The organism is Pseudomonas phoenicis (assembly GCF_047302395.1).
GTDB lineage: Bacteria > Pseudomonadota > Gammaproteobacteria > Pseudomonadales > Pseudomonadaceae > Aquipseudomonas.
In genome coordinates, this window is sequence record NZ_CP154852.1 from 4,734,432 (window position 1) to 4,790,295 (window position 55,864).

Annotated in this window: 51 protein-coding genes, 1 tRNA gene, 1 other RNA gene and 1 pseudogene (2 of these 54 only partly in view); 32 read left to right on the forward strand and 22 right to left on the reverse strand. The window is 65.1% G+C overall.

Annotated elements, in window-relative coordinates:
- Window positions 1–221 carry the end of an RNA polymerase factor sigma-70 gene (locus AA0Z93_RS21420; RefSeq protein ID WP_413046999.1) on the forward strand. It extends 310 nt beyond the left edge of the window, so 221 of the gene's 531 nt are visible here — the last part of the coding sequence; its start codon lies beyond the left edge, outside the window; its stop codon occupies window positions 219–221.
- A 50-nt stretch (window positions 222–271) separates the two neighbouring features.
- Here AA0Z93_RS21420 and AA0Z93_RS21425 read toward each other — a convergent pair whose 3' ends face one another.
- Both AA0Z93_RS21425 and AA0Z93_RS21430 read right to left on the reverse strand, forming a co-directional pair.
- Window positions 272–1,291, reverse strand: a complete 1,020-nt coding sequence (locus AA0Z93_RS21425; RefSeq protein ID WP_413046998.1) for a GNAT family N-acetyltransferase — start codon at window positions 1,289–1,291, stop codon at window positions 272–274.
- 58 nt (window positions 1,292–1,349) lie between these two features.
- Window positions 1,350–2,096: a substrate-binding periplasmic protein gene (locus AA0Z93_RS21430; RefSeq protein ID WP_413048383.1), complete on the reverse strand. Its 747-nt coding sequence runs from the start codon at window positions 2,094–2,096 to the stop codon at window positions 1,350–1,352.
- Between the two features lie 193 nt (window positions 2,097–2,289).
- Between AA0Z93_RS21430 and AA0Z93_RS21435 the strand changes: the two genes are divergently transcribed.
- Window positions 2,290–2,853, forward strand: coding sequence for an exonuclease domain-containing protein (locus AA0Z93_RS21435; RefSeq protein ID WP_413046997.1), 564 nt, complete (start codon window positions 2,290–2,292; stop codon window positions 2,851–2,853).
- A 116-nt stretch (window positions 2,854–2,969) separates the two neighbouring features.
- Entirely contained in the window at window positions 2,970–3,254 is a 285-nt protein-coding gene (locus AA0Z93_RS21440; RefSeq protein WP_413046996.1) for a pyrimidine/purine nucleoside phosphorylase, read from the forward strand.
- Window positions 3,255–3,292: 38 nt separating this feature from the next.
- Here the strand turns inward: AA0Z93_RS21440 and AA0Z93_RS21445 are convergent, their stop codons facing one another.
- Window positions 3,293–3,985 (reverse strand): alpha/beta family hydrolase, encoded by a 693-nt coding sequence (locus AA0Z93_RS21445; protein ID WP_413046995.1) that lies wholly within the window; start codon window positions 3,983–3,985, stop codon window positions 3,293–3,295.
- A 49-nt stretch (window positions 3,986–4,034) separates the two neighbouring features.
- On the opposite strand from AA0Z93_RS21445, the gene ccoN (AA0Z93_RS21450) reads away from it, so the two are divergent.
- From ccoN (AA0Z93_RS21450) to AA0Z93_RS21525, 16 genes are all read left to right on the forward strand, one after another.
- Window positions 4,035–5,459, forward strand: a complete 1,425-nt coding sequence (gene ccoN, locus AA0Z93_RS21450) for a cytochrome-c oxidase, cbb3-type subunit I (protein ID WP_413046994.1) — start codon at window positions 4,035–4,037, stop codon at window positions 5,457–5,459.
- A gap of 13 nt (window positions 5,460–5,472) precedes the next feature.
- Complete coding sequence (gene ccoO, locus AA0Z93_RS21455; RefSeq protein WP_413046993.1) at window positions 5,473–6,081, forward strand: cytochrome-c oxidase, cbb3-type subunit II; 609 nt, start codon at window positions 5,473–5,475, stop codon at window positions 6,079–6,081.
- 5 nt (window positions 6,082–6,086) lie between these two features.
- A complete protein-coding gene (locus tag AA0Z93_RS21460) occupies window positions 6,087–6,278 on the forward strand; it encodes a cbb3-type cytochrome oxidase subunit 3 (RefSeq protein ID WP_296268640.1) in 192 nt (63 codons plus the stop codon).
- Window positions 6,275–7,213: a cytochrome-c oxidase, cbb3-type subunit III gene (gene ccoP, locus AA0Z93_RS21465; RefSeq protein ID WP_413046992.1), complete on the forward strand. Its 939-nt coding sequence runs from the start codon at window positions 6,275–6,277 to the stop codon at window positions 7,211–7,213. Before AA0Z93_RS21460 ends, ccoP (AA0Z93_RS21465) begins: the two co-directional genes overlap by 4 nt.
- A gap of 378 nt (window positions 7,214–7,591) precedes the next feature.
- On the forward strand, window positions 7,592–9,034 hold the full coding sequence (gene ccoN / locus AA0Z93_RS21470; protein ID WP_413046991.1) for a cytochrome-c oxidase, cbb3-type subunit I: 1,443 nt from the start codon (window positions 7,592–7,594) through the stop codon (window positions 9,032–9,034).
- The gene (gene ccoO, locus AA0Z93_RS21475) at window positions 9,034–9,642 is read left to right on the forward strand and encodes a cytochrome-c oxidase, cbb3-type subunit II (protein WP_413046990.1); all 609 of its coding nucleotides are present in this window, start codon (window positions 9,034–9,036) and stop codon (window positions 9,640–9,642) included. Before ccoN (AA0Z93_RS21470) ends, ccoO (AA0Z93_RS21475) begins: the two co-directional genes overlap by 1 nt.
- Window positions 9,642–9,845, forward strand: a complete 204-nt coding sequence (locus tag AA0Z93_RS21480) for a cbb3-type cytochrome oxidase subunit 3 (RefSeq protein WP_413046989.1) — start codon at window positions 9,642–9,644, stop codon at window positions 9,843–9,845. Before ccoO (AA0Z93_RS21475) ends, AA0Z93_RS21480 begins: the two co-directional genes overlap by 1 nt.
- The gene (gene ccoP, locus AA0Z93_RS21485) at window positions 9,842–10,813 is read left to right on the forward strand and encodes a cytochrome-c oxidase, cbb3-type subunit III (protein WP_413046988.1); all 972 of its coding nucleotides are present in this window, start codon (window positions 9,842–9,844) and stop codon (window positions 10,811–10,813) included. The genes AA0Z93_RS21480 and ccoP (AA0Z93_RS21485) overlap by 4 nt, the downstream gene beginning before the upstream one ends.
- A 246-nt stretch (window positions 10,814–11,059) precedes the next feature.
- A complete protein-coding gene (gene ccoG, locus AA0Z93_RS21490; protein ID WP_413046987.1) occupies window positions 11,060–12,472 on the forward strand; it encodes a cytochrome c oxidase accessory protein CcoG in 1,413 nt (470 codons plus the stop codon).
- Window positions 12,473–12,483: 11 nt separating this feature from the next.
- Window positions 12,484–13,011, forward strand: a complete 528-nt coding sequence (locus tag AA0Z93_RS21495) for a FixH family protein (RefSeq protein WP_413046986.1) — start codon at window positions 12,484–12,486, stop codon at window positions 13,009–13,011.
- Complete coding sequence (locus tag AA0Z93_RS21500; protein WP_413046985.1) at window positions 13,008–15,461, forward strand: heavy metal translocating P-type ATPase; 2,454 nt, start codon at window positions 13,008–13,010, stop codon at window positions 15,459–15,461. Before AA0Z93_RS21495 ends, AA0Z93_RS21500 begins: the two co-directional genes overlap by 4 nt.
- 40 nt (window positions 15,462–15,501) lie before the next feature.
- Entirely contained in the window at window positions 15,502–15,711 is a 210-nt protein-coding gene (ccoS, locus tag AA0Z93_RS21505; protein ID WP_413046984.1) for a cbb3-type cytochrome oxidase assembly protein CcoS, read from the forward strand.
- Complete coding sequence (locus tag AA0Z93_RS21510) at window positions 15,704–16,387, forward strand: sulfite exporter TauE/SafE family protein (protein WP_413046983.1); 684 nt, start codon at window positions 15,704–15,706, stop codon at window positions 16,385–16,387. The genes ccoS and AA0Z93_RS21510 overlap by 8 nt, the downstream gene beginning before the upstream one ends.
- A gap of 105 nt (window positions 16,388–16,492) precedes the next feature.
- Entirely contained in the window at window positions 16,493–17,875 is a 1,383-nt protein-coding gene (gene hemN, locus AA0Z93_RS21515; protein ID WP_413046982.1) for an oxygen-independent coproporphyrinogen III oxidase, read from the forward strand.
- A 279-nt stretch (window positions 17,876–18,154) separates the two neighbouring features.
- The gene (gene fnrA / locus AA0Z93_RS21520) at window positions 18,155–18,889 is read left to right on the forward strand and encodes a Crp/Fnr family transcriptional regulator FnrA (RefSeq protein WP_296268653.1); all 735 of its coding nucleotides are present in this window, start codon (window positions 18,155–18,157) and stop codon (window positions 18,887–18,889) included.
- Window positions 18,890–18,943: 54 nt separating this feature from the next.
- A complete protein-coding gene (locus AA0Z93_RS21525) occupies window positions 18,944–19,492 on the forward strand; it encodes an adenine phosphoribosyltransferase (RefSeq protein WP_413046981.1) in 549 nt (182 codons plus the stop codon).
- A 51-nt stretch (window positions 19,493–19,543) separates the two neighbouring features.
- Here AA0Z93_RS21525 and recR read toward each other — a convergent pair whose 3' ends face one another.
- The 3 genes from recR to dnaX form a co-directional block, all read right to left on the reverse strand.
- The gene (gene recR / locus AA0Z93_RS21530; protein ID WP_413046980.1) at window positions 19,544–20,146 is read right to left on the reverse strand and encodes a recombination mediator RecR; all 603 of its coding nucleotides are present in this window, start codon (window positions 20,144–20,146) and stop codon (window positions 19,544–19,546) included.
- Between the two features lie 89 nt (window positions 20,147–20,235).
- A complete protein-coding gene (locus AA0Z93_RS21535) occupies window positions 20,236–20,562 on the reverse strand; it encodes a YbaB/EbfC family nucleoid-associated protein (protein ID WP_296268656.1) in 327 nt (108 codons plus the stop codon).
- Between the two features lie 63 nt (window positions 20,563–20,625).
- A complete protein-coding gene (gene dnaX / locus AA0Z93_RS21540; protein WP_413046979.1) occupies window positions 20,626–22,710 on the reverse strand; it encodes a DNA polymerase III subunit gamma/tau in 2,085 nt (694 codons plus the stop codon).
- A 358-nt stretch (window positions 22,711–23,068) separates the two neighbouring features.
- Here dnaX and AA0Z93_RS21545 point away from each other — a divergent pair, with 358 nt between their 5' ends.
- Entirely contained in the window at window positions 23,069–25,195 is a 2,127-nt protein-coding gene (locus AA0Z93_RS21545; RefSeq protein WP_413048382.1) for a TonB-dependent siderophore receptor, read from the forward strand.
- A 164-nt stretch (window positions 25,196–25,359) separates the two neighbouring features.
- Here AA0Z93_RS21545 and AA0Z93_RS21550 read toward each other — a convergent pair whose 3' ends face one another.
- A complete protein-coding gene (locus tag AA0Z93_RS21550) occupies window positions 25,360–25,851 on the reverse strand; it encodes a DUF2938 domain-containing protein (protein WP_413046978.1) in 492 nt (163 codons plus the stop codon).
- Between the two features lie 84 nt (window positions 25,852–25,935).
- Between AA0Z93_RS21550 and AA0Z93_RS21555 the strand changes: the two genes are divergently transcribed.
- Window positions 25,936–26,361: a helix-turn-helix domain-containing protein gene (locus AA0Z93_RS21555; protein ID WP_413046977.1), complete on the forward strand. Its 426-nt coding sequence runs from the start codon at window positions 25,936–25,938 to the stop codon at window positions 26,359–26,361.
- Window positions 26,362–26,438: 77 nt separating this feature from the next.
- Here the strand turns inward: AA0Z93_RS21555 and ffs are convergent.
- The 5 genes from ffs to AA0Z93_RS21580 form a co-directional block, all read right to left on the reverse strand.
- Window positions 26,439–26,535, reverse strand: an RNA gene (gene ffs, locus AA0Z93_RS21560) — signal recognition particle sRNA small type.
- A gap of 111 nt (window positions 26,536–26,646) precedes the next feature.
- Window positions 26,647–28,986 carry an NAD-dependent DNA ligase LigA gene (ligA, locus tag AA0Z93_RS21565; protein WP_413046976.1) on the reverse strand — a complete coding sequence of 780 codons (2,340 nt, stop codon included), beginning with the start codon at window positions 28,984–28,986 and terminating at the stop codon, window positions 26,647–26,649.
- A gap of 98 nt (window positions 28,987–29,084) precedes the next feature.
- Complete coding sequence (gene zipA, locus AA0Z93_RS21570) at window positions 29,085–29,954, reverse strand: cell division protein ZipA (RefSeq protein WP_413046975.1); 870 nt, start codon at window positions 29,952–29,954, stop codon at window positions 29,085–29,087.
- Window positions 29,955–30,161: 207 nt separating this feature from the next.
- Entirely contained in the window at window positions 30,162–33,650 is a 3,489-nt protein-coding gene (gene smc, locus AA0Z93_RS21575) for a chromosome segregation protein SMC (protein ID WP_413046974.1), read from the reverse strand.
- 3 nt (window positions 33,651–33,653) lie between these two features.
- Window positions 33,654–34,313, reverse strand: a complete 660-nt coding sequence (locus AA0Z93_RS21580) for a GntR family transcriptional regulator (protein WP_413046973.1) — start codon at window positions 34,311–34,313, stop codon at window positions 33,654–33,656.
- Window positions 34,314–34,657: 344 nt separating this feature from the next.
- Between AA0Z93_RS21580 and xdhA the strand changes: the two genes are divergently transcribed.
- The 4 genes from xdhA to guaD all read left to right on the forward strand — a co-directional run bounded on the left by xdhA (window position 34,658) and on the right by guaD (window position 40,769).
- The gene (gene xdhA / locus AA0Z93_RS21585) at window positions 34,658–36,109 is read left to right on the forward strand and encodes a xanthine dehydrogenase small subunit (RefSeq protein ID WP_413046972.1); all 1,452 of its coding nucleotides are present in this window, start codon (window positions 34,658–34,660) and stop codon (window positions 36,107–36,109) included.
- The gene (gene xdhB, locus AA0Z93_RS21590; RefSeq protein WP_413046971.1) at window positions 36,102–38,459 is read left to right on the forward strand and encodes a xanthine dehydrogenase molybdopterin binding subunit; all 2,358 of its coding nucleotides are present in this window, start codon (window positions 36,102–36,104) and stop codon (window positions 38,457–38,459) included. The genes xdhA and xdhB overlap by 8 nt, the downstream gene beginning before the upstream one ends.
- Before the next feature lie 146 nt (window positions 38,460–38,605).
- Complete coding sequence (xdhC, locus tag AA0Z93_RS21595) at window positions 38,606–39,451, forward strand: xanthine dehydrogenase accessory protein XdhC (RefSeq protein WP_413046970.1); 846 nt, start codon at window positions 38,606–38,608, stop codon at window positions 39,449–39,451.
- A 10-nt stretch (window positions 39,452–39,461) separates the two neighbouring features.
- Window positions 39,462–40,769, forward strand: a complete 1,308-nt coding sequence (gene guaD, locus AA0Z93_RS21600) for a guanine deaminase (RefSeq protein WP_413046969.1) — start codon at window positions 39,462–39,464, stop codon at window positions 40,767–40,769.
- Between the two features lie 238 nt (window positions 40,770–41,007).
- Here guaD and AA0Z93_RS21605 read toward each other — a convergent pair whose 3' ends face one another.
- Window positions 41,008–41,763, reverse strand: a complete 756-nt coding sequence (locus tag AA0Z93_RS21605; RefSeq protein WP_413046968.1) for a GntR family transcriptional regulator — start codon at window positions 41,761–41,763, stop codon at window positions 41,008–41,010.
- 351 nt (window positions 41,764–42,114) lie between these two features.
- On the opposite strand from AA0Z93_RS21605, the pseudogene AA0Z93_RS21610 reads away from it, so the two are divergent.
- Window positions 42,115–43,461: pseudogene (locus AA0Z93_RS21610) on the forward strand (NCS2 family permease); the annotation flags it as partial.
- A gap of 16 nt (window positions 43,462–43,477) precedes the next feature.
- Here the strand turns inward: AA0Z93_RS21610 and AA0Z93_RS21615 are convergent.
- Together AA0Z93_RS21615 and AA0Z93_RS21620 are read right to left on the reverse strand one after the other, a co-directional pair.
- On the reverse strand, window positions 43,478–44,281 hold the full coding sequence (locus AA0Z93_RS21615; RefSeq protein WP_413046967.1) for an MOSC domain-containing protein: 804 nt from the start codon (window positions 44,279–44,281) through the stop codon (window positions 43,478–43,480).
- A gap of 59 nt (window positions 44,282–44,340) precedes the next feature.
- The gene (locus AA0Z93_RS21620) at window positions 44,341–45,276 is read right to left on the reverse strand and encodes a chemotaxis protein CheV (RefSeq protein WP_413046966.1); all 936 of its coding nucleotides are present in this window, start codon (window positions 45,274–45,276) and stop codon (window positions 44,341–44,343) included.
- A gap of 322 nt (window positions 45,277–45,598) precedes the next feature.
- Here AA0Z93_RS21620 and AA0Z93_RS21625 point away from each other — a divergent pair, with 322 nt between their 5' ends.
- The 3 genes from AA0Z93_RS21625 (at window position 45,599) to AA0Z93_RS21635 (ending at window position 47,985) form a co-directional block, all read left to right on the forward strand.
- On the forward strand, window positions 45,599–46,069 hold the full coding sequence (locus AA0Z93_RS21625) for a histidine kinase (protein WP_413046965.1): 471 nt from the start codon (window positions 45,599–45,601) through the stop codon (window positions 46,067–46,069).
- A gap of 418 nt (window positions 46,070–46,487) precedes the next feature.
- On the forward strand, window positions 46,488–47,348 hold the full coding sequence (locus tag AA0Z93_RS21630; protein ID WP_413046964.1) for a sensor histidine kinase: 861 nt from the start codon (window positions 46,488–46,490) through the stop codon (window positions 47,346–47,348).
- Window positions 47,338–47,985: a response regulator gene (locus AA0Z93_RS21635; protein WP_413046963.1), complete on the forward strand. Its 648-nt coding sequence runs from the start codon at window positions 47,338–47,340 to the stop codon at window positions 47,983–47,985. The genes AA0Z93_RS21630 and AA0Z93_RS21635 overlap by 11 nt, the downstream gene beginning before the upstream one ends.
- Here AA0Z93_RS21635 and yegS read toward each other — a convergent pair.
- The 3 genes from yegS to moaB all read right to left on the reverse strand — a co-directional run bounded on the left by yegS (window position 47,969) and on the right by moaB (window position 50,759).
- Complete coding sequence (yegS, locus tag AA0Z93_RS21640) at window positions 47,969–48,856, reverse strand: lipid kinase YegS (RefSeq protein WP_413046962.1); 888 nt, start codon at window positions 48,854–48,856, stop codon at window positions 47,969–47,971. The two genes, AA0Z93_RS21635 and yegS, sit on opposite strands and share 17 nt — an antisense overlap.
- A 153-nt stretch (window positions 48,857–49,009) precedes the next feature.
- On the reverse strand, window positions 49,010–50,236 hold the full coding sequence (glp, locus tag AA0Z93_RS21645) for a gephyrin-like molybdotransferase Glp (RefSeq protein WP_413046961.1): 1,227 nt from the start codon (window positions 50,234–50,236) through the stop codon (window positions 49,010–49,012).
- Window positions 50,220–50,759, reverse strand: coding sequence for a molybdenum cofactor biosynthesis protein B (gene moaB / locus AA0Z93_RS21650; protein WP_413046960.1), 540 nt, complete (start codon window positions 50,757–50,759; stop codon window positions 50,220–50,222). The genes glp and moaB overlap by 17 nt, the downstream gene beginning before the upstream one ends.
- A gap of 173 nt (window positions 50,760–50,932) precedes the next feature.
- Here moaB and AA0Z93_RS21655 point away from each other — a divergent pair, with 173 nt between their 5' ends.
- Window positions 50,933–51,154, forward strand: coding sequence for a YgdI/YgdR family lipoprotein (locus tag AA0Z93_RS21655; protein ID WP_296268677.1), 222 nt, complete (start codon window positions 50,933–50,935; stop codon window positions 51,152–51,154).
- 93 nt (window positions 51,155–51,247) lie between these two features.
- Window positions 51,248–51,324 (forward strand) — tRNA-Pro (locus AA0Z93_RS21660).
- Window positions 51,325–51,528: 204 nt separating this feature from the next.
- Here AA0Z93_RS21660 and AA0Z93_RS21665 read toward each other — a convergent pair.
- Window positions 51,529–53,292, reverse strand: coding sequence for an ABC transporter transmembrane domain-containing protein (locus AA0Z93_RS21665; RefSeq protein ID WP_413046959.1), 1,764 nt, complete (start codon window positions 53,290–53,292; stop codon window positions 51,529–51,531).
- A 266-nt stretch (window positions 53,293–53,558) separates the two neighbouring features.
- Here AA0Z93_RS21665 and AA0Z93_RS21670 point away from each other — a divergent pair, with 266 nt between their 5' ends.
- Complete coding sequence (locus AA0Z93_RS21670; protein WP_413046958.1) at window positions 53,559–53,738, forward strand: PA1571 family protein; 180 nt, start codon at window positions 53,559–53,561, stop codon at window positions 53,736–53,738.
- 65 nt (window positions 53,739–53,803) lie between these two features.
- On the opposite strand, the gene pdxB is transcribed toward AA0Z93_RS21670, so the two are convergent.
- The 3 genes in view from pdxB to rlmM are tightly spaced (at most 60 nt apart) and all read right to left on the reverse strand, a layout consistent with a single transcriptional unit that may run on beyond the window.
- Window positions 53,804–54,946 (reverse strand): 4-phosphoerythronate dehydrogenase PdxB, encoded by a 1,143-nt coding sequence (pdxB, locus tag AA0Z93_RS21675; protein ID WP_413046957.1) that lies wholly within the window; start codon window positions 54,944–54,946, stop codon window positions 53,804–53,806.
- 60 nt (window positions 54,947–55,006) lie between these two features.
- On the reverse strand, window positions 55,007–55,249 hold the full coding sequence (tusA, locus tag AA0Z93_RS21680) for a sulfurtransferase TusA (RefSeq protein ID WP_313740788.1): 243 nt from the start codon (window positions 55,247–55,249) through the stop codon (window positions 55,007–55,009).
- 34 nt (window positions 55,250–55,283) lie between these two features.
- Window positions 55,284–55,864, reverse strand: the 3' portion of a protein-coding gene (gene rlmM / locus AA0Z93_RS21685) for a 23S rRNA (cytidine(2498)-2'-O)-methyltransferase RlmM (protein WP_413046956.1). The gene runs 484 nt beyond the window's last position; only the last 581 of its 1,065 coding nucleotides appear in the window; the start codon falls outside the window, past its right edge; its stop codon occupies window positions 55,284–55,286.

The following is a 55,864-nucleotide window of genomic DNA, read 5'->3' on the forward strand; positions in this document are numbered from 1 at the left end:
CGCCCGAGGCCAGCCACATCAACTTCAATACCCTGGAACACATCGCCGTGGCGCTCGACGAACTGCCCCAGCGCACCCGTTACGCGTTCGAGATGTACCGCCTGCATGGCGTGCCGCAAAAGGACATCGCCAAGGAGCTGGGCGTGTCGCCGACCCTGGTCAACTTCATGATCCGCGACGCCCTGATCCACTGCCGCAAAACGGCCAGCCGCCACGCCTGAACACTGACCTTCCAACGGCCGGCACCCTCTGCCGGCCTAGGCCGCTGCGCTCAGGCGAGCGGGCAACGGTCGAAGAAACGTTCGCGCCCCAAGACCATCAACGCCGCCCGCTTGTGCGGGAAGTCGAAGGCTTTTTCGCAATGGAAGCCCACGGCCTGCATGTAGCCGATCATGCGCTGGTTGTCGGCGCGCGGCTCGGCGACCACACGCTGGGTGCGAGGATCGTCGAGGAACAGGTAGTGCACCAGGGCCGTCATCCAGCTGGCGACCTTGTGCGGGCCGCGCTGGTGCTCCTCGCCGACCAGCATGTGAATGCCGCGGTCGTAGTCGTCGGCGCAACAGAACGGCGCGATGCGGTCTTCCTTGGCCCAATAGGCTTCGAAATAGGCGAACGGCTCGTCGTCGAAGCAGCCGATCAGGGTCAGCGTGTGCGGATCGGCCGCCAGGTTCTGCAGGTACTGGCGGTGCCGCTCCAGGCTGCCGCCCTCCTCCCAGAACGCCAATACCCGCGGATTGTTCTGCCAGCGATTGAAGCGCGACAGGTCCAGTTCGATGTCCAGCGCACGCAACGACACCCAAGCGCCGAGGTGCGCATCGTAGCGGCGGTACACCTCGCCAGTGGGTTTGAGCGGCCGGCGCGGGTGGCGCTTGCCGTCGCTCATCACGTTGTGCGCCGGATACACCGGGCGCAGGGCCTCGCCGAGCCAGGGCTGGGGCAGTTGCCAGAACAGCGCCCGCTCGCAGATGAACTGGCCGGGGCGCTCGCCGCCGAGCAACAGGCCCGAGGCCAGGCCGGCGGCGGCGATGTTCGGCTCGGGCAACTGCAAGGCCAGGCGTTGGCACTCGGGGTGGTTGGCGAACCACCAGTAGCAGGCCGCCCATAGGCCTTGCTGCGGGCGCTCGGCGCACAGCGTCTGCACCGTCAGCGTCGGCGCCGCCCCTGCCGTCAGGCCCAATTGAATCAGGGGGCGGCCTTGCAGGCTCAGGTTCAATTGCCCGTCGCTGCGCTCGGCGGCAAGGCTGCGCCAGCACGGAGGGGTGGGGAGGTGCGCGGATGCGGCGTCAGGCATGTGCGAGGCTCATGATCGAAAGGGACACTTTGCACAAACGTGCGCGCGCGCAGGGAATTTAAGCCTTGGGCACAGGCTTCACGGCGATCCGGTACGGCCCGAAGATACGTTGCAGCTCGCCACTGCCGCGCAGCTGTTCGAGCAGCGCAGCGAAGGCCGGGCCATCGATCGGTGCTTGAGGGCGCAGGATGGCATAGTGGCGGTACACCTGATCGAAGCGCTCGGAAACCAGCAGCGTCTGCGCGCTGGCCGGGTGGCGGACGAGGAAATCGCTGAGGTAGGAGCGCGCCACGAGGGTGATGTCGGCGCGCCCGCGCTCGACCATGTACAGGTTGCTCTCGTGGGAGTAGGTCAGGCTCGCGTCGAAGGTCTGCATCAGGTAATGGCGATCGGCGTTGAATCGGGCGAAGGCGTAGTGGTAGCCGCTGAACAGTGCCAGGCGCTTGCCGGCCAGGCTGTCGAAGTAGGCCTGGGTACGCTGGGGCGCGCGACGGGCGACGAACAGCTCGGCATCTTCCAGGCCCATGTCCACTGCCTGGTGGGGAATGGCGTCCCAGCCCCAGGCAGGGTTCTCGAAGATCGCCAGGTCCGTGCGACCGCTCTGCAGGTCGGCGAAGCGGCGCGGAATCGAGGTCGGCACCAGCACGAAGTGGTAGCGCTGCTGCGCGCCGTTGAGCGCATCTGCCAACTGCTGCAGCAGGCCTTCGTCGCGACCGCGCTCGGGCCGCTGGGTATAGGGCGGGAAATGCGCGGCACCGATGCGCACTTGCTGCGGCTCGGCGGCCTGGGCCACGGCCGGCAGCAACCCGCACAGGACGAACGATAGGCAGTACGCTGCGGTCTTTACACGGGACAGTTGGCTCAAGATGACTCTCGTTGCGATGACAGGAAGCCTTGCCCTTTCAAGCTAAGCGCTTTGTAGCGCCGTTACAACCGCTGGCAGCAGGTGCGGAGCCAGACCTTGGCTACGCTGTAGCCATCACTCTAAGGAGCCTGCCATGGGCCATTGGTTGGTCATTGACCTGGAAGCCACGACCGACGAAGGCGGCTGGCCGGTCACGGACATGGAAATCATCGAAATCGGCGCTACCCTGGTGACCCGCGAAGGCCGCGAGGTGGACCACTTCCAGCGCCTGGTACGCCCACGACGCAGACCGCAGTTGACACCGTTCTGTCGGCAACTGACGCACATCAGCCAGGCCAGCGTCGATGCTGCGGCCTCGTTGGCCCAGGTGTGGGCGGCCTTCGAGCCGTGGCTGGCGCAGCATGGCGAGCGCTTGCAGGCCTGGGTGAGCTGGGGCGACTACGACCGCCAGCAGTTGTTGCAGGAATGGCGCCTGAACCAGATCCACAGCCTGCTGGCGGACCTGCCGCACATCAACCTCAAGCAACGCTTCGCCAAGGCCCGCCAGCTGCAACGCCCGCTGGGGCTCAACGGCGCCCTGCACCTGGCCGGCCTGCAGTTCAACGGGCAACAGCATCGCGCCCTGGAAGACGCGCGCAACACCGCACGCCTGCTTCCCCTGAGCTTGCCGCTGCAAGGGCGCCAAGGCTTGGCCTGACGGCTGTGAAACGCAGCGAACCGATCTTTTTCGACGAAAACCTAAAGCAGATGACGCTGGTCGGTGCCTTCGGCATACTGGCCAGCCCTTTTCTTGCCCCCTTCAGGAGTCGCGCCATGTTCAAGGTCAATGAGTACTTCGACGGCACCGTCAAATCGATCGCCTTCGACAGCGCCAGCGGGCCGGCCACCGTCGGCGTCATGGCCGCCGGCAACTACGAGTTCGGCACCGCCAAGCGCGAGATCATGCACGTGGTGTCGGGCGCGCTGACCGTCAAGCTGCCAGGCAGCGATGCCTGGGACACCTTCGAAGCCGGCAGCCAGTTCCAAGTGCCTGCCGACAGCAAGTTCCAGTTGCGGGTCAAGGTCGCTACCGCTTACCTGTGCGAATACGTCGACTGATCCACCGCGCCGCGGGGCCGCCCGGCTCCGCGCACCCGTCACGCTTTCAGAAACGCCGCCACCCGCTGCGCCGCCTGCTGCAAATGCCCGTCGTGGGTACAGCCCGAAGCCTTCAGGGGTTTGAGGTCGTGGTCGGCCGCCTGTAACCAGCACAGCTCGATCGCAGGCGAGAGTGCGTAAGCCTCCACTGCCTGACGATTACCCAAGGCATCGCGCTCGCCCTGCACGATCAGGCTGCGGGTACCCAACGTCGCCAGATGCTCGGTACGCGGCTTGTCCGGTTTGCCTGCGGCATAGAACGGATAGCCCAGGCATACCAAAGCATCGGCACCCAGCTCGTCGGCCAGCAGACTGGCCATGCGCCCGCCCATGGACTTGCCGCCGATGGCCAGACGGCCCGTGACCAAAGGTCGCACCTGGGCGTGCACCTCCCGCCAGCAGTCGAGCAGCGCCTTCTGCGGGTTGGGCGGCCGCCGCGTGCCGCCTTGGCGCCGCTGGGCCATATAGGGGAACTCGAAGCGCACCACCGCCACCCCTTGCGCGACCAGCCTCGCTGCCATCTGCTGCATGAACGGGCTGTCCATCGGCGCACCTGCACCATGGGCCAGAATCAGCGTCGTCCGGCAGCCATCTCCCTGCCGCCCCTGGGGCGCATCGCAGCGCAAGCCTGGAACTTTTCCGACCGGTGCCCATTGATCCCCGTCAATACCGGCCAATTGCCCTTCTCTCATCCTTCCCTCGCTTTTCAGCCTGCCTATAACCGTGGATGGGAACCCATACATGAACACAACCCTAAGACCTGCCTACAACTACGAGGTGGTCCGCCAATTCTCCATCATGACGGTGGTGTGGGGCATCGTCGGGATGGGGCTCGGCGTCTTCATCGCCGCCCAGCTCGTCTGGCCCGCCCTCAATTTCGATCTGCCCTGGACCAGCTTCGGTCGCCTGCGCCCGCTGCACACCAACGCGGTGATCTTCGCCTTCGGCGGCTGCGCGCTGTTCGCCACCTCCTACTACTCGGTGCAGCGCACCTGCCAGACCACGCTGTTCGCACCCAAGCTCGCGGCCTTCACCTTCTGGGGCTGGCAGCTGGTGATCGTGCTGGCCGCCATCACGCTGCCGCTGGGTTACACCAGCTCCAAGGAATACGCCGAGCTGGAGTGGCCGATCGACATCCTCATCACCATCGTCTGGGTGGCCTATGCGGTGGTGTTCTTCGGCACCTTGGCCAAGCGCAACACCAAGCACATCTATGTCGGCAACTGGTTCTTCGGCGCGTTCATCCTCACCGTGGCGCTGCTGCACATCGTCAACAACCTCGAAGTGCCGGTGAGCCTGACCAAGTCCTATTCGGTGTATGCCGGGGCCACCGACGCCATGGTGCAGTGGTGGTACGGCCACAACGCCGTGGGCTTCTTCCTCACCGCAGGCTTCCTGGGAATGATGTACTACTACGTGCCCAAGCAGGCCGAACGCCCGGTGTATTCCTATCGCCTGTCGATCGTGCACTTCTGGGCGCTGATCACACTGTACATCTGGGCCGGCCCCCACCACCTGCACTACACCGCCCTGCCCGACTGGGCGCAGTCGCTGGGCATGGTGATGTCGCTGATCCTGCTGGCGCCCAGCTGGGGCGGCATGATCAACGGCATGATGACCCTCTCCGGGGCCTGGCACAAACTGCGCAGCGATCCGATCCTGCGCTTTCTCGTGGTGTCGCTGGCCTTCTACGGCATGTCCACCTTCGAGGGGCCGATGATGGCGATCAAGACCGTCAACGCCCTGTCCCACTACACCGACTGGACCATCGGCCACGTGCATGCCGGCGCTCTGGGCTGGGTGGCGATGATCTCCATCGGCGCCATGTACCACACCATCCCCAAGGTGTTCGGCAAGGAGCGCATGTACAGCCTCGGCCTGATCAACGCGCACTTCTGGCTGGCGACCATCGGCACCGTGCTGTACATCGCCTCGATGTGGGTCAACGGCATTGCCCAGGGCCTGATGTGGCGTGCGGTCAACAGCGACGGCACGCTCACCTACTCGTTCGTGGAAACCCTGGTGGCCAGCCACCCCGGCTTCATCGTGCGCTTCATCGGCGGGGCGATCTTCCTCACCGGCATGCTGCTGATGGCTTGGAACACCTGGCGTACCGTGCGCGCCTCGGCCAGCGCCGCCGCTCCCGCGCATGCCCAGTTGGCTTGAGGAGAAGCGCCCGATGAAACACGAAGTCATTGAAAAGAACGTCGGCCTGCTGGCCTTGCTGATGGTGCTCGCCGTCAGCGTCGGCGGCCTGACGCAGATCGTGCCGCTGTTCTTCCAGGACGTGACCAACACCCCGGTCGAAGGCATGAAACCCTATACCGCGCTGCAACTCGAAGGCCGCGACATCTACATCCGCGAAGGCTGCGTGGGCTGCCACTCGCAGATGATCCGCCCGTTCCGCGCCGAGACCGAGCGTTACGGCCACTATTCGGTGGCCGGCGAGAGCGTGTGGGACCACCCCTTCCTCTGGGGTTCCAAGCGCACCGGGCCGGACCTGGCCCGGGTCGGCGCACGCTACTCGGACGACTGGCACCGCGCGCACCTGTACAACCCGCGCAACGTGGTGCCCGAGTCGAAGATGCCGGCCTACCCGTGGCTGGTGGAAAACACCCTCGACGGCCGCGATACGGCGAAGAAGCTCGAGGTGCTGCGCACCCTCGGCGTGCCGTACAGCGACGCCGACATCGCCGGCGCCCGCGACGCGGTCAAGGGCAAGACCGAGATGGACGCTCTGGTGGCGTACCTGCAAGTGCTCGGCACCGCCATCAAGAACAAGAGGTAGAGGCAATGGAGATGGACATCGGCACCCTGCGCGGCATCGGCACGCTGGTCGTGATGATCGCGTTCATCGGCCTGTCGCTGTGGGTATTCAGCCGCCGCCGCGACCGCGATTTCGCCGAAGCGCGTCTGCTGCCCTTCGACGACGAACCTCTGCCCCCTACCGGGCAAGCGCCTGCCATGAGGAGTAACGGGCAATGAGCACTTTCTGGAGTACGTACATCAGCGTGCTGACCCTCGGCAGCCTGATCGGCCTGACCTGGCTGCTGCTCTCGACCCGCAAGGGCCAGAGCGACACCACCGACCAGACCATGGGGCACAGCTTCGACGGCATCGAGGAATACGACAACCCGTTGCCCAAATGGTGGTTCTGGCTGTTCGTCGGCACCCTGGTGTTCGCCGTCGGCTACCTGATCCTCTACCCGGGCCTGGGCAGCTGGAAAGGCGTGCTGCCAGGCTATGAAGACGGCTGGACCGGCGTCAACGAATGGCAGAAGGAAATGGACAAGGCCGACGCCACTTTCGGCCCGCTGTTCGCCAGGTACGCGGCCATGCCCCTCGAAGAGGTGGCCAAGGACCCCCAGGCGCTGCGCATGGGCGCTCGGTTGTTCGCCTCCAATTGCTCGGTGTGCCACGGCTCGGACGCCAAGGGCGCCTACGGCTTCCCCAACCTCACCGACCAGCAATGGCGCTGGGGCGGCGATGCGCAGACCATCAAGCAGTCGATCATGGACGGGCGCCATGGCGTGATGCCAGCCTGGTCGGAGGTTATCGGCGAGCAAGGCGTGGCGGACGTGGCAGCCTACATCGTCACCGGCCTCAATCATCGCACGCTGCCCGATACCGCCACGGCCGACGCCGGCCGAGGCCAGGCGATCTTCGCCGCCAACTGCGCGGCCTGCCACGGACCGGAGGGCAAAGGCATGCCACTGCTGGGCGCACCGGACCTGACCGTGGCCCAGGCGTTCATCTATGGTTCGAGCTTTGCGCAGTTGCAGCAGACCATCCGCTATGGCCGCCAGGGGCAGATGCCGGCCCAGCGCGACATCCAGGGCAATGACAAGGTGCACCTGCTGGCCGCCTATGTGTACAGCCTGTCACAACCGGACGTGCCAGAAACCACCACTGCCCGCTGACGTTCCCCCTTCGCGGGGCCTTGCCGGGCCCCGCACCTGCCCCCCCGCCGTATCCCCGCCCGCTTCGATCCGCCCTCGAACCTGCATCGCCTGCGCCACTGCTTTGGTTACGGTGCGCTCGGCCATTTGCGCCGTCCTCCAGTGCTGCGACGCGCCGCGAAAAAAGATTGACCGAACGATCAGAAAAATCGGAGAAACGGTACACATAACAACCATTTGTTTGTGTACACTCATCCCACCTTCCCCGGTCGCAGTCGCGCCCAACGGAGGGCCGTGACACGGATCGGCGCCAGTGCGCGTGCGTGCCAGAGCCCAAGGGCTCATTCCTGCTGGCGCCGATTGACGACCCACAAAACAACAAGACCGTGGAACCCTGCAATGAACACTGCTCACCATCCGACCGCGTACAACTACCGGGTCGTCCGCCAGTTCGCCATCATGACGGTGGTCTGGGGGCTGCTGGGCATGGGGCTTGGCGTCTTCATCGCCTCGCAACTGGTCTGGCCCCAGCTCAATTTCGACCTGCCCTGGGCCAGCTTCGGCCGGCTCCGCCCGCTGCACACCAACCTGGTGATCTTCGCCTTCGGCGGCTGTGCGCTGTTCGGCAGCAGCTATTACGTGGTGCAACGCACCTGCCAGACACGGCTGCTGTCCGACCGCCTGGCCGCCTTCACCTTCTGGGGCTGGCAGGCGGTGATCGTCTCGGCGCTGGTGACCCTGCCCATGGGTTACACCACCAGCAAGGAGTACGCCGAGCTGGAATGGCCGGTGGCGATCCTGCTGGCGATCGTCTGGGTCAGCTATGCGGTGGTGTTCTTCGGTACGCTGCTCAAGCGCAACACCAAACACATCTACGTCGGCAACTGGTTCTACGGCGCGTTCATCCTGGTCACGGCGATGCTGCACATCGTCAACCACGCCTCCCTGCCAGTGAGCCTGTTCAAGTCCTACTCGGCCTACGCCGGGGCCACCGACGCGATGATCCAGTGGTGGTACGGCCATAACGCCGTCGGCTTCATCCTCACCACCGGCTTTCTGGGGATGATGTACTACTTCGTGCCCAAGCAGGCCGAACGCCCCATCTACTCCTATCGCCTGTCGATCGTGCATTTCTGGGCGCTGATCACTCTGTACATCTGGGCCGGGCCCCACCACCTGCACTACACCGCCCTGCCCGACTGGGCGCAGTCGCTGGGCATGGTGATGTCGATCATCCTCCTGGCGCCGAGCTGGGGCGGCATGATCAACGGCATGATGACCCTCTCCGGGGCCTGGCATAAGTTGCGCACCGACCCGGTGCTGCGTTTCCTGGTGGTGTCGCTGGCGTTCTACGGGATGTCCACTTTCGAAGGGCCGATGATGGCGATCAAGACCGTCAACGCGCTGTCGCACTACACCGACTGGACCATCGGTCACGTACATGCCGGCGCCCTGGGCTGGGTGGCGATGATCTCCATCGGCTCGGTCTACCACATGCTGCCGCGCCTCTACGGCCGCGAGCAGATGCACAGCGTGGGCCTGATCAACGCGCATTTCTGGCTGGCGACCATCGGCACCGTGCTGTACATCGCCTCGATGTGGGTCAACGGCATCACCCAGGGCCTGATGTGGCGCGCAGTGAACGACGACGGCACGCTCACCTATTCCTTCGTCGAGGCGCTGCAAGCCAGCCACGCCGGCTACATCGTCCGCGCCTTGGGCGGGGCGATCTTCGCTTCGGGCATGCTGCTGATGGCCTGGAACACCTGGCGCACCGTGCGTGCCGGCGACACGGCCCGCGCCGAAGCCGCCGCACGCATCGTCACCCTGGGGGCGCACTGATGAAACACGAAGTCGTTGAAAAGAACGTCGGCCTGCTGGCGCTGTTCATGGTCATCGCGGTCAGCATCGGCGGGCTGACGCAGATCGTGCCGCTGTTCTTCCAGGATGTCACCAACCTGCCAGTCGAAGGCATGAAGCCGCGCACCGCGCTGGAAGTAGAAGGGCGCGACATCTACATCCGCGAAGGCTGCGTGGGCTGCCACTCGCAGATGATCCGTCCGTTCCGCGCCGAGACCGAACGCTATGGCCACTATTCGGTGGCCGGCGAGAGCGTGTGGGACCACCCCTTCCTCTGGGGCTCCAAGCGCACCGGGCCGGACCTGGCCCGGGTCGGCGCACGCTACTCGGACGACTGGCACCGCGCGCACCTGTACAACCCGCGCAACGTGGTGCCCGAGTCGAAGATGCCGGCCTACCCGTGGCTTGCGGAAAACACCCTCGACGGCCGCGACACGGCGAAGAAGCTCGAGGTGCTGCGCACCCTCGGCGTGCCGTACAGCGACGCCGACATCGCCGGCGCCCGCGACGCGGTCAAGGGCAAGACCGAGATGGACGCGCTGGTGGCCTACCTGCAAGGCCTGGGCACCCTGATCAAGAGCAAACGCTGATGGATATCGGAATGATTCGCGGCCTGGGCACCCTCGTGGTGCTGGTGGCCTTCGTCGGGCTGGCCCTGTGGGTGTTCAGTCCGCGGCGCAAACAGGATTTCGACGAGGCGACGCAACTGCCGTTCGCCGACGAACCGCCACGCGACGTCGAGCCCACCCAAAAGAAGGCGCCGAACCAGGCGCCTGGGAGCCAGCAACCATGACTACCTTGTGGAGCCTCTACGTCAGCGTGCTCACCCTCGCCACCCTGGTCGGCCTGACCTGGCTGCTGCTGTCGACCCGCAAGGGCCAGCGCGAGGACACCACCGAAGACACCGTGGGCCACGCCTTCGACGGCATCGAGGAATACGACAACCCGCTGCCCAAGTGGTGGTTCTGGCTGTTCGTCGCCACCCTGGTGTTCGCCGTGGGTTACCTGGTGCTGTATCCGGGACTGGGCAACTGGCGCGGCATCCTGCCCGGCTACGCCTATCTGGATAACGACAAGCGCACCGAATTCGCCACCGGCGACAGCGGCTGGAGCGGCGTGCACGAGTGGGAAAAGGAGATGGCCCGCGCCAACGCCCGCTTCGGCCCGCTATACGCCAAGTACGCGGCCATGCCGGTCGAGGCCGTGGCGCAAGACCGCAAAGCCCTGCAGATGGGTGCGCGGCTGTTCGCCTCCAACTGCTCGGTGTGCCACGGCTCCGACGCCAAGGGCGCCTTCGGCTTCCCCAACCTCACCGACGATGTCTGGCGCTGGGGCGGCGAGCCCGACACCATCAAGGCCAGCATCATGAACGGCCGCCACGGAGTGATGCCAGGTTGGGCCGCGGTGATCGGCGACCAGGGCGTGGCGGACGTGTCCGCCTTCGTCCTGACCGGGCTCAACGGAAGGCGTCTGCCCGAAGGCGCCAACGCCGACGCCGGCAACGGGCAGAAGCTGTTCGCCGCCAACTGCGTGGCTTGCCACGGCGCCGAGGGCAAAGGCACGCCCTTGCTGGGCGCGCCGGACCTGACCCGGCCTGCGGCGTTCATCTACGGCTCGAGCTTCGCCCAGTTGCAGCAGACCATCCGTTACGGGCGCCAGGGGCAGATGCCAGCACAGGCGCAGTTGCAGGGCAACGACAAAGTGCACGTGCTGGCGGCGTATGTGTACAGCTTGTCTCATCCGGCCAAGGACGGCGAATGAGCGGCTCGGGGAGCACCGGCCGGACGCTGCTGGAAAGGCGCCATCAGCCAGTGGTCTGACCTGGATCAATTGACATTCGGCCATATCACGTTAAATGGCCATCCCCAATGCGGCTTAAGGTCGCAGCGCCGTCCCGGGCGGCTGGCACGGGCGTATCATCCGGCTCGGGGCCAGGCCCCCAGCGATACCGACCGCGGCCGGCATGGATCCGCCGCGGCACTTTCTCCACTGCCGTGGGACACGATGATGAGCAAACAGATTCCAGTACAGGACGTCACTCCACCTGCCCAGGGGATGGTTTCCGTGGACCTCTACGCCGCACGCAAGAACATCTACACCAAAGCCTTCACCGGCCTGTTCCGCCGCGTGCGCATGGTCGCCGGCGCCGTGCTCTTCCTGCTGTACTTCGGCACCGTATGGCTCGAGTGGGGCGGCCATCAGGCGGTGTGGTGGAACCTGCCGGAGCGCAAGTTCTACATTTTCGGCACCACCATCTGGCCGCAGGACTTCATCCTGCTCTCGGGCATCCTCATCGTCGCCGCCTTCGGCCTGTTCTTCATCACGGTGTATGCCGGCCGGGTCTGGTGCGGCTATACCTGCCCACAAAGCGTGTGGACCTGGATCTTCATGTGGTGCGAGAAGGTCACCGAAGGCGACCGCAACCAGCGCATCAAGCTCGACAAGGCTCCGATGAGCGCCAGCAAGCTCGTGCGCAAAACCGCCAAACACGGCCTGTGGCTGCTGATCGGCCTGCTGACCGGGCTGACCTTCGTCGGCTACTTCTCACCGATCCGCGACCTGCTGTCCGAGCTGTTCACCGGCCAGGCCGACGGCTGGGCATACTTCTGGGTCGGCTTCTTCACCCTGGCCACCTACGGCAACGCCGGCTGGCTGCGCGAGCAGGTGTGCGTGCACATGTGCCCCTATTCGCGTTTCCAGAGCGTGATGTTCGACAAGGACACCCTGATCGTGTCCTACGACCCGCGCCGGGGCGAGGCCCGCGGCGCACGCAAGAAAGACACCGACTACCAGGCCAAGGGCCTGGGCGACTGCATCGACTGCACCCTGTGCGTGCAGGTCTGCCCCACCGGCATCGACATCCGCGACGGCTTGCAGATCGACTGCATCGGCTGCGCCGCCTGCATCGATGCCTGCGACACGGTGATGGACAAGATGCACTACCCGCGCGGGCTGATCAGCTACACCACCGAACATAACCTGTCCGGGCAGAAGACCCGAATGGTGCGGCCGCGCCTGATCGGCTACGCGCTGGTGCTGCTGGCGATGGTCGCAGCGCTTGCCAGCGCCTTCGCCCTGCGCCCGCTGGTGGGCCTGGACGTCAGCAAGGACCGCGTGCTGTACCGCGAGAACGCCGAAGGCCGGATCGAAAACGTCTACAGCCTCAAGGTGATGAACAAGGACCAGCGCGACCACGTCTACGTGCTCGACGCCAGCGGCCTGCCCGATCTGCGCCTGGACGGCCGTCGTGAGATCGCCGTAGGCGCCGGCGACATCGTCAGCCTGCCGGTGCGGCTGTCGGTGGCCCCAGAAGCACTGCCCTCGACCACCAATCCAATCACCTTCACCCTGCGCAGCGCCGATGACGACGATGCCCAGGTGCAGGCCCAGAGCCGCTTCATCGGCCCCGCCATCCGTTAAGGGAAACCGCCATGCCCGTTACCGCCAGCAGCCCTTGGTACAAGCACCTCTGGCCCTGGATCCTGATCGGCATCCTGACCTGCTCGGTGTGCCTGAGCCTGACCATGGTCGCCATCGCGGTGCGCAACCCGGACAACCTGGTCAACGACAACTATTACGAGGCCGGCAAGGGCATCAACCGCTCGCTCGACCGCGAGCTGCTGGCGCAATCGCTGGCGTTGAAGGCGAGCCTCTACCTGGACGAACTGACCGGCGAGGTGGAACTGCGCCTCGAAGGCCGCAGCGAGCCGCCCAGCCTGGCGCTGAACCTGATCTCACCCACCCAGCCCAGCCGCGACCGCAAGGTGCTGCTCAACCGCGCAGGGCCAGGCCGCTACCTGGGCCAGCTGGACGACAAGGTCGAAGGCCGGCGTTTCGTCGAGTTGCTGGGTGAAGAGCAAGGCCGGGTATGGCGGCTGTTCGAAGAGGAGAACGTGGTGCACGGCGCGCGTCTGGCGTTGGGCGACGAGGCGTTGCTCGGAGCCGAGCGCCAGCCATGAGCCAACCCTGCCTTTGCTACCACTGCGCCCTGCCGGTGCCGGCCGGCACTCGCTTCGACGCCGTGGTGCTGGGCGAGACGCGTGCGTTCTGCTGCCCAGGCTGCCAGGCGGTGGCCGAATCGATCGTCGCCGGGGGGCTGGAGCACTACTACCGGCACCGCAGCGAAACCAGCGCCAACCCCGCCGACCTGCCCCAGCAGTTGCAGGATGAACTGCGCCTGTTCGACCGCAGCGACGTACAGCGCGGGTTCGTCCGCGAGGACGGCGCTTGCAGCGAAGCCACCCTGATGGTCGAGGGCATCAGTTGCGCGGCCTGTGGTTGGCTGATCGAAAAGCACCTAGGTAATCTGCCGGGCGTCGAGAACGCTCAGCTGAACCTCTCCAGCCACCGCCTGACGTTGCGCTGGTCAGCCCAGACCCTGCCCCTGTCACGGCTGCTGACCGAGCTGCGGCGCATCGGCTACGCCGCCCATCCCTACCAGCCCGACCAGGCCAGCGAGCGCTTGGCGACGGAGAACCGCAGCGCGCTGCGCCGCTTGGGCGTGGCTGGGCTGCTGTGGTTCCAGGCGATGATGGCGACCATGGCCACCTGGCCGGAATTCAACGTCGACCTGTCCCCCGAATTGCACACCATCTTGCGCTGGGTGGCGCTGTTTCTGACCATCCCCATCGTCTTCTACAGCTGCGCGCCCCTGTTCAAAGGTGCGGCCCGCGACCTGCGCACGCGCCATCTGAGCATGGACGTGTCGGTGTCGCTGGCCATCGGCCTGGCCTTCGTCGCAGGCATCTGGACGGCCGTCACCGGGCATGGCGAGCTGTATTTCGACACGGTCGGCATGTTCGCCCTGTTCCTGCTCACCGGCCGCTACCTGGAGCGCCGCGCCCGACAACGCACCGCAGCGGCCACGGCGCAACTGGTCAACCTGCTGCCTGCCTCGTGCTTGCGCCTGAGTGCAGACGGGCATGCCGAGCGCATTCTGCTCGGCGAGCTGCAGGTCGGCGATCGCCTGCAAGTGCCGCCAGGTGCGGTGATTCCAGCCGACGGGCGCATCGTCGAGGGCCGCTCGAGCGTCGACGAGTCGCTGCTCACCGGCGAATACCTGCCCCTGGCGCGCCGGCAAGGGGATCGGGTCACGGGCGGCACGCTCAATGTCGACAGTCCTTTGACCGTGGAAGTCGAAACCCTTGGTACGGCCAGCCGGCTGTCGGCCATCGTCCGCCTGCTGGAGCGCGCGCAATCGGAAAAACCGCGCTTGGGGCGCATCGCCGATCGCGCGGCCCAGGTATTCCTGCTCTGCTCGCTGATCGCGACCGTCGTGGTGGGCGCCGTATGGTGGCAGATGGACCCGAGCCGCGCCTTCTGGATCGTTCTGGCGATGCTGGTAGCCACTTGCCCATGCGCCTTGTCGCTGGCCACACCCACGGCGCTCACCGCCGCGACGGGGACGCTGCACAAGCTCGGCGTGCTGGTGACCCGTGGCCACGTGCTGGAAGGCTTGAACCAGATCGACACGGTGGTGTTCGACAAGACCGGCACCTTGACCGAGGGCCGTCTGACCTTGCGCGCCGTTCACCCGCTCGCTGACCTGAACGCCGACCGATGCCTGGCCCTGGCCGCCGCTCTGGAAACCCGTTCCGAGCATCCCATCGCTCGCGCTTTCGGCCCTGCCGGGCAACCTGCCGAGGCGATACAGGCCACGCCAGGGCAGGGTTTGCAGGGCCAGGTGCAAGGGCGTCGGTTGCGCATCGGCCAAGCCGCGTTCGTCTGCGCCTTGAGTGGTGCCGACGTGCCGGTGGCACCTGAATCCAGCGGGCAGTGGCTATTGCTGGGCGATCAGCGCGGGCCGCTGGCCTGGTTCGGCCTGGACGACCGCCTGCGGGCCGATGCCCTCGCGCTGGTCGCCGCCTGCAAGGCCCGGGGCTGGCGCACGCTGCTGCTGTCGGGCGACAGCTCGCCGATGGTGCTGGAAGTGGCCGAGCGGCTCGGTCTCGACCAGGCCCAGGGCGGCTTGCGCCCGGACGACAAACTGGCACGGGTCAAAGCCCTGCAAGCCCAGGGGCATCGGGTGCTGATGCTGGGCGACGGGGTCAACGACGTGCCGGTGCTGGCCGCCGCCGACATCAGCGTCGCCATGGGCAGCGCCACGGACCTGGCCAAGACCTGCGCCGACGCCGTGCTGCTGAGCAATCGCCTGCAAGCGCTGGTGGACACCTTCGACCTGGCTCGACGCACACGCCGCACTATCCTGCAAAATCTGTGGTGGGCGACGTTGTACAACGGCCTGATGCTACCCTTCGCGGCGCTGGGCTGGGTCACGCCGGTGTGGGCGGCCATCGGCATGTCGGTCAGTTCGCTGATCGTGGTGCTCAATGCCTTGCGCCTGACCCGGTTCGAGGCTTCGCCTGCGCGCGATGAATCCAGGCCATGCCTGGCCGGAGCGCAGCCTTGAAGCGTGCCGCCGCCTTCCTTCTACGCCGAGCGTTCTGACCATGCCTGCCTTGTACATCATGATTCCCGCCGCCTTGCTGATCGTCGGCGTGGCCATCTACATCTTCTTCTGGGCGGTGGACAGCGGCCAGTACGACGACCTCGACAGCCCGGCGCACAGCATCCTGTTCGACGACCAGGATCCGGCGCACCAAGCCGCGATCAAAGCCGACGCCAGCGAACGTCGCGACACGGACAAAGCCGATGGCTGACCTGCTGCCGCTGCTCGGCTCTGCACTGGTGCTCGGCCTGCTGGGGGGCGGCCATTGCCTGGGCATGTGCGGCGGGCTGATGGGTGCGCTGACCCTGGCCATTCCCGCCGAACAACGCAGCCGCCGCCTGCGCCTGCTGGTCGCCTACAACCTGGGCCGGGTGCTCAGCTACGCCGCTGCCGGCCTGGTCCTGGGCTTGGCCGGCTGGGCCGTGGCAAGCACGCCGCTGGCCTTGGGCATGCGGGGGCTGGCGGCCGCGCTGCTGATCGCCATGGGTCTGTACCTGGCCGGTTGGTGGAGCGGGCTGACCCGCGTGGAGGGAGTGGGACGCGGCCTCTGGCGACGCCTGCAACCCCTGGCCACGCGCCTGCTGCCGGTGTCGAGCCTGCCGCGCGCCCTACTGCTGGGCGCGCTGTGGGGCTGGCTGCCGTGCGGGCTGGTGTACAGCACCCTGCTCTGGGCCGCGAGCCAGGGCGATGCCGGCCACAGCGCGGCGCTGATGCTGGCCTTCGGCATCGGCACCTGGCCTGTACTGCTGGCCACCGGGCTTGCCGCCGAGCGCATCACGGCGCTGCTACGGCGACGCAGCGTGCGCCGTGCGGGCGGGCTGCTGGTGATGCTGTTCGGCCTGTGGACCTTGCCGGGGCCGCACCAGCACTGGCTGATGGGCCACTGAGCGGCGCGCCCGCGCGACCGGTTTGGCCCTTGATGCAAATCAACATGGCCGCCCCAGCGCCCCCCTAGACTGCGGCCCATGCTGCTTTGTCCAGGGACTGCCCACATGCTCGACGATCTGCGTTGGGACACCGATCTGATCCGCCGCTACGACCTCAGCGGCCCGCGTTACACCTCCTACCCCACCGCCCTGCAACTGCACAGCGAAGTGGGTTCGTTCGACCTGCTGCACGCGCTGCGCGAAAGCCGTCGCGCGCTGCGGCCATTGTCGCTCTACGTGCACGTGCCGTTCTGCGCCAACATCTGCTACTACTGCGCCTGCAACAAGGTCATCACCAAGGACCGCGCCCGCGCCCAGCCTTACCTGCAACGCCTGGAACAGGAAATCCAGCTGATCGCCTGCCACCTCGACGGCCGCCAGACCGTCGAGCAGCTGCATTTGGGCGGCGGCACGCCGACTTTTCTCAGCCATGTGGAGCTGCGCCAGCTGATGGGCGCACTGCGCCGGCACTTCAGCCTGCTCGACGACGACTCCGGCGACTACGGCATCGAGCTCGACCCACGCGAGGCCGACTGGTCGACCATGGGCCTGCTCCGCGAACTGGGCTTCAACCGCGTGAGCCTGGGCGTGCAAGACCTCGACCCAGCGGTGCAACGGGCCATCAACCGCCTGCAAAGCCTGGAACAGACCCGCACCCTGATCGAAGCCGCGCGCACCCTGCAATTCCGCTCGGTCAACCTCGACCTGATCTACGGCCTGCCCAAGCAGACCCCCGAAGGCTTCGCCCGCACCGTGGAGGAGATCATCCACCTGCAGCCCGACCGCCTCTCGGTCTTCAACTACGCGCACCTGCCCGAGCGCTTCATGCCGCAACGGCGCATCGAGGGCAGCGACCTGCCAGCCCCTGCGGCCAAGCTGGAGATGCTGCGCACTACCATCGAGCAGTTGACCGCCGCCGGTTACCGCTACATCGGCATGGACCATTTCGCCCTGCCCGACGACGAACTGGCCATCGCCCAAGAGGAAGGCACCTTGCAACGCAACTTCCAGGGCTACACCACCCACGGCCATTGCGACCTCATCGGCCTGGGCGTCTCGGCGATCAGCCAGATCGGCGACCACTACAGCCAGAACAGCAGTGACCTGGCCACCTACCAGCAGCGCTTGGCGGACGCCCAGCTCGCGACCCAGCGCGGCCTGGTATGCAACCGTGACGATCGCATCCGACGCGCGGTGATCCAGCGACTGATCTGCCATTTCGAATTGGCTTTCGAGCCGATCGAACGGGCGTTCACCATCGATTTCCGCGGCTATTTCAGTGCCGAATGGCCAGCACTGCAAGGCTTGCAGCGCGATGGTCTGATCACCCTCGACTGCCATGGCATTCGCGTGCTACCGGCCGGGCGCTTGTTGGTGCGGTCGGTGTGCATGGCGTTCGACGCCTATTTGGCCCAACACACGCAACAACGGTTTTCGCGCGTCATCTGACCCACCCCACATGCACCGAGGCTTGTACGAAAACTCGTAAACATTCAAAAGGGAACGGTCTTTTCGGTCCGGCTTCATCGCCGTTGAAGCGACCCTTCGTATCGAGCGCGGCGGGCATGGACAGCCTGCCCTGGTGCTTGCAGAGGGAAACGCCACCCATCCAGGCACCTACCGGTGCCGACCAAGCCGCGGTGCACGATCACTGCACCGGCTGGCTACCGCACACCCCCTTAAGGTACCCTTACGGCTTATGTGTGCTTTTCACAAGGATCGAAAGAAATGTCCGAGCCAGTCAAACTGCGCCCCCACACCCAGGCCCACTGCAAGGATTGCAGCCTGGCCCCGCTGTGCCTGCCCCTGTCCCTGAATCTGGAAGACATGGATGCGCTGGACGACATCGTCAAACGGGGTCGCCCGCTGAAAAAAGGCGAGTTCCTGTTCCGCCAGGGGGACAATTTCGGTTCGGTGTATGCCGTGCGTTCGGGGGCTTTGAAAACCTTCAGCCTGAGCGACAGCGGCGAGGAACAGATCACCGGCTTCCACCTGCCCAGCGAACTGGTCGGGCTGTCGGGGATGGACACCGAGGCCTATCCGGTGTCGGCCCAGGCTCAGGAAACCACGTCCGTGTGCGAGATCCCCTTCGAACGCCTGGACGAGCTGTCGGTGCAGTTGCCGCAGCTGCGTCGCCAGCTGATGCGCGTCATGAGCCGGGAAATCCGCGACGACCAGCAGATGATGCTGCTGCTGTCGAAGAAGACCGCCGACGAGCGCATCGCCACCTTCCTGGTCAACCTTTCGGCGCGCTTCCGTGCCCGTGGGTACTCGGCCAACCAGTTCCGCCTGAGCATGTCGCGCAACGAAATCGGCAACTACCTGGGCCTGGCCGTGGAAACCGTGTCGCGGGTCTTCACCCGCTTCCAGCAAAACGGCCTGCTCAAGGCCGAAGGCAAGGAAGTGCACATCCTCGACCCGATCCAGTTGTGCGCGCTGGCCGGCGGCTCGATGGACGCCTGAGGGCGAAGTGAATTGGGTATACTGGCGGCCAGATTTCCCCAGGATACCCGCAACATGCACAGCGACGCCTTCGACCTCAAAGCCCTGATCCGCCCGGTACCCGACTTTCCCAAACCGGGCGTGATCTTCCGCGACATCACCCCCCTGTTCCAGTCGCCCCGTGGCTTGCGCTACGTCGCCGACCAGTTCATCGAGCGCTATGTCGAAGCGCCGTTCAGCCACATCGGCGCCATGGACGCGCGAGGCTTTCTGATCGGCTCCATCATCGCCCACCAGCTGAACAAACCGCTGATCCTGTTCCGCAAGCAAGGCAAACTGCCTGCGGACGTGCTGTCCGAGCCTTACAAGACCGAATACGGCGAAGCCTTCCTGGAAGTGCACGCCGACAGCCTGTGCGAAGGCGACGCCGTGGTGATCTTCGACGACTTGATCGCCACCGGTGGCACCCTGCTCGCCGCCACTCAACTGATCCGTCGTACCGGCGCCCAGGTGTTCGAAGCGGCGGCGATCATCGACCTCCCCGAACTGCAAGGTTCGCAGCGTCTGCAGGAGGTGGGCGTACCCACCTTCTGCCTCACCGAGTTCTCGCTCGCCGAGTACTGAGTTCCCCTGCCTTACCAGGTGCCGGTAAGCCGGCACCTGCGCCTGTTCCGATCAATACGCCACGGGCCGGCGCCCGGCGAAGGCGTGTGCCAACGTGCCGCCATCGACCAGTTCCAGCTCGCCGCCCAGGGGCACGCCATGGGCGATACGTGTGGCTGGAATGTTTTTCTCGGCCAGCAACTGCGCGATGTAGTGCGCGGTCGCCTCGCCCTCGACCGTGGGGTTGGTCGCCAGGATCACTTCGGTGAAGGTGCCTTTGGCTTCGATCAGCGCCATCAACTGCGGGATGCCTATCGCGTCCGGCCCCAGGCCGTCGAGCGGCGACAGGTGGCCCTTGAGCACGAAGTAGCGGCCGCGGTAACCGGCCTGGTCGACGGCGAACATGTCCATCGGCCCTTCCACCACGCACAACTGGGCATCGTCGCGACGTGGATCGGCGCATTGCGGGCACAGCTCCTGTTCGGTCAGGGTGCGGCACTGCCGGCAATGACCAACGCCCTCCATGGCCTGGGACAGCGCCTGGGCCAGGCGCGTACCGCCGCTACGGTCGCGTTCGAGCAGTTGCAGGGCCATGCGCTGCGCGGTTTTCTGACCCACGCCCGGCAGGATGCGCAAGGCGTCGATCAATTGGCGGATCAAGGGGCTGAAGCTCATGGGGCAAACCTGCTCTCAACGGATGGCATAACGAACGAGGGAGCCGCAGCCCTGCGGCTGCCGCTCCCCCTTCACACAACGAATAACGCTTAGAACGGCATCTTGAAGCCTGGCGGCAATTGCATGCCGGCGGTCATGCTGCCCATCTGCTCCTTGCTGTTCTGCTCGATCTTGCGCACGGCGTCGTTGACGGCGGCGGCGATCAGGTCTTCGAGCACTTCCTTGTCTTCCTGCATCAGGCTGTCATCGAGGCTGATGCGCTTGACGTCGTGACGGCCGGTCATCACGACACTGACCAGACCGGCGCCCGATTGCCCGGTCACTTCAGCCTTGGCCAGTTCTTCCTGGGCCTTGGCCATTTTTTCCTGCATTTGCTGGGCCTGCTTCATCAGGCCAGCCATGCCACCTTTCATCATGGGGTATACCTCGAGTGGGTCGTAGGCTACCGCCCGGCCTGGGCCGGACGTGTGGTTATTCGTTCAATCGCCCTGGTTCGCCAGGACCTGCACAGGCTCAATTGTATCCTGCCGCACCGAGGCGCCAAACCGCTGGATCATCTGCTGGATGAGCGGGTCTTGCTCGATTGACACTTCGGCCTCGTGCTGGCGCTCGGCACGCTTGCGCGCAGCGGCCTGGGCCGGGGTTTCCTGCTCCGGGCGCTGCAGCTCGATGGTCAGGCCGATGTTGCGGCCCAGGTGCTGGTTGAGCGCTTCGTTCAGGCGCCGCTGCTGGGTGGTGTTGAACAGCGCGCCTTGCGCGGGGTCCAGGTGCAGCAGCCAGTGGTCGCCTTCGGTGGATATCAACGTACAGTTGGCAGCGATGTTGCCCGTCATACCCGAGACCGGCAGCGCCGGGAATAATTCCAGCCATTGCAAGGCCAGCCCCGTGGCCGGCTTGGCCGCAGGTAGCGGCTCGGCCGGGGGCTGGGCCTCGGCCTCCTGCACGTGCTCGGCCAGTTCGTCCAGGTAGCTGAACGAAACAGGGTCGGGCGGCGGCGACTCGTAGTCGTCGTCGAGCGGCGCGTCGTCGTCGCGCTCCATGCCTGCCGAGGCGTAGGCCGAGGGGTCGAACGGCGGCTCGTCGTCACGGGGGTCGGACGGCGCATGGCGATGCTGTGCCGGCGCTTGCTCACGCGCAGGCTGGACCATTTGCGCCACTGGCTCCCAGGGCAGGTCGGTGGGGGCCGGGGCCTGCGGGGCCTGGACGGGCGTAGGCTCGGCTTTGGCCGCCGATGGTGCCTTGGGCTGCGGTTGTGCAGCGGGCTGTGGTGGCGCGGCGGGCTTGGATTGCGCAGCGACAGGCGCCGCAGGCTGGGCCGCCGCTGGCGCCATCGCCAATGCCGCTCGGTCCGATGCCGCCGCCGCTTCAGCGGCAGGCTCGGCGACCCTAGAGGGCGCCCCTGCCACCGCTTTGGAGGAATCAGCTGTGGCTTGGCTGATCCCCACCGGCTTTAGCGTGGCCCTCGGCGCGTCGTCGGCATCGGCCGGACGGAACGCCAGCATGCGTAGCAGCACCATCTCGAAACCGCCCCGCGGCTCGGGCGCCAGGGGCAGGTCGCGACGGCCGATCAGGCCCATCTGGTAATAGAACTGCACGTCTTCGGCCGGCAACGCCTGGGCCAGGTTCAACACCTGCTCGCGGTCGCCATGGCCGTTGTCGACCGCTTCGGGCAACGCCTGGGCGATGGCCACGCGGTGCAGCACGTTGAGCATTTCGGCCAGCACCCCGCTCCAGTCCGGCCCCTGCTCGGCCAGCTCGCGCACCGCTTCGAGCAAGGCCCGCGCGTCACCGTCGAGCAGGGCTTGCAGGACGCTGTAGACCTGGCCCTGATCGAGGGTGCCGAGCATGGCGCGCACGTCCGCCGCCAGCACCTTGCCTTCACCGAAGACGATGGCCTGGTCGGTCAGGCTCATGGCGTCGCGCATCGAGCCGTCGGCGGCGCGGCCGAGCAACCACAAGGCATCTTCTTCGAACGGCACGTTTTCGGCCGCCAGCACATGGGCCAGGTGCTCGACCACCCGTTCCGGGGTCATGTTCTTCAACGAAAACTGCAGGCAACGCGACAGGATGGTCGCCGGCAACTTCTGCGGATCGGTGGTGGCGAGGATGAACTTGACGTAAGGCGGCGGCTCTTCGAGGGTCTTCAACAATGCGTTGAACGAGTGGCTCGACAGCATGTGCACTTCGTCGATCAGATAGACCTTGAAGCGCCCGCGGCTCGGCGCGTACTGCACGTTGTCGAGCAGCTCGCGGGTGTCTTCGACCTTGGTGCGGCTGGCGGCGTCGATCTCGATCAGGTCGACGAAGCGCCCCTCGTCGATCTCGCGGCACACCGAGCACTGCCCGCAAGGTGTGGAGGTGATGCCGGTTTCGCAATTCAGGCACTTGGCGATGATGCGCGCGATGGTGGTCTTGCCCACCCCGCGGGTGCCGGTGAACAGGTAGGCGTGGTGCAGGCGCTGGTTGTCCAGCGCGTTGATCAAGGCCTTGAGCACATGGGCCTGGCCGACCATTTCGCGGAACGAGCGCGGACGCCATTTACGTGCAAGAACCTGATAACTCATGAAAAACGTCACGACCTGGGGAGCGAAGAGCGCTAATGCTAGCCGAGCGGGGGAAGAATTGCACCTTGCCTGCGGGGCGGGGCCTGTATTGGCCTTTGGAGAAGGGCCGTGTTCGAAGTACACCACCGGGCAACCACACGTCGGCAACGCAACTGGAAATGGTAAATATTTCTATTTACATAATTTTCACAAACACATAGCCTTCGCTCGGCACTGCGCACCCAGTGCCCTACAACGATAGGGATTATTTCCCACAAGCCAATACTGCACCGCCGCGCCCATTTGGGCACGGACCGACTGGGCTGTGCCCGAGGATTTTCCGAGCATGAACCGTTTTCCGCTGCGCCGTCTGGCGCTGATGATCTCCCTGGCCAGCGCCAGCACGCTGGCACACGCCGCCGATGTGGTCGAGCTGGGTGCGAGCACCGTCACGGCCGATGCCGACAGCCTTCAGGGGCAGACGACTACCGAGGGGACGCGGTCGTATACCACCGGGGCGATGGGTACCTCCGCGGGTCTGCCGCTGTCGATTCGCCAGACGCCGCAGTCGGTGAGCGTGATTACGCGGCAGCGGATCGAGGATCAAGGACTGACGGATCTCAACGATGTGGTGAAGTTCGCACCCGGTATCACCTTGCGTAAGTTCGGCTCCGACCGCCAGGAATTCCGCGCCCGTGGTTTCCGCATCGACAATCTGATGTTCGATGGCCTGCCGACGTCGGTGGGTACGTTCACCCTAGACACCATGGCCTCGCCGGATCTGGCGATCTATGACCACATCGAAGTGGTACGCGGCGCCACCGGCCTGATGACGGGGGCTGGCGACCCCTCGGCCACGTTGAACCTCGTGCGCAAGCGCCCTACCGCTACGCCTCAGGTCAGCGTGACCACCAGCGCCGGCAGCTGGGATCGCTACCGCACCGAGGTCGATGCCTCCAACAAGCTCAATGACAGTGGCACCGTGCGCGGCCGTGTCGTCGCGGCCTATGAGGACAATCAAAGCTTCATCGATGTCCGGGAGAACAAGCGCCAGACGTTCTACGGCATCCTTGAAGCCGACCTGAACGACGCCACTACCGTTACCGTGGGCGCCTCCAAGCAACGCGAAGACAAGACTTCCGACTGGGGCAGCCTGCCAAGCGGTCCGAACGGCGAAAACCTGGGCTTGTCCCGTTCGACCTACCTGGCCGGCAAATGGGCTTACTGGGATCAGGACAACTACACGCTGTTCGGCGACATCACCCATACCTTCAACAACGGTTGGAAGGCCAAGTTCGCTGCGCAGAAGATGTGGAACGAGTCGGATACGTTCTCTAACTACCTGGGCTCTACCAATCCCACTTATGCCTACACCTCAGTGGACGACCTGGGCACAGCTTCGGGCCAGTACCTCACTGACGACGATCTGCTGAACCTTGACGCCTCGTTGAGCGGCGCGTTCCATGCCTTTGGCCGCGAACACCAGTTCCAGGCCGGTGTCAGCAAGCGCCATGAGGACTACCACATTCGCGGTGGTTACTGGGGGCTGACGCCAGTCGATATCTATAACTTCAACCCAGATAGCGTGGTCAAACCTTCCATCGAAGACCGTGGTGCGTACGCCAACAAAACGGTCACGACGGAAAAAGCCGGGTATGCCGTTGTACGCCTCAACCCGATCGATCCGCTGCATGTGATCCTTGGCGGACGCGTCAGCTGGTTCGACTTCGAGAACGAAACCTACGGCAGCAGCTATAAAGCCACGCGTGAGTTCACCCCGTATGCGGGTGTGATTTACGATCTGAACGACACCTACTCGGCCTACGCCAGCTATACCGAAATCTACAAGCCTCAAGACACGCTGGATTCTTCCGGCAGTGTGCTGGAGCCTACTACTGGCGAAAGCTACGAAATCGGCCTGAAAGGTGAATATTTCAACGGTGACCTGAACGCTTCCGTTGCGCTGTTCGACATGACCCAGCAGAACCGTCCTTATCTGTTGTCTGCCGACGTCTCAGGCTGTGCCCCGCCGCGCTCCTGCTACGAAGCTGCGGGCGAAGTACGTAGCCGTGGTATCGATACCGAAATCAGTGGCGCCTTGACCCCGGATTGGAATTTCTCGGCATCGTACGTTTACGTGATGAGCGAGTACACCAAAGACGATACTTACCAGGGCAAGCGCTTCGCGCCCGAGCAACCCAAGCATCTGTTCAAGGCCGCCACCACCTACAACCTGACTGGCGACTTGAGCAAGTTTCGTATCGGCGCGGACGTGTTCGCCCAAAGCGAAACCTATTACCGTGTCGGCACTGGGCACTCCACTCAGGACAGCTATGCCATTCTGGGCTTGATGGCCGGCTACCGCTTCGACGAGCACTGGGACGGCCGCGTCAACTTCAACAACGTCACCGACGAGAAGTATTGGCAGGGCATCCCAAACGGGACCGGCAATGGCACTTACGGCGACCCGCGCAACGTGATGTTCAGCCTGAAATGGACGCTCTGACACTTACGTCCTACTGTTCTACCCTTTGAACACAACGCCAGCCTTGCGCTGGCGTTGTGCATTCAGGCTGTCCCTCTCCGCTTGGAACGCTTCAGAGCCTTGTGCAGCGAAGCAGGTCCTTGGCAGGCGCAGTTGCCCGCCTGACAGCCTTGAGCAACACCCACTCAACTTCCTATCCCAACCACCCACGCTGCCCCGTACAAACCCATCCCAAATACCCCATGGGTCGCCAAGCTGCGCATGCATGCCCGTACCGGTGTTGGCGTGCGTCGAGCGAAAACCCCAGCCCCCATCGCCGGCTGCATCACCAGTAGCGGCAACAGTACCGTCACCAGACCGAAACCCAGCGCCGGCCCGACTGTAGGCGAGGCCAGCCACGGCATGCCAAGCCAACCCAGAAGCACAGCAGCGAAACAGACGCCAATACCATAGTGCGCCATCCAGCCCAACGGCCGCTCGTAGAGCACCGGTTGCGCGTTGGCAATCGCCCCATGACGCCACCGCCCCCGCGTCAAATGCCCAAGCCAGCGCCCCACCAGCGCATAGTCCAAGGTCCGCACGCCGAGGCACCTCAGCAGCCATGTCCAGGCATCCATGACCAAGGTGGCACCACCGCCGAGCGCCAGGCTCGTGCCGATGAACGTTGCGATTTCCATACTTCGACTCCCTGCAGATTGACGTGATCCAGCCTGCGGGGCAGCCTACAAGTTGAAGTCGACTTCAAGTCAAGGAGCCTGTTCATGGATATTTCCGACGTCGCCCGCCGCACCGGCGTGCCCGCCTCGACCCTGCGCTATTACGCCAACCAAGGACTGATCACCCCGCTCTCCGGCCACGGCCAACGTCGCCAGTTCGCGCCCGACGTGGTTCAGCGCCTGGCGCTGATAGCGCTAGGCCAGGCGGCGGGTTTCTCCCTGGATGAGGTCAGAGCGATGTTGATGCAAGGGCAAGTGGATCGCGCGCGGCTAAGCGAACAGGCTGACCTGCTCGACGTGCGGATAAGACGTTTGCAAGCGATGAGCAAGGGCCTGCGACATGCCGCGCAATGTCCGCAGACGGATCACTTGGCGTGTCCGACGTTTCAGCGACTGGTCAGGGTGGCAGCGGAGCAATCGCGCAAAGGCAAGAGACGCGCGGACGTCAGCCAAGCGCTCGAGGCGCGTTGAGGGCAGACAGGCTTTCGATGCAAGAGAGGGAACAGCGGCAGGGTCGATAGGATTTCCGACCCCTGAAATGGAGGCGGCCCCACCAGCCACACCCCGGCACACAATGTTCCCGCTGTGGCTGCTTCCTTCCGGATCTGACCAGGTTGACGGGTAATCGTTGCGGGGGGACCGGTAGGGCCACCACTAACGCGGTTCGCCTTGCGACGAACTGCGCCATTGTACCGTTCCTGAGGGAACTTACAACCTCTGCCTCAAGAAAAAACCATCATTTCTCAATGACTTGCCTCAGAGGGCGATCCCTTGCCCGTCGAGGAAGGCCACGAACTGCGCCTCGTCCAGCACCTCGAGCCCCAGTTCGTTGGCCTTGGCCAGCTTGGAACCGGCGCCGGGGCCGGCCACCACGCAATGGGTCTTGCTCGACACGGAACCGGCCACTTTGGCGCCCAGGCTTTCCAGATGGTCTTTGGCGATGTCGCGGCTCATGCGTTCCAGGCTGCCGGTCAAGACCCAGGTCTGCCCAGCCAGGGGCAGGCCCTCGGCGGTCTTCTTCTCGCTGTTCCAGTGCATGCCGAACTCGAGCAGTTGCGCTTCGATGGCACGCGCCAGGCGCTGGTTCTCCGGGTCCTTAAAGAACTCCCGTACGGCGTCGGCCGGTTTGGCCGACAGCGCTTGGCGAAGGTCGATGCCGTCGGCAGCGATGATCGCGTCGAGACTGCCGAGCTTAGCCACCAGCTTTTCGGCGCCGGTCGGGCCTACCGACGGGATGTCGAGCTTGGCGATCAGCCCGGCCAAGGTGGTGCTGGCCGCGAACTCGGGGGCCAGCTCACCCTCGTCCTGCAACTGCATGCCGCTGGCGAGCAGTTGGCCGATGACCTCGCGGTTGTGCTCGGCTTCGAAGAAGTTGTGGATCTCGTGGGCGACTTCCAGACCGATGTCCGGCAAGTAGGTCAACACCTGCGGCAAGGCCGCCTGCACACGGGCCAGGCTGCCCAGGGAGCGGGCCAAGACCTTGGCGGTTTCCTCACCCACATCGGGAATGCCCAAGGCGTAGATGAAGCGCGCCAGGGTCGGGCGCTGGCTGGCCTTGATCGCCTCCAGCAGTTTGTTGCTGGACACCTCGGCGAAACCTTCCAGGCCGACGATCTGCTCGTACTGCAACGCGTACAGATCGGCCGGCGAACGGATCAGGCCTTCGTCGACCAGTTGCTCGACGCTCTTCTCGCCGATGCCGTCGATGTCCATGGCGCGCCGCGACACGTAATGGATGATGGCCTGCTTGAGCTGCGCGGCGCAGCTCAGACGACCCACGCAGCGGTACACCGCGCCTTCGCTGACCACTGCCCTGCCCTTGCTGCGCTTGACCAGCTGTGTGCGTTCGACCGGCGAGCCGCAGACCGGGCATTCGCTGGGGATCTGCACGGCACGGGCGTCTTCGGGACGGCGCTCGAGCACCACTTGCATGACTTGCGGAATGACGTCGCCGGCGCGGCGGATGATCACCGTATCGCCGATGTGCACGTCCAGCCGCGCGATCTCGTCCATGTTGTGCAAGGTCGCGTTGGACACGGTCACGCCGGCCACTTTCGCCGGGCGCAGGCGTGCGACCGGGGTCACTGCGCCGGTGCGGCCCACCTGGAACTCGACGTCGAGCACTTCGGTGAGCTCTTCCATGGCCGGGAACTTGTGGGCGATGGCCCAGCGCGGCTCACGGGCACGGAAGCCCAGTTCGCGCTGCGAGGCCAGGCTGTTGACCTTGAACACCACCCCGTCGATTTCATACGGCAGCGCCGTGCGGCGCTCGCCGATGTCGTGGTAGTAGGCCAGGCACTCTTCGATACCGGCCGCATGCCTGAGCTCGCGGCTGATCGGCAGCCCCCAGGCCTTGAGCTGCTCCAGGGTCTCGATGTGGCTGGGAGCGACCGACGCCGAAGTCTGGCCGACGCCATAGCAGCAGAACTCCAGCGGACGGCTGGCGGTGATTTTCGAGTCGAGCTGGCGCAGGCTGCCGGCCGCCGCATTGCGCGGGTTGGCGAAGGTCTTGCCGCCTACGTCGGCCTGGGCGGCGTTGAGCCGCTCGAAGCCGGCCTTGCTCATGAACACTTCGCCGCGTACCTCCAGCACTTCCGGCCAACCGGTGCCTTGCAGCTTCAGGGGAACGTTGCGGATGGTGCGTACGTTGCTGCTGATGTCTTCGCCGGTGGTGCCATCGCCACGGGTGGCGCCTTGCACGAGCTGGCCGTCGCGATAGAGCAGGCTGACGGCCAGGCCATCGAGTTTGGGCTCGCAGCTGTAGTCCACCGCCGCTTGCTCGCCAGGCAGATCGAGACCCTCGGTGACGCGGCGACCGAACTCGCGCAGGTCGGCTTCTTCGAAGGCGTTGCCCAGGCTGAGCATGGGCAGCGCGTGGCGCACCTGGTCGAACGCCGCCAGGGCCGTACCGCCGACGCGCTGGGTGGGCGAGTCGGGGGTCACCAGATGCGGGTGTTCGGCCTCCAGGCTTTTCAGCTCGTTGAACAGGCGGTCGTATTCGGCATCGGGCACGCTCGGCTCGTCGAGCACGTAATAGCGGTAGTTGTGCTGGTCGAGTTCGGCGCGCAGTTCGTGGATTCGGGTTTCGGCGGTCATGGTCGTGTTCTCTGCAAAGCAAAAGAGCAGCCGCCAGGGCTGCTCTTTCGTTTCAATCGTCGCGAGCGGATCGCCTGGGCGTCCGCTCGTTGGCTGTATCAGCGTTTCTGCGTCAGGGCGCGGCGCTCGTACTCGACGATGCGTTGGCGGTAATGCTCGATGGTTTGCGCGGTGAGCACGCTGCGCTGGTCGTCCTTGAGTTCGCCATCGAGCTCGTGGGCCAGTTTGCGCGCCGCGGCGACCATCACATCGAAGGCCTGCTTGGGGTGGCGCGGGCCCGGCAGGCCGAGGAAGAAGCTGACCGCACGGGTGCTGAAGTGGTCGATGTCGTCCAGGTCGAAGATGCCGGGCTTGACCGCATTGGCCATGGAGAACAGCACTTCGCCGTGGCCGGCCATGCTTTCGTGACGATGGAAGATGTCCATGTCGCCGAAGCGCAGGCCGCTTTCCAGGATGTTCTGCAGCAAGGCCGGACCCTTGAAGCCGCCCGGATCGCGGGAGATCACGCTGATCACCAGCACTTCCTCGGCTGCCGGCGCATCCTTGACCGGCTCACCGGAAGCGGCGAAACCGCTGTCGCGGCCGTGGTCTTCCTGGTAGTCGTCGCTGGCGCTGAACACCTCGGGCTCGCGTGCCTCGGCCACCAGGGGCGTGGCGATCGGCGCGGGCTCGGGGCGCTTGGCGCGCTTGGCCGGCTTGGCGGGCGGCACGTCGCGATCGCGGTCCGAGGCGCTCATCGAAGGCAGGTCTTCTTCGTCCAGCTCAGGTTCTTTATGCGTGTCCAGCACACGCGGAGGGCCGAGCACCTCGGCGCTGCCGTCGTCGTCCTGGGCATTGGAATAGCTGCGGTCCAGGCGGAATTTCAGACGGCCCTTGCCGCCGCGCATGCGCCGCCAGCCGTCGAAGAGAATGCCGGCAATGACAATGATGCCGATGAGGATCAGCCACTCGCGCAGACCGATTTCCATGTAATCCCGTGCCTCTGTAAAAAAATTATTCTGAAAAACAAAGGGTTCAAAAGCCCTTTAACACGCAGCGCCAAGCCTATGTTCTGCCAAGGCTTTTACCTACGCGTAAACGAGTGACGTAAAGCTAGCACGCCGTCACGAAACTTTATACCGTCTGTCGCCGTTGTCAGGAAATAAGCCTACACACCGTGACTCGTAATTCCTGCGCTACGTGTCGACCATGGCCATGGCCGCTTCGACGTCCACCGCCACCAACCGCGAGCAACCCGGCTCGTGCATGGTGACCCCCATCAACTGATCGGCCATTTCCATGGCGATCTTGTTGTGGGTGATGTAGATGAACTGCACCGTCTCGCTCATCTCCTTGACCAATCTGGCATAGCGACCCACGTTGGCATCGTCCAGCGGCGCATCGACTTCGTCGAGCATGCAGAACGGCGCCGGGTTGAGCTTGAAGATGGCAAATACCAAGGCCAGTGCCGTCAACGCTTTCTCGCCGCCGGACAACAAATGGATGGTGCTGTTCTTCTTGCCGGGCGGGCGCGCCATGATCGTCACCCCTGTATCGAGTAAATCTTCGCCCGTCAGTTCCAGATAAGCGCTGCCACCGCCGAAAACTTTTGGAAATAGTGCCTGCAAACCGGCATTTATCTGATCAAAGGTATCTTTGAAGCGATTGCGGGTTTCCTTGTCGATCTTGCGGATGACGTTTTCCAGGGTGTCCAGCGCCTCGACCAGGTCGGCGTTCTGCGCATCCAGGTAGCGCTTGCGCTCGGATTGCTGCTCGTACTCTTCGATGGCCGCCAGGTTGATCGCGCCAAGGCGCTGGATACGCGCCTCGACGTGTTCCAGCGCCTGTTCGGTGCCTTGTTCGGTGGCTTCGTCCTCCAGAATGGCGAGCACGCCTTGCAGATCGAAGCCATCGGCCAGCAATTGCTCTTGCAGGGTTTTGCGGCGCACGTCCAGGCCCTGGCTTTCCAGGCGCATCTGTTCCAGTTGCCCGCGCAGCAATTGCGCCTGCTGCTCGGCCTGGGTGCGGCGCTTTTCCACGGCGCGCAGCTCGCGGTCGGCGTCTTCCATGTGCAGGCGCGCCTGGCGCATTTCTTCATCGACGCCCATACGCTGCTCCAGCAGCGTCTCGAGGTTCATCGCCAACTCTTCGAGGGGCGCGGCGCCCTCCTCCAGGTTCAGGCTCAGTTGCTCCTGGCGCTCGACCAGGCGCTCGGCCTGCTGTTCCAGACGCTCCAGGGCCTGACGGGTGGAGTCGTGCTGAGCGCGCAGCGAGCCGAGGCGCACTGCCAGTTGATGGGCGTGGTCCTTGTGCTGCCGCGCCTCCTGGCGCACACGTTCGAGGGTTTCGCGCAGGCTGTCGCGGCGCACCAGCAATTGCTCGCGCTGGCCGGTGTCGTCGGCCATCAGGTCGAGGGCCTCCTGCAACAGCAGGCGCGACTCGCCCAGCGACTCCATGTCCAGCGCGCGCTGCTCGTCGACTTCGGCCAGTTCTTCGACCAGCCGCTGACGGCGCAAGGCCAGTTGCTCGGCGCGCGCGCGGCCTGCCGACAGGCGCGCCTTGAGCTCGCCCAACTGACGGTTTTCATCCTGGCTGCGCCGGCGCACCTGTTCGCGTTGTGCTTCGGCGGCGCGTTGCTGTTCGTGCAAGGCCACCCGCTGTTGCTCGCTGTGTTCGAGCAACGCCTGCTGCGCGTTCTGCTGTTCGGTCAGCCGCTCGATTTCCTGGCCGCGGGCCAGCACGCCGCCTTGGGCTTCGCTGCCGCGGCTGACACGCAGGTAATGCCGGCCGACCCAATAACCGTCGCGGCTGATCAGGCTCTGGCCTTCGGCCAGTTGGGCGCGCAAGGCCAGCGCCTGCTCGAGGGTTTCCACCGGGGTCACGTTGGCCAGCCACGGCGCTAGATCGGCGCGGCCTTCGACTTTGCCCAACAAGCTGTCGGCAGCGGCAACGCCGCCCGGATGCGGCAACAACAAGCGCAACTCGCCCTGCTCCAGCGCGCCTAGCTCGAGGCCAGCGAAGTCGTCCACCAGCACCGCTTGCAAATCCGCGCCGAGCACGGTTTCCACCGCCAGCTCCCACCCCGGCTCGACGCGCAAGCCATCGGCCAGCCGCGGGCGTTGCTCCAGCCCTTGGCTGCGCAACCAGTCGGCTGCCCCGGCACCCGGCTCCAGCGCCGCCTGCTGCAAGGCTTCGAGCGAAGCCAGGCGTCCGCCCAAGCGCTGCAACTCGGCCTGGCGCGTCTGCTGGTCCTGATTGGCCTGCTGCAACTGGCCGCGCAAGGCTTCCAGGCTTTCGACGGCCTGTTCTTCCTCGACCTGCAACTCTTCAAGGAGCATCTCGCTGCTGGCCACCTGCTCGGCGACCTCCAGCAACGCAGCATCCTGCGGATCGGCGCCGAGCTGGTCGCGCTCTTCGGCCAGCTTGCGCTGACGTTCGAGCAAGCGCTCCAACCCGGATTCCAGCTGTTGCAGACGCGATTGCTGGACTTCGGCCTGACGCCGCGGTTCGGCCGAGCGGGTGTTGAAGCTGTCCCATTGCTCCTGCCAGCCCTGCATCTCCAACTCGGCCTCTTCGAGCACGGCGGCGGCTTCTTCGGCGGCGGCCAGGGCCAGCTCCTGTTCGGGTTCGAGCATCTCCAGCTCTTCGCCCAGGGTGGCGAGCAACGTACGGTCGTGGCCCAGGTGCGATTCGGTTTCCAGGCGGCTGCGCTCGGCCTCCTGCAGGTCGGCCTGCAACTGGCGCAAGCGCTGCTGGCCGTGCTGGATGCTCTGCTCGACCCGGGCGATGTCACCGGCCACCGAATAGAAGCGCGCCTGCACCTGATTGAAGCGCTCGGACAGCTCATGGTGACCGTCGCGCAAACGTTCGATGCTGGCATCGGCGTTGCGCTGTTCGGCCACCAGGGCCTCGAAGGCCACCTCCTGGTCGCCGATCGCGCCTTCGCGCTGCCCCACGCGCAGGTCCAGGTCACGCCAGCGCAGCGCGGTCAAGTTGGCCTTGAGCTGACGCTCCTGGGCTTTGTACTCACGGTACTTTTCGGCGGCCTGGGCCTGGCGATGCAAGCGCTCGAGCTGGCGTTCGAGCTCTTCGCGCAGGTCGGTCAGGCGCGCCAGGTTTTCCTGGGTGCGGCGAATACGGTTCTCGGTTTCGCGGCGGCGCTCCTTGTACTTGGAGATGCCGGCGGCTTCTTCGATGAAGTTGCGCAGCTCCTCGGGCTTGGCTTCGATCAGCTTGGAGATCATGCCCTGCTCGATGATCGAATAGCTGCGCGGCCCGAGGCCGGTGCCGAGGAAGATGTCGGTGATGTCGCGGCGCCGGCACTTGGTGCCGTTGAGGTAATAGGTGTTCTGCGCGTCGCGGGTGACCTTGCGACGGATGGAGATTTCCGCGTAGGCGGCGTATTCGCCCACCAGGGTGTTGTCGCTGTTGTCGAACACCAGCTCGATGCTGGCCTGGCTCACCGGCTTGCGGCTGGTGGAGCCGTTGAAGATGACGTCGGTCATCGACTCGCCGCGCAGGTTCTTGGCCGAGCTTTCGCCCATGACCCAACGCACTGCGTCGATGATGTTGGACTTGCCGCAACCGTTGGGCCCGACCACCGCCGCCATGTTGCTGGGGAAGTTCACGGTGGTGGGGTCGACGAAGGATTTGAAACCGGCCAGGCGAATACACTTCAGGCGCATCGATCAACCCTTCGCCAAGGCGGCCAGCACCAGCTCGCAGCTGCGCTGGCAGTAAGCCTGCAAGACTTCACGAATGCGTGCCAGGTCGCGGGCGACCACGGCTTCGAGCAGGCGGGCGAACAGTTCCAGGTAGTCGATCATGCTTGCCTTGCGTTGTTCCAGGGCCAGGTAATAGGCGCGGCTCATGGCCGGCTGCAGGTTTTCGACGGTTTCCTGCAGGTAGGGGTTGTCGGCGAAGGGATAAGCGGCGCGCATCACCGCGAAACTGTCGGCGACGAAGGCTTTGATGTCCTGAAGGTCATGGGCGTGCTGCAAGCGCTGCTGGATCGACAGGAAAGGCTGCAGGTCGGTTTGCTGCTGCCACTTCTGCGCCACCTGGTTGCCGAGCAGGATGTACAGCTCGCCCATCAAGGCGCACAGGCTGCGCACGCTGCGCTCGTCCAGGCGCGTCACCTGGGCGCCACGGCGCGGCAGGATGATCACCAGGTGCCGTCGTTCGAGAATGAGCAAGGCTTCGCGTACCGAACCGCGGCTGACGTTCAGGGCCTGGGTGACCTTCTGCTCCTGAATACGCTCGCCTGGGGCGAGTTCGCCGCGGATGATCCGCTCGGCCAGGTAGTGGGCGATCTGCTCGGAGAGGCTGTCCGGCGCCTTGAACGTCATGGTGGTCCTTGGAAAAACGGGAGGGCCTGAGGAAAAGTGGCTGCGCAGCAGGGTTGCGGACGCGACGTGGGAAGGCGCCCAGCCCCGCAGGCAGTGCCCCGGCTGGGCAAAGGCGCGATTGTAGCGCACTTGCCAAAGCCTGGCGCAGCGCCATGACGGGCTTTATACACGTTTCGACATGGCCGGCGCCACGCGCTGGAACTACGCTTGACGCAAACGCAATAGGGCGAATCGACAACCACACGGCGATTTTCCTGACTTTAAGGTCAGATAATTATTGACCCTATGGTCAGCCATGCTTAGAGTCCGTCCGACAACAATAAAACCTTCATGAGGCCATCCCCGTGATCCAGTTTCTCGTCAACCAGACGCTGCGCAGCGAGCACAGCCTGGACCCGAACGTGACGGTGCTGCAGTACCTGCGCGAGCACCTGGGCAAACCCGGTACCAAAGAAGGCTGCGCCAGCGGCGATTGTGGCGCCTGTACCGTGGTGGTCGGCGAACTGGTCGACGAGGGTGACGGCCCTGCCCTGCGCTACCGCAGCCTCAACAGCTGCCTGACGTTCGTCTCTTCGCTGCATGGCAAGCAGTTGATCAGCGTCGAGGATCTCAAGCACCGCGGCCAATTGCACAGCGTGCAGCAGGCCATGGCCGACTGCCACGGCTCGCAGTGCGGGTTCTGCACCCCCGGCTTCGTCATGTCGCTGTTCGCCTTGCAGAAGAACAGCCAGGGCCACGACCTGCACCAGACCCACGAAGCCCTGGCCGGCAACCTGTGCCGCTGCACCGGCTACCGCCCCATCCTCGACGCCGCCAAACGAAGCTGCGAGCGCCCCTGCCGTGACCAGTTCGACGAGCAGCAGGCCCGCACCATCGCCCAGTTGCAAGCCATCGCCCCGCAACAGACCGGCGAACTCAACAGCGGCGACAAACGCTGCCTGGTACCGCTGACCGTGTCCGACCTGGCCGAACTGTACGGCTCGCATCCCGAAGCGCGGCTGCTGGCCGGCGGCACGGACCTGGCCCTGGAGGTCACCCAGCAGCACAAGACCTTGCCGGTGATGATCTACGTCGGTGCGGTGGCCGAACTCAAGCGCATCGAGCGGACCGACAGCCATTTGGAGATCGGCGCCGCCACCGCACTGACCGACTGCTACTGCGCCCTCGACGCCGACTACCCCGACTTCGGCGCGTTGTTGCAACGCTTCGCCTCCTTGCAGATCCGCAACCAGGGCACCCTGGGCGGCAACATCGGCAATGCCTCGCCCATCGGCGATTCGCCACCGCTGCTGATCGCCCTGGGCGCCGAACTGGTGCTGCGCCAAGGCGCCCGCCAGCGCACCCTGGCGCTGGAGGACTATTTCATCGATTACCGCGTCACCGCCCGCGAAGACGGCGAGTTCATCGAGAAGATCCGCGTCCCGCGCCCCCGCGACGGCTGGTCGTTCCGCGCCTATAAAGTGTCCAAACGCCTGGACGACGACATCTCGGCCGTGTGCGCTGCATTCAACCTGCGCATCGAAGACGGCAACGTGCGCGAAGCCCGCGCCGCCTTCGGCGGCATGGCGGCCGTCCCCAAACGCGCCCGCGCCTGTGAAGACGCCCTGTGCGGCCAGCCATGGAACCAGGCCACCGTCGAGCGCGCCTGCCAGGCCCTGGCCCAGGACTTCACGCCGCTGTCGGACTTTCGCGCCAGCCAGCGGTACCGCCTGCTGACCGCGCAGAACCTGCTGCGCAAATACTTCATCGAGCTGCAATCGCCGCACATCGAAACCCGGGTGACCGCCTATGTCTAACCACCATGCCGTCAAGAGCCAGGCCGAGATGGCCGCACTGTTCAGCCAGGGCCTGTGCTCCGGGGTCGGCCGCAGCATCAAGCACGACAGCGCCGACAAGCACGTCAGCGGCGAGGCGGTGTACATCGACGACCGCCTGGAATTTCCCAACCAACTGCACGTCTACGCGCGCACTTCCGATCGTGCCCATGCGCGCATCCTGCGCATCGACACCGCGCCCTGCTACGCCATCGACGGCGTGCGCATCGTCATCACCCATGAAGACATCCCTGGTCTGAAAGACATCGGCCCGGTGGTGGCCGGCGATCCGCTGCTGGCCATCGACCTGGTCGAATACGTCGGCCAGCCGGTGCTAGCGGTCGCCGCCTGCGACCTGGAAACCGCACGCCGCGCGGCCATGGCGGCGGTGATCGAATACGAAGACCTGGAACCGGTGCTGGACGTGGTCCAAGCCCTGCGCAAGCAGCACTTCGTACTCGACAGCCACCGCCACCAGCGCGGCGACTCGGCGGCGGCCCTCGCCAGCGCCCCCTATCGCCTGCAAGGCACGCTGCACATCGGCGGCCAGGAGCACTTCTATCTGGAAACCCAGGTGTCGTCGGTGATGCCCAGCGAAGACGGCGGGATGATCGTCTACTGCTCAACGCAGAACCCCACCGAGGTGCAGAAGCTGGTGGCTGAAGTGCTGGACGTGCCGATGAACCGCGTCGTGCTCGACATGCGCCGCATGGGCGGCGGTTTCGGCGGCAAGGAAACCCAGGCGGCCAGCCCGGCCTGCCTGTGCGCAGTGGTCGCCCACCTGACCGGGCAGCCGACCAAGATGCGCCTGCCGCGGGTCGAAGACATGACCATGACCGGCAAACGCCACCCGTTCTACGTCGAGTACGACGTGGGCTTCGACGACAGCGGACGCCTGCATGGCATCGAACTGGAGCTGGCGGGCAACTGCGGCTACTCACCGGACCTGTCCGGCTCGATCGTCGACCGCGCCATGTTCCACGCCGACAACGCCTACTACCTGGGCGACGCCACGGTGAACGGCCACCGCTGCAAGACCAACACGGCCTCCAACACCGCCTACCGCGGCTTCGGCGGGCCGCAGGGCATGGTCGCCATCGAGCAGGTGATGGACCACATCGCCCGCCACCTGGGCCTCGACCCGCTGGCCGTGCGCAAAACCAACTACTACGGCAAGACCGAGCGCAACGTCACCCACTACTACCAGACCGTCGAGCACAACCTGCTGGAAGAAATGACCGCCGAGCTCGAGGCCAGCTGCGACTACGCCGAGCGCCGTGAAGCGATTCGCCGTTTCAACGAGGCCAGCCCGGTGCTCAAGAAAGGCCTGGCTTTGACGCCGGTGAAGTTCGGCATCTCTTTCACCGCCAGCTTCCTCAACCAGGCCGGCGCGCTGATCCACATCTACACCGACGGCAGCATCCACCTCAACCACGGCGGCACCGAGATGGGTCAGGGCTTGAACACCAAGGTCGCGCAGGTGGTGGCCGAAGTGTTCCAGGTCGATTTCAGCCGCATCCAGATCACCGCCACCAATACTGACAAAGTGCCCAACACCTCGCCTACTGCCGCCTCCAGCGGCGCGGACCTGAACGGCAAGGCGGCGCAGAATGCGGCGCAGATCCTCAAGCAGCGCCTGACCGAATTCGCGGCGCGGCATTTTCAGGTCAGCGAGGAGGACGTGGCGTTCAACAACGGCCATGTGCGGGTACGCGAACAATTGCTCAGCTTCGAGCAACTGGTGCAGTTGGCGTACCTGGCCCAGGTGTCGTTGTCGAGCACCGGCTTCTACCGTACGCCGAAGATCTTCTACGACCGCAGCCAGGCGCGTGGCCGGCCGTTCTATTACTACGCCTTCGGCGCGGCCTGCGTGGAAGTGGTGATCGACACCCTCACCGGCGAGTACAAGATGCTGCGCACCGATATCCTGCACGACGTCGGCGCGTCGCTGAACCCGGCCATCGACATCGGCCAGGTGGAAGGCGGCTTCGTACAGGGCATGGGCTGGCTGACCACCGAGGAGCTGGTGTGGAACGCCAAGGGCAAGCTGGTCACCAACGGGCCGGCCAGCTACAAGATTCCGGCGGTGGCCGACATGCCGCTGGACCTGCGGGTCAAGCTGGTGGAGAACCGCAAGAACCCGGAAGACACGGTGTTCCATTCCAAGGCCGTGGGCGAGCCGCCCTTCATGCTGGGCATCGCTGCGTGGTGCGCGATCAAGGATGCGGTGGCGAGCCTCGCCGACTACCGCGTGCAGCCCGAGATCGACGCTCCGGCCACGCCCGAGCGGGTGCTGTGGGGGTGCGAGCAGATGCGCAAGGCGCTGTCGTGAGCCGCGACCTGCCAACGGTCAGCGCTCTGACGGGCTGGCGAGGGTTCGCACTGCGGCCCTGCCCGAGGCACGTGAGGCAACGGGTGGCGACCGTTCGCCCGCTGCCGTCCAGCAGTACAACGCAACATGTCTGAAGGTCACGCACCATGTACGAATGGATCAATGCTCTAGCCGACCACCAACGTCGCGGTGAACCCTGCGTGCTGGTGACCATCATCGAAGAACGCGGCTCCACCCCGCGTAACGCCGGCTCGAAGATGGTGGTCAGCGCCGGCGCGCTGCACGACACCATCGGCGGCGGCCATCTGGAATTCAAGGCGTTGCACATCGCCCGGCAGATGCTCAGCGAGCGACGCAGCACACCGCACCTGGAACGCTTCAGCCTCGGCGCCAGCCTGGGCCAGTGCTGCGGCGGGGCCACGGTGCTGCTGTTCGAGCCGATGCTGGCGGTGCAGGCGCAGATCGCCGTGTTCGGCGCAGGCCATGTCGGCCGGGCTCTGGTACCCTTGCTCGCCGCGCTGCCGTGCCAAGTGCGCTGGATCGATTCGCGCGAGGAGGAATTTCCCGCGTCGATTCCCGAAGGCGTGCAGCGCATCGTCAGCGAAGAGCCGGTCGACGAAGTGGCGGCCTTGCCGCCGGGCTGTTACTGCATCGTCATGACCCATAACCACGCGCTGGACCTGGAGCTCGCCGCCGCCCTGCTCGCCCGTAACGACTTCACCTGGTTCGGGCTGATCGGCTCGAAGACCAAGCGGGTCAAGTTCGAGCACCGCCTGCGTCAACGCGGTTTCGCCGATCCGCAACTGGCGCGAATGCGCTGCCCGATGGGCATCGCCGAGGTCAAGGGCAAGCTGCCGATCGAGATCGCCGTGTCCGTCGCCGCGGAAATCATCGCCACCTACAACGCCTGTTTCGGCCAGCACGACGCTGCCGCGAACGCCGGCCCCATTACCCAGTTGCTGCCGCCCACGCGGCGCAGCCATGCCCTTTGAAGAGCCTGCCATGACCGCTACCCGCAAAGCCTACCGCGCCGCCCTGCTGCACAGCCTCGCCGACCCGGCCGAGGTCGGCATCGAGGCCTCCTATGAATACGTCGAAGACGGTTTGCTGGTGATCGACCAGGGCCACATCCAGGCCATGGGCGCGGCCAGCGACCTGCTGCCGACCCTGGACGCCGACATCGAGGTGGTGCATTACCCGGACGCGCTCATCACGCCGGGCTTCATCGACACCCACATCCATTTCCCACAGACCGGCATGATCGGCTCCTACGGCGAGCAACTGCTCGATTGGCTGAACACCTACACCTTCCCCTGCGAACGCCAATTCGCCGACAAGGGCCACGCCGATCAGGTGGCGGACATCTTCCTGGCCGAGCTGCTGCGCAACGGCACCACCACCGCACTGGTGTTCGGCAGTGTGCATCCCGAGTCGGTCAACGCGCTGTTCGAGCAGGCCGAGCGCCTGGACCTGCGCCTGATCGCCGGCAAGGTGATGATGGACCGCAATGCACCGGACTACCTGACCGACACCGCCGAGACCGGCTACCGCGACAGCCAGGCGCTGATCCAGCGCTGGCATGGCAAGGCACGCCTGCAATACGCCGTGACGCCCCGTTTCGCGCCCACCAGCACCCCCGAGCAACTGGCCGCCGCCGGGCGCCTGCTCAAGGAAAACCCTGGGGTGTATCTGCACACGCACCTGTCGGAAAACCTCAAGGAGATCGACTGGGTCAAGGAACTGTTCCCCGAGCGCAGTGGCTACCTGGACGTGTACGACCACTTCGAACTGCTCGGCGAGCGCTCGGTGTTCGCCCATGGCGTGCATCTGTGCGATGCGGAATGCGAGCGATTGGCCGAAACCGGCTCGGCGGTGGCGTTCTGCCCGACGTCGAACCTGTTCCTCGGCAGCGGGCTGTTCAACCTGCCGCAGGCCGAGCGCTTCAAGGTCAATGTGGGGCTGGGTACCGACGTCGGTGCGGGCACCAGCTTCTCGCTGCTCAACACCTTGAACGAGGCGTACAAGGTCATGCAGCTCCAGGGTGCGCGGCTGCACCCGTTCAAATCGCTGTACCTCGCAACCTTGGGCGGCGCCCGGGCGCTGCGCCTGGACGACCGCATCGGCAGCCTGCGTCCCGGTAACGAGGCCGACTTCGTGGTGCTCGACTATAAGGCCACGCCACTGCTCGACTACCGCTTGCAGCAGTCCAGAAGCATCGAGGAGACCTTGTTCGTGCTGACTACGCTGGGTGACGACCGCACGGTCCGCGAGACCTATGCCGCCGGCCGGTGCGTGCACAAGCGGGCGTAGTAGCGGCCAAATCGCGGCTGAACTGTCCTCACACGTTGGCCACTCATCCAACGCATGGGGCAGTCCAGATCCCTGTAGGAGCGGCCGGCCGGCGCTCCGGTTCAGCCGCGATGGGCCGCAACGCGGTCCTGATTCAAGCACTCCATCAACCCCGGGTGGATGAGATGGAGGCCGTGGGCAGTTCAACTGTGTGGAAGCGCATTGCTAGAAGACATGCTCATTGAGCTGCGTTGAAAAATCACCCCTTGCCGCCCGCCTTCTTCTTCTGCAGCAGATGCGAAAACACCGCGTGCAGATCGTCCGAAGCGCTGTCTTCGTCGAGGTTGAGTTTGGTGTCGATGTGGTCCATGTGGTGCATCATCAACGCGACTGCCTGCTGTACATCGCCCGCCTCGATGGCGTCGATCAGTTGCAAGTGCTCGTCGTACGAGCAATGCGAGCGGTTGCCGCTTTCGTACTGGGCGATGATCAAAGAGGTCTGCGACACCAGGCTACGCTGGAAACTCACCAGCGGCGCGTTGCCGGCCACTTCGGCCAACTTGAGGTGGAATTCGCCGGAAAGACGAATGCCCGCACCGCGGTCGCCGCGCGAAAAACTGTCGCGTTCATCGCGCACCATCTGGCGCAATTCGTTGAGCTGCTCGGCCGTGGCGTGCTGCACCGCAAGCTCGGTGATCGCACGCTCGACCATGCGCCGCGAGAAGAACACCTGGCGTGCTTCCTCGACCGTGGGGCTGGCCACTACCGCGCCGCGGTTGGGGCGCAACAGCACCACGCTTTCATGGGCCAGGCGCGACAGGGCGCGACGGATGATGGTGCGGCTGACCCCGAAGATTTCCCCCAACGCTTCTTCGCTGAGCTTGGTGCCCGGTGCCAGGCGCTGCTCGAGAATGGCCTCGAAGATATGGGCGTAGACGACATCGTCCTGGGTACCGCTGCGCCCGGCCTTGATGGCGCGCACAGGTTTCTTCAGAGGTTGCAGCTGTTCGTTCATGGGCGCTCGTGCACGTGGGGCGGGCCAATGGGGCCTCGACGGCGGGAGGCGTCGAAGGGGCTGGCGCGACCGAATGAAAATAATGGGCCAAAGTACTGGCGCATTGTACACAGCCTTAAGCGCTTCTGCAGGTTGGCCACACGCCATATAGCGCTTGTACTGCAAAATACGCACTCGAAATCGAAAACATTATTTGCATTATTTGTACACAAACGCATAATCCAGCGAGCAACTTCCTGACTCAATAGTCAACAAACGAGTCGGATGGCTGCCATCCCTCACGGGGCCGCCACGTGCCGAGCGCAGGATCCAAGGCTCCGAACAACAAGAACGATTCGAGGAGTACTCGCTGTGGAAAGCCGCAAATCCGATGCGCCCGTCGTGGACCTCGCCCCACCCGCCAAAGGCGGTTTGCTCGAACGCCTGTTCCGTCTGAGCAGCCATGGCACTACGGTCAGAACCGAGTTGATCGCTGGCATGACCACCTTCATCACCATGGCCTACATCATCTTCGTCAACCCCAACATCATGGCCGACGCCGGCATCGACCACGGCGCCGCCTTCGTCGCCACCTGCATCGCCGCCGCGCTCGGCTGCCTGCTGATGGGCCTGTACGCCAACTGGCCGGTGGGCCTGGCGCCGGGCATGGGCCTGAATGCCTTCTTCACCTATACCGTGGTCGGGACCATGGGCTACAGCTGGGAAACCGCATTGGGTGCCGTGTTCGTGTCGGGTGTGTTGTTCATGGTCCTGACCCTGTCGCGGGTGCGCGAATGGTTGCTCAACAGCATTCCGCTGAGCCTGCGCCATGCCATGGGTGCGGGGGTCGGGCTGTTCCTCGGGGTGATCGGCCTGAAAACCGCCGGCATCGTCGTCGCCAGCCCGGCCACGCTGATCAAGTTGGGTTCGCTGCATGAACCCGCGCCCCTGCTGGCCGCGCTGTGCTTCCTGATGATCGCGGTGCTGAGCTATCACCGCGTGTTCGGCGCCATCCTCATCAGCATCGTCAGCGTCACCCTGATCGGCTGGGGCCTGGGCCTGGTGCAATACGGCGGCGTGTTCTCGCTACCGCCGAGCCTTGCGCCGACCTGGTTGGCCATGGACGTGGCCGGCGTGTTCAACGTCAGCATGATCAGCGTGGTCCTGGCATTCCTGTTCGTACACATGTTCGACACGGCCGGCACCCTCATGGGCGTGGCCCAGCGGGCCAATCTGGTGCGCGCCGACGGCCGCATCGAAAACCTGTCGCGCGCCTTGAAGGCCGACAGTGCCTCCAGCGTGTTCGGTGCCGCCGTGGGCGTGCCGCCAGTGACCAGCTACGTGGAAAGCGCCGCAGGCGTAGCCGCCGGGGGGCGCACGGGCCTGACCGCCGTGGTGGTGGGTATGTTGTTCGTGGCGGCGATGTTCTTCGCGCCCCTGGCCGGAATGATTCCGGCCTATGCCACTGCCGGCGCGCTGATCTACGTGGCGATGCTGATGATGGGCAGCATGGCGCACATCGAGTGGGACGATGCCACCGATTACATTCCGGCCATCGTCACCTTGATCATGATGCCGCTCACCTTCTCGGTGGCCGACGGTATCGCGCTGGGTTTCATCAGTTATGTGGTGCTCAAGGCCTGCACCGGCAAGCACCGGCAGATTTCACTGAGCCTGTGGGTATTGTGCGCAATCTTCTTGGCCAAGTTCGCCTTTCTCTGGATGCTGCGTGGCGTCAGCCAAGCACCTCGACTGGCATGCCCTGCGCTAGCACACCCTCGCCATCGGCGGCCAGGTTCTGCCCGAACAGCACGTTGCCGTCCTGGCTGCGGAAGGTCTTCAACGTCGTCAGTGGCTCCTTGTCGGAGCTGCGCGCGCCGCTGGCCGGGTCGAGGGTGACGAGGATGCAGCGCACGCTGGGCTTGAGCACGCGCAGGGTGGTATCGCCGATGCGGATGCGTGCCCAGGTGTCTTCGGCGAAGGCCTCGGCGCCCTCGACCACCAGGTTCGGACGAAAGCGCAGCATCGCCATCGGCCTACCGATGCGCCGGTTCAGTTCGTCCAGTGAGGCCTGCCCGATCAGCAGCAGCGGAAAACCGTCGGGAAAGGCGGCACGATCGTCGACCGAGCCATAGCCGCTGGGCAGGAAACGCGCGCGCTGCGCCGGGCAGTACACCAGGCGCAGCGCTTTGCCCAGCAAGGCACTCAGCCAGGCGGCGGCGGCCTCGCCGGCGTCGGGCACTTGCAACAGATCGCGCCAGATCGTCACGCCCCGCAGTGGCGCTTCATCGCCCGGCACCGCCACGTGCAAGGCGCCCATGCCCGGCGCCTGCAAGATCAAGCTGCCGTCGTGCTGATGCAAGGCGCCGATCTGGGTCATCTGCGGCCAGGCGCGCTGGGTGAGGAACTGGCCGTTGTCTTCGCGCACCACCATCCAGCGGCGGTCGCCGGCCAAACCCAAGGTACCCACCGAAGACGCCTCGAGCGTCTCGGCCTGGCCGGACTTCAATGGATACCGATAGATCGCACTCAAAAACATGAAAGACGCCCTGCCTGAAGAACCGCCAGGGTATACCCAGGCCGCGTGCCGCGCAGCCCTCAGGCGCCGGTCGTGTCCAGCGCCAGGCGCTGGCGTACCACTTCGACCAGGCGATCGGGCTGGAACTTGGAGAGGAAATTGTCGCAGCCGACCTTCTTCACCATCGACTCGTTGAAGCTGCCCGACAACGATGTGTGCAGCACCACGTACAGGCTGCGCAAGCGCGGATCGTTGCGGATCTCGGTGGTCAGGCGGTAGCCGTCCATCTCCGGCATCTCGGCATCGGTGAAGACCATCAGCAGCTTCTCGCAGACGTTTTCCCCGGCGTCGGCCCAGGCCTTGAGCATGCGCAGCGCTTTCAGGCCATCGCTGGCCACGTGCAGCTTGGCGCCCAGTTGCGAGAGGGTATCGCGCAGTTGCGCCAGGGCCACGCTGGAGTCGTCCACCAGAAGAATTTCGCGGCCACGGGCGGCGGCCAGCAACGGGTCTTCGAGCTTGTCGCGCGAGACCTTGGCGTTGTACGGCACGATCTCGGCCAACACCTTCTCCACGTCGATGATCTCCACCAATTGTTCGTCGACCTTGGTGATCGCCGTCAGGTAATGCTGGCGACCGGCGCTGGTCGGCGGTGGCAGGATCGATTCCCAGGTCATGTTGACGATGCGCTCGACCCCACCCACCAGAAACGCCTGCACCGAACGGTTGTACTCGGTGACGATGATGGTGCTGTCCGGCCCGGGTTGCAGGGGGCGCATGCCGATCGCCTGGGACAGGTCGATCACCGGCAGGGTCTGGCCGCGCAGGTTGACCACGCCGCAGACGAACGCATGGCGCTGCGGCATCAAGGTCAGTTTGGGCAGTTGCAGCACTTCCTGGACCTTGAACACGTTGATCGCGAACAACTGCCGCCCGACCAGGCGGAACATGAGAATTTCCAGACGGTTCTCACCGACCAGCTGCGTTCGTTGATCTACCGTGTCGAGAATGCCAGCCATTGAACTGCCCCTGAGGTGAAAAGTGTCATCGGCTCTGTATCGGCCCGAATTGATACAACTTGATAAGGAATGGCCTACGCCTTAGATAATTGATATCACTTTAACACCATGATTCACTGCCACCACCCTTCTCCAGCCCAAAGCCCACGCCCGTTGCAGCGTTTCGCATCAGGGAAACCCCTAGTTCTCCTCAGGCCAAACCTGATATTCGTGCTATCGCCCAGCCATTAATGTGACGCCCTCCGCACTGCATGGAAGGAGTCAGGCCTTTGTCGCCGATAGTAACAAGGAGGCCGGCTGCGTCAGCAGTAGGCCACAGCGTTTGACCACGGACACCGGCAGCGCGACTGCCCACAGCCTGCAGCTCTTCGTGCACGACGCCGAGCAACTGCTGGCCATGGCCGACGACTGCCTGGCGCACCTGCGGCTGATAGCCAACGACGCCGACGCCTGCCGCTGCCTGCTCCATGCCCTGGACACACTGGTCAAACGCGCAGCCGTGACCGGCGTCGAAGAGATCAGCGCCTACGCCGCGCGGGTGGGCCATCTGCTGTCGGCTGCCTGCCGCCAACGCCGGCTGGCCGCGCCAGTGGTGCGCTGCGCCCAGGCCTGCCTGACGTTGCTGGCCTGGCAGCTGGAACTGCTCGATCCGATCACCCGGCGCGTCGACCTGGACGAGCAAGAACAGCACGGTTTGCTCGACGACCTGGCCAAAGCCCTGCAGGCCACAGACCTGGCGGCCCACTCTGCGCCTCGAGCACTCGGCTCGCCCACAGTGTTCGATGGAAAGTGAGACGGCCCCGATTTCCTGATACAGGTCGGCGCGGCAGGGGCGGTGAGCGCCCAATAAGTTGCACCGAGGCCTTCAAGAGCGACTCAACCCTCACAACTTCAGAAGTTGTCCAACCGTGAACGCAGATAAATCGCTAGTTGCCAAAAAGTGTTCTGGCCCCGGCTTCGATAATGGCACTTTGCCTAAGCCGGTTCGACCCAGGCCCTTGAAAACATTGAGGCGGACGCCGGTCAGGGCATCGCCGCCCTGGCCTATCCAAAGTGTTAACATGCGCGCACTCAACGACCCTTAATTGTGCAAAGACGTATCGCGAGACGGTCGTGGTGCGCGCGAGCCATTGGTTTTCGATTCTTTCAGCAACGATTCAGTGATCCCTCTGACCATGCCTTCATGCGTGAAGCTCCGTCGATGTCTCCCTATGCGCGCAACATTGTTACGCTGGTCGTCCGGCCTGTCGTGCAGCGTCCCGCTGGTCGCGCAGCTATGGTATTGGCAACAGGCCCTGCCGACGCCAGGCGGATGGCTGGCGTTGCACCTGCTGGGCTTGCTGACGCTGCTCTGGCAGCTGCGTCAGTACGCCAGATCGATCAACCTGCAACCCCAGGAGCTGGCGCAACGCATGCTCAAGGTGCAGGAAAGCGAACGCCAGCATTTGAGCCGGGAACTGCACGATGACATCGGCCAACTGCTGACTGCCGCCAAGCTACAGGTCGAGTGGTTGCAACGGCGGGTGTCCGGCGATCTCGCCCCGCATTGCCACACCGTACGCAGCACCCTGGAGCAGACCCTGACCAACGTGCGCGACCTCAGCACCCTGCTCAATCCCCGTCAGCTCTCCAGCCTGGGTCTGGAGGCGAGCCTGCGTGCGCACCTGGTGCGTGCCCTGCAGCACAGTCCGGTGCGCTGGACCCTGCACTGCCCACAACGCCTGGACGGCGTACCGACACCCTTGAGCATGGCGGCGTTTCGGATCACCCAGGAAGCCGTGACCAACCTGCTGCGCCATGCCCAGGCCGAGAACCTGCACATCGAGGTGCGGCGCAATGAAATCGGCCTGCTGTTACGCATCGAGGACGACGGCGCCGGGTTCATTCCAGCGCCCGACCCGGTGCATGCCGGCCAACGCGGCTTGGCCGGCATGCACGAACGCGCTCTGGCCTTGCAGGGCAGCCTGGCGCTGCACAGCGCGCCGGGCCGCGGCACGCGCATCGAGGCCAGCCTGCCCTGGCCCACGCGCACCCACCCACGTGCCAGGAGCCCGGCCGCCCATGACCTGTAGATTGCTGCTGGTGGACGACCACTCGCTGATCCGCGCCGGCGTGCGTGCGCTGATCGCCGATGCGCCAGGCTATCAGGTGGTGGGGGAAGCCGAAGACGGCGATCGCTTGCCCGAATTGGTGGCACGCTTGGCGCCTGACATCGTCTTGCTCGACCTGTCGTTGCGCTCGACCAGCGGGCTGGATGCGCTGGCCCAGTTGCGCGAGGCAGGCGCATGTTGCCGGGTGTTGGTCCTGTCCATGCACACCGACCCGGAAACCATCATGCGCGCCCTGGAAACCGGCGCCCACGGCTACCTGCTCAAGGACACCACCGCCACCGAACTGGAACAAGCGCTGGGCGCCCTGCGCAATGGCGAGCGTTACCTCAGCCCGGCCATCGCCCATGCCGTGATCGACCAGGCGTTGCAGCGTGGCCAGGCCACCTGCGAGCGGCACAACCTCACCGCGCGGCAGTTGGAGATCCTGCGTCTGATCGTGCGCGGCAAGTCCACTCGGGAAATCGCCAATGGTCTGGGCCTGTCGATCAAGACGGTGGAGACCCACCGCTCGCAGATCATGAAACGCCTGCAGATCTACGATGTGGCAGGGCTGGTGCTGTATGCCGTGCGCGAGAAGATCATCACCCTCGATGATTGAGCAAGGGCGAGTCGGCCGGCAAATGCACGCTCAGCGCGGCGGGGCGCGCTTCGAAACGCAGGCTCTCGCCTTGCATCGGCTCGCCGTCGAGGTTGATGTTCAAGCCCTTGGCGCTCTTGATCTCGACCCATGGCAGCCGGGTACGTACGAACAAACCATCGCCACCCCACAGGTCGCGCAGCGCGCCGACCACATCCTGTGGCGCGGGGAGCACACCGACATCGAGCAGCCCATCGTCGACCAGGGCTTCGGGGCACAGCTCGTGGCCGCCGCCGGCTTGCCGGCCGTTGCCGATGCCCAGCGCCAAGAGATCGCCCTGCCAATGGAAATCCGGGCCTATCAGCTCCACCGAGGCGGCTTGCAGTTCGCTGAAGCGGGTCAGGCCGGTGAACAGATAGGCCGCACCGCCCAGGACTTTCTTCAGGTCTTCGGACGTGTTGGCCGTCACTTGGCTGCCGAACCCGCCGGTCGCCATGTTCAGAAACCACTGATCACCGACCTTGCCCAGGTCGATCGGCTGCGCCGGTTGCTCCAGCAGTGCCAGCGCCTGCTGCGGCTCCAGCGGAATCCCGGCGGCCTTGGCGAAGTCGTTGGCCGTGCCCAAGGGCAACAGCACGAGGCTGGCCTGGGTGCCGGCCCGGCCCATGGCCTCGGCGATGTCGCGCAGCGTACCGTCGCCACCTCCGGCGATCACCGTGCCGTAGCCGGCCTGCAACGCTTCATCGACCAATCGCGCTGCGTCGCCGCCTTCCCAGGTCAGGCGCACGTCCAGCGTCCAGCCGCGCTCGCGGCACTGGCCCACGGCCGTGCGCACGTCTTCGTTCATGGCTTGCTTGCCATGCAAAACCAGCATTGCCTTGCGCTGCTGCATTGCGATTCTCCGACGGATAAGTGCTTGGCAATCTCGACACTGGGGAAGGTCCGAATGCTGCAAACGGGGTGCAGCAAACACGAAAAAACGGACCGAGGGTGGAGCGGCCGGCCATCCGGCACGCTACAGGCGCCGGATGGCCCGCCACTCAGGTCAGTCCAGCAGCTCGCTGAAGGGGATGAACGGCACGCGGTCGCCGACCTTCGGCGTAGTGCCTTCGCGCACCTCGACCACACCGTCGGCCCAGGCGGCACTGCGCAACACGCCCGAGCTCTGGTTCTTGTAGATGTGCACCGCACCGTCCTGGATGCGCGCGCGCAGGTACTCGCGGCGGCTGCCGGCCTTGGGCCAGTCGAAGCCTGCCGGCACCTCGAAGCGTAGCGGCGCGACCTTGCGCACCCCCAATCGACGTAGCAGATAGGGCCGTGCCAGGAGGCCGAAGGTGACCAGGGTCGAAGCCGGATTGCCCGGCAGACCGATCACCGGCACGCCGCGGAAATGGCCGAAGGTCAGCGGTTTTCCCGGCTTGATCGCCAGCTTCCACAAGGCCAGCTGCCCGGCCTCACGCAGCGCCATGCCCAGGTAGTCGGCTTCGCCCACCGAAACCCCGCCAGTGGACAGGATCAGGTCCACATCGCCCAACCCTGCCAGGCACTGCCGGGTCAGCTCGAGGTCGTCGGCGAGGATGCCGGCATCGACCACCTCGCAGCCCATGCGTTGCAGCCAGCTCACCAGCAGACGCCGGTTGCTGTTGTAGATCTGCCCGGGACCGAGCGGCTGCCCCGGCTCGACCAACTCGTCGCCGGTCGACAGCACCGCCACCCGTGCCCGCCGCACCACCGGCAAACGGCCATGCCCGAGGGTCGCGGCCAGCCCGAGTTCGATTGGTCCCAGCCGTGTGCCGGCCGCCAGCACCTGCTCGCCGACGCGGGTCTCCTGGCCTTGCGGCCGCACGTTCTGCTCACTGCGCAGGGGGTGCAGAAAGCGCACTCTGCCATCGGCCAGGACGTCGACGTTCTCCTGCATTTCCACACAATCGGCCCCGGCCGGCAACGGCGCACCGGTGAAGATCCGGGCGCAGGTACCGGGCGCCAAAGCCTCGGGCGCGTGGCCGGCAAAGATCCGCTGGCTCACGCTCAGCGGTTCGCCTTGCCAGTCGGCCAGGCATAAGGCATAGCCGTCCATGGCGCTGTTGGGCCAGGGCGGCAGGTCGAGGCCGGCGATCAGGTCCTCGGCCAGCACGCGGCCCTCGGCCTCGGCCAGCCGCACCTGTTCGCGGTCCGGGATCGGCGCACTGTCGGCCAGCGCCAGCAGTTGCGCCAGGGCCTCTTCCACCGGCATCAGCGGCCGGGGCGCTACGGCCTCAGCCACGGCTTTCACAGGGCGCGGCCTGTTTCAGGTGGGTGACGAAGTTGCAAGGGCGATGACGCGCGTCGAGCTGCTCGGCGAGGATGCCGTCCCAGCCGGTGCGCACCGCATTGGTCGAACCCGGCAGACAGCACACCAGGGTGCCGTTGGCGAGCCCTGCCAGGGCGCGCGACTGCACGGTGGAGGTGCCGATGTCGGGCACCGAGATCTGTCGGAACAGCTCGCCGAAGCCATCGACCTGCTTGTCCAGCAGGCAGGCGACCGCTTCGGGCGTGCTGTCGCGACCGGTGAAACCGGTGCCGCCGGTGATCAGCACCACTTGCACGGTGTCGTCGGCGATCCAGGTCGCGACCTGGGCGCGTATCTTGTACAGATCGTCCTTGAGCAGCACGCGGGCGGCGAGGCGATGCCCGGCGGCGGCGAGGCGATCGACGAACGTCTGGCCAGAGGTATCGGTATCGAGCGTACGGGTGTCGCTGACCGTCAGCACAGCGATGTTCAGCGGCACGAACGGGGTATCTGCCTTGGCTTTCATGGGAATCCATCACAGGGGAAACGTTGCCGGCCGTTATATCACAGCGTCGGCGACAGGCCATGCGCGAACAGCGACACTGGCGGTGTTGCGCCAGCTGTGCTCGACTGTCGAGGAACTTGCGCAGACCTCGTGCGTCTGACGCACATCAAGCACCCCCATACTGGAGAAACAAGATGATCAAGCGGACCCTTCCTGCCTTTTTGCTGGCCCTGGGCATGGGCGCACTGGCCGGCTGCGCGTCGCCCAGCGTGATTACCCTCAATGACGGTCGTGAAATCCAGTCGGTCGACACCCCGTCGTACGACGAAGATTCCGGCTTCTACGAATTCGAGCAGCTCGACGGCAAGCGCACCCGCCTGAACAAAGACCAGGTCCGCACCGTCAAAGAGCTGTGATCGAGTCGCCTTTTGCCCAACGGCCTTTGCATGACATTCGTTGCACAGCAAGGGCTTGCAGGCAAAAAGGCGATGCAGTAGCATTTTGCCCATCGGAGTGTAGCGCAGCCAGGTAGCGCGTCTCGTTCGGGACGAGAAGGCCGCAGGTTCGAATCCTGTCTCTCCGACCAGCTTCCAAAAAAACCCGCTTCGCGTGCAGTGCCGTTGAGTTGGGTTGGCATGACTAGGGCTGCTTTGCAGCCCATCGCGGCTGAAGCCGCTCCTACAGGAACAAGCATATTCTGTAGGAGCGGCTTCAGCCGCGATGGGCCGCAAAGCGGCCCTAGTCGCTCACACGAACAGCATTACGCCTCGCGCGGGGGGTTCCTCGCCTGTCACTCGCTGCGCAAGTTGAACTGCAACTCGGCCAAACGAGCATACAGCGCGCTGCTATCGAGCAGTTGCCGGTGAGTGCCGACAGCCACCACCCTCCCCTGCTCCATCACCACGATGCGATCGGCATGCTGCACCGTCGCCAAGCGGTGGGCGATCACCAGTGTCGTGCGCCCGGTCATCAATTGCGGCAATGCTTGCTGGATCAGATGCTCGCTCTGCGCATCCAGTGCGCTGGTAGCTTCGTCGAGCAGCAGGATCGGCGCATCCACCAGCAACGCGCGGGCGATCGCCAAACGTTGCCGCTGACCGCCCGACAGGCCGACGCCACCTTCGCCCAGCAGCGTCTGGTAACCCTGCGGCAACTGCTCGATGAAATCGTGGGCATGGGCGCTACGCGCAGCACGTTCGACTTCGGCGAAACTGGCCCCAGGTCGGCCGTAGCGCAGGTTGGCTTCGACACTGCCGCGAAACAGCGCCGGGTGCTGCGCCACCAAGGCGAACTGAGCGCGCAATACGTCGGGATCGAGACGGTCGATGGCCTGGCCATCGATGAGGATGCGCCCCTGTTGCGGGTCGTAGAAGCGCAGCAGAAGGTCGAACAGGGTCGACTTGCCAGCGCCCGAAGGCCCGACCAGGGCCAGAGTCTGGCCTGGTTCGACACGCAGATCGAGCTGCTCGATCGCCGGGTGCTCGGGGCGGCTGGGATAGGCGAAACGCAGCCCTTGCAGCTCGATCAGCCCAGCGCTTTTGCCAAGTTGGGCAGGCGCGCTCGGCGCCACGATGGCCGGGCGCGCCGCCAACAGCTCGGCGATCCGCTGCGCGGCCCCGGCCGCGCGCTGCAACTCACCCAGCACTTCGCTGATGGTGCCCAGCGCCCCGCCGACGATCAGGCTGTAGAACACGAACGCCGCCAGTTCACCGGCCGAGATGCGCCCGGCGATCACATCCATGCCGCCTACCCAGAGCATGACCCCCACTGCGCCGAGCACCAACACGATCACCAGGGTGATCAGCCAGGCACGCTGGGCGATACGCCGGCGCGCGACATCGAACGCCGCCTCCACGGTATCGGCGAAGGCGTCGCGGTCATGGCGCTGGTGGTTGTAGGCCTGCACAGTCTTGATCTGGCCCAAGGTCTCGGCCACGTAGCTGCCGACATCGGCGATACGGTCCTGGCTCTGCCGCGACAGGCTGCGCGCCCGTCGGCCCAGCAACAGGATCGGCGCCAGCACGATGGGCAACGCGATCACCACGATGCTGGTGAGCTTGGCGTTGGTGACGAACAGCAGCACCACACCGCCCACCACCATCAGCACGTTGCGCAGGAACATCGACAGGGACGATCCGATCACCGCTTGCAGCAAGGTGGTGTCGGCAGTCAGGCGCGACTGGATTTCCGAGCTGCGGTTGTCTTCGAAAAAACCGGGATGCAGGGTCAGCAGATGGTCGAACACCGCGCGGCGCAGGTCGGCCACGCAGCGCTCGCCGATCCAGGACACCAGGTAGAAGCGGCTGAACGTACCCGCCGCCAGGGCCAGTACCAGCAGCAGGAACAGAGCCAAGGTCTGGTTGAGCTGATGGGTCGAGCCCGTCATGAAGCCGCGGTCGACCAGCAGGCGAATGCCCTGGCCCATCGACAACGTCACCAAGGCCGTGACCACCAGCGCCAGCAAGGCGAGCAGCCCACGCTTGCGATAGGGGCGCAGAAAGTGCCAAGCCAGGCTCAAAGCATGGCGGTGGGGCGTGGAAGCGGGCTTGAACATTGAAGGATCCGGTGGGCGGGAAAACGTCTCAGCCTATCACTCACGCCCGCCTTGCGTGGGCTGTTTGCGCAGGTTTCACGGGCCCAACCCTAAGCACCCTGCCCGGCAACGCAGACCTGGAGGTATACCCATTCGATATAAAGGGGCACTGGCATCGAATGCGATTTTCTGGTGGACTGGTGCCCTTGCGACGTCAGCGCCATGCACAGCCGGCCAACGCTCGCCCCTCGACCTTGAATGAGCATTTTTCGAACAGGAGACAGGACATGAGCTTGCAGCACACTCAGCATTCGCCAAAAACCCATACCCAGGGTCTCCAGCAGCCTTGCGGCTCGATCCTCGACGCCGAAGGGCGCGAAGTCCCGATCACCGAAGACATGATCCAGCAGGCCTGCCAGCGCCTCGAAGAAAGCCGCGCCGACCGATCCTATCGGGATCGAGGCTAGCCTGCAGGGCCGTTGACACGGCCCATCGCGGGTGCGCCGGAACACCGGCCACCCGCAAATTCCTCTCAAATCAACACGGCCCCCAACGCACTCACCACCTGCGCCAACTGCGGCGCTTCTCCGCGGATCTTCACCTGCAAGCCTTCGATCTCGCGCCGCGCCGGGTATTGCTTGCGCAACGCATCGAAGGCTGCCCCCTGCTGCTGCGGATCGTCGCTCAGGCTGCGGCGCAAATCGGCGTCGTCACGGCGTGGGTCGTACACGGCGCGGCACAGCGTGGCCAGGGCCCAGGCCGGCTCGCAGCTGGCGTCGAGCTCGATCTGTGCCAGCGGCGCCGGCGGCAACAGGTCGGCCAACCGTACCTGCGGTGCCGAGCCTTGCCATTCGCAGAGCGCCTGATGGATCTGCGCGGTGCCGCGCTGGCGGCCGTCGAGGCTGTAGCCGGCGATGTGCGGCGTGGCCAGGGTGCAGACGTCGGCCAGGTCGACATCCACCTGCGGCTCGCCTTCCCAGACGTCGAGCACCGCGTGCAAGTCGTCGCGTGCCAGCAGGCATTCGCGCAAGGCCTGGTTGTCCACCACAGCGCCACGGCTGGCATTGATCAGCCAGGCGCCCGGACGCAGCCGCGCCAGCCGCTCGGCGTCGAACAGGTGCCAGGTCGGCTGCTCGCCGTCACGCTGCAGCGGCGTGTGCACGCTGATCACATCGCACCGTTCGAGCAGCGTATCGAGGCCGACGAAGTCGCCTCCCTCCGCAGCTTGGCGCGGCGGGTCGCACACCAGCACCTGCCAGCCCAGGCCGCGCAGCATGCGCACCAGGCGCCCGCCCACCTCGCCGGCGCCGACCACGCCATACACCCGCTCGGACAGCTGCACGCCATCGAGCTCGGCCAGGGTCAGCAGGCTGCCCAACACATAGTCGACCACACCGCGGGCATTACAGCCCGGTGCGCTGCGCCAATGGATGCCGGCCTGGTCCAGGTAGTCGAGTTGCAAATGGTCGGTGCCGATGGTGCAGGTGCCGACGAAGCGCACTCGGCTGCCTTCGAGCAGTTGCCGGTCGACCCGGGTCACCGAGCGCACCAGCAGCACGTCGGCGTCCTTGACGCAGGCCGCGTCGATGGCCCGGCCGGGGTAACGGCGGATCTCGCCGAACCCGGCGAAAAACGCATCGAGCAAGGGAATGTTTTCGTCAGCGACTATCAGCATGGTGCGCTCCTTATCGGGGAGCGCAGTGTAGGCGCTCCGGGGAGGCGCTTCCAGCGCGGCTCAGTCGACCTTCTTGCGAATCCAGTACAGGTAGGTGCCGGCCTGTTCCTGCTGCTCGACCAGTTCGTGGCCGAGGAATACGCAGAACTTGGGGATGTCACGGCGCGTCGAGGGGTCGGTGGCGATGACTTTGAGCAGGCCGCCGGCGGCCAGGTCGCGCACGTGCTGGTGCAGCATCATCACCGGTTCCGGGCAGTTCAGGCCGGTGGCGTCGAGCACCGCGTCGGGGGTGAAATCGGTCATGTCAGGCTCCAGAAGAATGAATCGGTTCGACCGCTCAACGCGGCGCAAGGTCCAGCCGGCGCAGATGGCAGGTGACTTCTTCGCGGTCGTGGTAGAGCTGCTTGCAGGCGATCGACACGCGCACCTTGCGCGCCTTGAAGGTCGCCTCCATGCGATCGAGCAGGCGGCGCACTTCGGGGTAGCGTTGCTTCATCGGCAACTTGAGGTTGACCACCGCTTCCCGGCACAGCCCCTCGCCCAGCCAGGTTTCGATCAGTGCCGTACTGCGCGCCGGTTTCTCGACGATGTCGCAGACCATCCAGTCGACCCGCTGCTTGGGCTTCCAGGTGAAGCCGTCGGCCATCAGGTGCTGGACCAGGCCGGTGTCCATCAGGCTTTCGGCCATGGGGCCGTTGTCGATGGCGGTGACCAGCATGCCGCGCTTGACCAGCTGATAGGTCCAACCACCCGGCGAGGCGCCCAGGTCGACGCCGGTCATGTCGTCACCCAGGCGTGCCGCCCACTGCTCGCGGGGGATGAACTGGTGCCAGGCCTCTTCGAGCTTGAGCGTCGAGCGGCTCGGCGCCTCGCGGGGGAATTTCAGACGGGGAATGCCCATCGGCCACAGCGCCGAAT

Excerpts from the sequence above, each read along its gene's own strand:
- AA0Z93_RS21425 (WP_413046998.1), bottom strand. The coding sequence starts at position 1,291 with ATGCCTGACGCCGCATCCGCGCACCTCCCCACCCCTCCGTGCTGGCGC.
- AA0Z93_RS21435 (WP_413046997.1), top strand. The coding sequence starts at position 2,290 with ATGGGCCATTGGTTGGTCATTGACCTGGAAGCCACGACCGACGAAGGC.
- AA0Z93_RS21440 (WP_413046996.1), top strand. The coding sequence starts at position 2,970 with ATGTTCAAGGTCAATGAGTACTTCGACGGCACCGTCAAATCGATCGCC.
- AA0Z93_RS21445 (WP_413046995.1), bottom strand. The coding sequence starts at position 3,985 with ATGAGAGAAGGGCAATTGGCCGGTATTGACGGGGATCAATGGGCACCG.
- ccoN (WP_413046994.1), top strand. The coding sequence starts at position 4,035 with ATGAACACAACCCTAAGACCTGCCTACAACTACGAGGTGGTCCGCCAA.
- ccoO (WP_413046993.1), top strand. The coding sequence starts at position 5,473 with ATGAAACACGAAGTCATTGAAAAGAACGTCGGCCTGCTGGCCTTGCTG.
- AA0Z93_RS21460 (WP_296268640.1), top strand. The coding sequence starts at position 6,087 with ATGGAGATGGACATCGGCACCCTGCGCGGCATCGGCACGCTGGTCGTG.
- ccoP (WP_413046992.1), top strand. The coding sequence starts at position 6,275 with ATGAGCACTTTCTGGAGTACGTACATCAGCGTGCTGACCCTCGGCAGC.
- ccoN (WP_413046991.1), top strand. The coding sequence starts at position 7,592 with ATGAACACTGCTCACCATCCGACCGCGTACAACTACCGGGTCGTCCGC.
- ccoO (WP_413046990.1), top strand. The coding sequence starts at position 9,034 with ATGAAACACGAAGTCGTTGAAAAGAACGTCGGCCTGCTGGCGCTGTTC.
- AA0Z93_RS21480 (WP_413046989.1), top strand. The coding sequence starts at position 9,642 with ATGGATATCGGAATGATTCGCGGCCTGGGCACCCTCGTGGTGCTGGTG.
- ccoP (WP_413046988.1), top strand. The coding sequence starts at position 9,842 with ATGACTACCTTGTGGAGCCTCTACGTCAGCGTGCTCACCCTCGCCACC.
- ccoG (WP_413046987.1), top strand. The coding sequence starts at position 11,060 with ATGAGCAAACAGATTCCAGTACAGGACGTCACTCCACCTGCCCAGGGG.
- AA0Z93_RS21495 (WP_413046986.1), top strand. The coding sequence starts at position 12,484 with ATGCCCGTTACCGCCAGCAGCCCTTGGTACAAGCACCTCTGGCCCTGG.
- AA0Z93_RS21500 (WP_413046985.1), top strand. The coding sequence starts at position 13,008 with ATGAGCCAACCCTGCCTTTGCTACCACTGCGCCCTGCCGGTGCCGGCC.
- ccoS (WP_413046984.1), top strand. The coding sequence starts at position 15,502 with ATGCCTGCCTTGTACATCATGATTCCCGCCGCCTTGCTGATCGTCGGC.
- AA0Z93_RS21510 (WP_413046983.1), top strand. The coding sequence starts at position 15,704 with ATGGCTGACCTGCTGCCGCTGCTCGGCTCTGCACTGGTGCTCGGCCTG.
- hemN (WP_413046982.1), top strand. The coding sequence starts at position 16,493 with ATGCTCGACGATCTGCGTTGGGACACCGATCTGATCCGCCGCTACGAC.
- fnrA (WP_296268653.1), top strand. The coding sequence starts at position 18,155 with ATGTCCGAGCCAGTCAAACTGCGCCCCCACACCCAGGCCCACTGCAAG.
- AA0Z93_RS21525 (WP_413046981.1), top strand. The coding sequence starts at position 18,944 with ATGCACAGCGACGCCTTCGACCTCAAAGCCCTGATCCGCCCGGTACCC.
- recR (WP_413046980.1), bottom strand. The coding sequence starts at position 20,146 with ATGAGCTTCAGCCCCTTGATCCGCCAATTGATCGACGCCTTGCGCATC.
- AA0Z93_RS21535 (WP_296268656.1), bottom strand. The coding sequence starts at position 20,562 with ATGATGAAAGGTGGCATGGCTGGCCTGATGAAGCAGGCCCAGCAAATG.
- dnaX (WP_413046979.1), bottom strand. The coding sequence starts at position 22,710 with ATGAGTTATCAGGTTCTTGCACGTAAATGGCGTCCGCGCTCGTTCCGC.
- AA0Z93_RS21545 (WP_413048382.1), top strand. The coding sequence starts at position 23,069 with ATGATCTCCCTGGCCAGCGCCAGCACGCTGGCACACGCCGCCGATGTG.
- AA0Z93_RS21550 (WP_413046978.1), bottom strand. The coding sequence starts at position 25,851 with ATGGAAATCGCAACGTTCATCGGCACGAGCCTGGCGCTCGGCGGTGGT.
- AA0Z93_RS21555 (WP_413046977.1), top strand. The coding sequence starts at position 25,936 with ATGGATATTTCCGACGTCGCCCGCCGCACCGGCGTGCCCGCCTCGACC.
- ligA (WP_413046976.1), bottom strand. The coding sequence starts at position 28,986 with ATGACCGCCGAAACCCGAATCCACGAACTGCGCGCCGAACTCGACCAG.
- zipA (WP_413046975.1), bottom strand. The coding sequence starts at position 29,954 with ATGGAAATCGGTCTGCGCGAGTGGCTGATCCTCATCGGCATCATTGTC.
- smc (WP_413046974.1), bottom strand. The coding sequence starts at position 33,650 with ATGCGCCTGAAGTGTATTCGCCTGGCCGGTTTCAAATCCTTCGTCGAC.
- AA0Z93_RS21580 (WP_413046973.1), bottom strand. The coding sequence starts at position 34,313 with ATGACGTTCAAGGCGCCGGACAGCCTCTCCGAGCAGATCGCCCACTAC.
- xdhB (WP_413046971.1), top strand. The coding sequence starts at position 36,102 with ATGTCTAACCACCATGCCGTCAAGAGCCAGGCCGAGATGGCCGCACTG.
- xdhC (WP_413046970.1), top strand. The coding sequence starts at position 38,606 with ATGTACGAATGGATCAATGCTCTAGCCGACCACCAACGTCGCGGTGAA.
- guaD (WP_413046969.1), top strand. The coding sequence starts at position 39,462 with ATGACCGCTACCCGCAAAGCCTACCGCGCCGCCCTGCTGCACAGCCTC.
- AA0Z93_RS21605 (WP_413046968.1), bottom strand. The coding sequence starts at position 41,763 with ATGAACGAACAGCTGCAACCTCTGAAGAAACCTGTGCGCGCCATCAAG.
- AA0Z93_RS21615 (WP_413046967.1), bottom strand. The coding sequence starts at position 44,281 with ATGTTTTTGAGTGCGATCTATCGGTATCCATTGAAGTCCGGCCAGGCC.
- AA0Z93_RS21620 (WP_413046966.1), bottom strand. The coding sequence starts at position 45,276 with ATGGCTGGCATTCTCGACACGGTAGATCAACGAACGCAGCTGGTCGGT.
- AA0Z93_RS21630 (WP_413046964.1), top strand. The coding sequence starts at position 46,488 with ATGCGCGCAACATTGTTACGCTGGTCGTCCGGCCTGTCGTGCAGCGTC.
- AA0Z93_RS21635 (WP_413046963.1), top strand. The coding sequence starts at position 47,338 with ATGACCTGTAGATTGCTGCTGGTGGACGACCACTCGCTGATCCGCGCC.
- yegS (WP_413046962.1), bottom strand. The coding sequence starts at position 48,856 with ATGCAGCAGCGCAAGGCAATGCTGGTTTTGCATGGCAAGCAAGCCATG.
- moaB (WP_413046960.1), bottom strand. The coding sequence starts at position 50,759 with ATGAAAGCCAAGGCAGATACCCCGTTCGTGCCGCTGAACATCGCTGTG.
- AA0Z93_RS21655 (WP_296268677.1), top strand. The coding sequence starts at position 50,933 with ATGATCAAGCGGACCCTTCCTGCCTTTTTGCTGGCCCTGGGCATGGGC.
- AA0Z93_RS21665 (WP_413046959.1), bottom strand. The coding sequence starts at position 53,292 with ATGTTCAAGCCCGCTTCCACGCCCCACCGCCATGCTTTGAGCCTGGCT.
- AA0Z93_RS21670 (WP_413046958.1), top strand. The coding sequence starts at position 53,559 with ATGAGCTTGCAGCACACTCAGCATTCGCCAAAAACCCATACCCAGGGT.
- pdxB (WP_413046957.1), bottom strand. The coding sequence starts at position 54,946 with ATGCTGATAGTCGCTGACGAAAACATTCCCTTGCTCGATGCGTTTTTC.
- tusA (WP_313740788.1), bottom strand. The coding sequence starts at position 55,249 with ATGACCGATTTCACCCCCGACGCGGTGCTCGACGCCACCGGCCTGAAC.